The sequence below is a fragment of the Pantoea sp. Mhis genome (genome assembly GCF_009830015.1).
This window is the reverse complement of the sequence record NZ_SZZX01000008.1, coordinates 1-53,955: the sequence shown is the minus strand read 5'-3', so window position 1 is coordinate 53,955 and position 53,955 is coordinate 1. Positions and strand designations below refer to the sequence as shown.

General features: G+C 26.2%; 36 protein-coding genes. 23 read left to right on the top strand and 13 right to left on the bottom strand.

Annotated features, from left to right (window positions below; translation table 11 throughout):
• Positions 1-1,532 precede the first annotated feature (1,532 nt).
• The 5 genes from dnaT to FD727_RS03485 all read left to right on the top strand — a co-directional run bounded on the left by dnaT (position 1,533) and on the right by FD727_RS03485 (position 7,915).
• Positions 1,533-2,069 (top strand): primosomal protein DnaT, encoded by a 537-nt coding sequence (gene dnaT / locus FD727_RS03505; protein ID WP_159938776.1) that lies wholly within the window; start codon positions 1,533-1,535, stop codon positions 2,067-2,069.
• A complete protein-coding gene (dnaC, locus tag FD727_RS03500) occupies positions 2,069-2,809 on the top strand; it encodes a DNA replication protein DnaC (RefSeq protein ID WP_159938775.1) in 741 nt (246 codons plus the stop codon). Before dnaT ends, dnaC begins: the two co-directional genes overlap by 1 nt.
• 535 nt (positions 2,810-3,344) lie before the next feature.
• A complete protein-coding gene (gene glyQ, locus FD727_RS03495; protein WP_159938774.1) occupies positions 3,345-4,265 on the top strand; it encodes a glycine--tRNA ligase subunit alpha in 921 nt (306 codons plus the stop codon).
• Positions 4,265-6,343: a glycine--tRNA ligase subunit beta gene (gene glyS / locus FD727_RS03490; protein WP_159938773.1), complete on the top strand. Its 2,079-nt coding sequence runs from the start codon at positions 4,265-4,267 to the stop codon at positions 6,341-6,343. The genes glyQ and glyS overlap by 1 nt, the downstream gene beginning before the upstream one ends.
• 831 nt (positions 6,344-7,174) lie before the next feature.
• Entirely contained in the window at positions 7,175-7,915 is a 741-nt protein-coding gene (locus FD727_RS03485) for a 1-acylglycerol-3-phosphate O-acyltransferase (protein WP_159938772.1), read from the top strand.
• A gap of 441 nt (positions 7,916-8,356) precedes the next feature.
• Here the strand turns inward: FD727_RS03485 and metC are convergent, their stop codons facing one another.
• Both metC and ftnA read right to left on the bottom strand, forming a co-directional pair.
• Positions 8,357-9,556: a cystathionine beta-lyase gene (gene metC, locus FD727_RS03480; protein WP_159938771.1), complete on the bottom strand. Its 1,200-nt coding sequence runs from the start codon at positions 9,554-9,556 to the stop codon at positions 8,357-8,359.
• A 164-nt stretch (positions 9,557-9,720) separates the two neighbouring features.
• A complete protein-coding gene (gene ftnA / locus FD727_RS03475) occupies positions 9,721-10,230 on the bottom strand; it encodes a non-heme ferritin (protein ID WP_159938770.1) in 510 nt (169 codons plus the stop codon).
• Between the two features lie 504 nt (positions 10,231-10,734).
• Here ftnA and prfC point away from each other — a divergent pair.
• Positions 10,735-12,330, top strand: a complete 1,596-nt coding sequence (gene prfC, locus FD727_RS03470) for a peptide chain release factor 3 (RefSeq protein ID WP_159938769.1) — start codon at positions 10,735-10,737, stop codon at positions 12,328-12,330.
• Positions 12,331-13,641: 1,311 nt separating this feature from the next.
• On the top strand, positions 13,642-14,412 hold the full coding sequence (locus FD727_RS03465; RefSeq protein ID WP_159938768.1) for a TatD family hydrolase: 771 nt from the start codon (positions 13,642-13,644) through the stop codon (positions 14,410-14,412).
• A gap of 48 nt (positions 14,413-14,460) precedes the next feature.
• Here FD727_RS03465 and mltC read toward each other — a convergent pair whose 3' ends face one another.
• A complete protein-coding gene (gene mltC, locus FD727_RS03460; protein WP_159938767.1) occupies positions 14,461-15,534 on the bottom strand; it encodes a membrane-bound lytic murein transglycosylase MltC in 1,074 nt (357 codons plus the stop codon).
• 109 nt (positions 15,535-15,643) lie between these two features.
• Positions 15,644-15,886 carry an oxidative damage protection protein gene (locus tag FD727_RS03455; protein WP_159938766.1) on the bottom strand — a complete coding sequence of 81 codons (243 nt, stop codon included), beginning with the start codon at positions 15,884-15,886 and terminating at the stop codon, positions 15,644-15,646.
• Positions 15,887-16,561: 675 nt separating this feature from the next.
• On the opposite strand from FD727_RS03455, the gene trmB reads away from it, so the two are divergent.
• Entirely contained in the window at positions 16,562-17,281 is a 720-nt protein-coding gene (gene trmB, locus FD727_RS03450) for a tRNA (guanosine(46)-N7)-methyltransferase TrmB (protein ID WP_159938765.1), read from the top strand.
• Between the two features lie 196 nt (positions 17,282-17,477).
• Here the strand turns inward: trmB and hemW are convergent, their stop codons facing one another.
• The 7 genes from hemW to metK form a co-directional block, all read right to left on the bottom strand.
• Positions 17,478-18,611 carry a radical SAM family heme chaperone HemW gene (gene hemW, locus FD727_RS03445; RefSeq protein WP_159938764.1) on the bottom strand — a complete coding sequence of 378 codons (1,134 nt, stop codon included), beginning with the start codon at positions 18,609-18,611 and terminating at the stop codon, positions 17,478-17,480.
• Positions 18,612-18,697: 86 nt separating this feature from the next.
• A complete protein-coding gene (locus FD727_RS03440) occupies positions 18,698-19,381 on the bottom strand; it encodes a YggS family pyridoxal phosphate-dependent enzyme (protein WP_159938763.1) in 684 nt (227 codons plus the stop codon).
• A gap of 129 nt (positions 19,382-19,510) precedes the next feature.
• Positions 19,511-19,930, bottom strand: coding sequence for a Holliday junction resolvase RuvX (gene ruvX, locus FD727_RS03435; RefSeq protein ID WP_370515969.1), 420 nt, complete (start codon positions 19,928-19,930; stop codon positions 19,511-19,513).
• Positions 19,930-20,496, bottom strand: coding sequence for a YqgE/AlgH family protein (locus tag FD727_RS03430; protein WP_159938762.1), 567 nt, complete (start codon positions 20,494-20,496; stop codon positions 19,930-19,932). Before FD727_RS03430 ends, ruvX begins: the two co-directional genes overlap by 1 nt.
• An 82-nt stretch (positions 20,497-20,578) precedes the next feature.
• Positions 20,579-21,523 (bottom strand): glutathione synthase, encoded by a 945-nt coding sequence (gshB, locus tag FD727_RS03425; protein WP_159938761.1) that lies wholly within the window; start codon positions 21,521-21,523, stop codon positions 20,579-20,581.
• 801 nt (positions 21,524-22,324) lie between these two features.
• Positions 22,325-23,716 (bottom strand): sugar porter family MFS transporter, encoded by a 1,392-nt coding sequence (locus tag FD727_RS03420; RefSeq protein ID WP_159938760.1) that lies wholly within the window; start codon positions 23,714-23,716, stop codon positions 22,325-22,327.
• A gap of 407 nt (positions 23,717-24,123) precedes the next feature.
• Positions 24,124-25,293 carry a methionine adenosyltransferase gene (gene metK, locus FD727_RS03415; protein WP_159938759.1) on the bottom strand — a complete coding sequence of 390 codons (1,170 nt, stop codon included), beginning with the start codon at positions 25,291-25,293 and terminating at the stop codon, positions 24,124-24,126.
• A gap of 959 nt (positions 25,294-26,252) precedes the next feature.
• On the opposite strand from metK, the gene tkt reads away from it, so the two are divergent.
• The 5 genes from tkt to rpiA all read left to right on the top strand — a co-directional run bounded on the left by tkt (position 26,253) and on the right by rpiA (position 32,967).
• A complete protein-coding gene (gene tkt / locus FD727_RS03410; RefSeq protein WP_159938758.1) occupies positions 26,253-28,244 on the top strand; it encodes a transketolase in 1,992 nt (663 codons plus the stop codon).
• 132 nt (positions 28,245-28,376) lie between these two features.
• Positions 28,377-29,396: an erythrose-4-phosphate dehydrogenase gene (gene epd, locus FD727_RS03405; protein WP_159938757.1), complete on the top strand. Its 1,020-nt coding sequence runs from the start codon at positions 28,377-28,379 to the stop codon at positions 29,394-29,396.
• 56 nt (positions 29,397-29,452) lie between these two features.
• The gene (locus tag FD727_RS03400) at positions 29,453-30,613 is read left to right on the top strand and encodes a phosphoglycerate kinase (protein ID WP_159938756.1); all 1,161 of its coding nucleotides are present in this window, start codon (positions 29,453-29,455) and stop codon (positions 30,611-30,613) included.
• Between the two features lie 65 nt (positions 30,614-30,678).
• Positions 30,679-31,770 (top strand): class II fructose-bisphosphate aldolase, encoded by a 1,092-nt coding sequence (gene fbaA / locus FD727_RS03395; protein WP_159938755.1) that lies wholly within the window; start codon positions 30,679-30,681, stop codon positions 31,768-31,770.
• A 537-nt stretch (positions 31,771-32,307) separates the two neighbouring features.
• Entirely contained in the window at positions 32,308-32,967 is a 660-nt protein-coding gene (gene rpiA, locus FD727_RS03390) for a ribose-5-phosphate isomerase RpiA (RefSeq protein WP_159938754.1), read from the top strand.
• A 1,105-nt stretch (positions 32,968-34,072) separates the two neighbouring features.
• Here rpiA and FD727_RS03385 read toward each other — a convergent pair.
• Entirely contained in the window at positions 34,073-34,663 is a 591-nt protein-coding gene (locus FD727_RS03385; protein ID WP_159938753.1) for a 5-formyltetrahydrofolate cyclo-ligase, read from the bottom strand.
• Positions 34,664-34,934: 271 nt separating this feature from the next.
• Here FD727_RS03385 and pepP point away from each other — a divergent pair, with 271 nt between their 5' ends.
• Complete coding sequence (pepP, locus tag FD727_RS03380) at positions 34,935-36,275, top strand: Xaa-Pro aminopeptidase (protein WP_159938752.1); 1,341 nt, start codon at positions 34,935-34,937, stop codon at positions 36,273-36,275.
• A gap of 495 nt (positions 36,276-36,770) precedes the next feature.
• On the opposite strand, the gene ygfZ is transcribed toward pepP, so the two are convergent.
• Entirely contained in the window at positions 36,771-37,757 is a 987-nt protein-coding gene (gene ygfZ, locus FD727_RS03375) for a tRNA-modifying protein YgfZ (RefSeq protein WP_159938751.1), read from the bottom strand.
• A 599-nt stretch (positions 37,758-38,356) separates the two neighbouring features.
• Here ygfZ and recJ point away from each other — a divergent pair.
• The 9 genes from recJ to recB all read left to right on the top strand — a co-directional run.
• Positions 38,357-40,081 (top strand): single-stranded-DNA-specific exonuclease RecJ, encoded by a 1,725-nt coding sequence (gene recJ, locus FD727_RS03370; protein WP_159938750.1) that lies wholly within the window; start codon positions 38,357-38,359, stop codon positions 40,079-40,081.
• A 102-nt stretch (positions 40,082-40,183) separates the two neighbouring features.
• A protein-coding gene (gene prfB / locus FD727_RS03365) for a peptide chain release factor 2 (RefSeq protein ID WP_159938749.1) occupies positions 40,184-41,297 on the top strand; the annotation gives its coding sequence in 2 pieces (ribosomal slippage) (positions 40,184-40,249 and positions 40,251-41,297; 1,113 coding nt in all).
• Positions 41,298-41,306: 9 nt separating this feature from the next.
• Positions 41,307-42,827: a lysine--tRNA ligase gene (gene lysS / locus FD727_RS03360; RefSeq protein ID WP_159938748.1), complete on the top strand. Its 1,521-nt coding sequence runs from the start codon at positions 41,307-41,309 to the stop codon at positions 42,825-42,827.
• A 483-nt stretch (positions 42,828-43,310) separates the two neighbouring features.
• Positions 43,311-44,588 (top strand): diaminopimelate decarboxylase, encoded by a 1,278-nt coding sequence (gene lysA / locus FD727_RS03355; RefSeq protein WP_159938747.1) that lies wholly within the window; start codon positions 43,311-43,313, stop codon positions 44,586-44,588.
• A gap of 606 nt (positions 44,589-45,194) precedes the next feature.
• Complete coding sequence (locus FD727_RS04100; RefSeq protein ID WP_255454577.1) at positions 45,195-45,326, top strand: hypothetical protein; 132 nt, start codon at positions 45,195-45,197, stop codon at positions 45,324-45,326.
• Between the two features lie 789 nt (positions 45,327-46,115).
• Entirely contained in the window at positions 46,116-46,976 is an 861-nt protein-coding gene (gene lgt / locus FD727_RS03350; protein WP_159938746.1) for a prolipoprotein diacylglyceryl transferase, read from the top strand.
• A 17-nt stretch (positions 46,977-46,993) separates the two neighbouring features.
• Positions 46,994-47,788, top strand: coding sequence for a thymidylate synthase (gene thyA / locus FD727_RS03345; RefSeq protein WP_159938745.1), 795 nt, complete (start codon positions 46,994-46,996; stop codon positions 47,786-47,788).
• Positions 47,789-47,994: 206 nt separating this feature from the next.
• Positions 47,995-51,390, top strand: a complete 3,396-nt coding sequence (gene recC / locus FD727_RS03340; protein ID WP_159938744.1) for an exodeoxyribonuclease V subunit gamma — start codon at positions 47,995-47,997, stop codon at positions 51,388-51,390.
• A gap of 118 nt (positions 51,391-51,508) precedes the next feature.
• Positions 51,509-53,955: exodeoxyribonuclease V subunit beta (recB, locus tag FD727_RS03335; RefSeq protein WP_159938743.1), on the top strand; the 2,447-nt coding region annotated here is incomplete at its 3' end.

Genomic DNA, 53,955 nt, shown 5'->3' with positions numbered 1-53,955 from the left:
TATTTTATATTTAATTAAATATTTAACATTATTTCAATAATAGCTTTTATTAAAAAAAGAACATAATGATTAAAAATAATTTATATTATAAAATATTTATATTAAATTTTAGATTTAGAGTTTTTTACTATTTTAGTAATACATTAATTTTAAAGAGATTATATTAAAAGTAAATATTTAACAATTAATTATTAATATGTAGAAATATACAGTTATATAAAATATATTATAGATAAATTTATTCATATTATCTAATATCTATTCTTAATAATTAAATTATTATTTAATATAATAAAACTATGTTTATAGTTAGAGGAATATTCCATTTAAATTAATAATTTATATGTATAAATTATTAATTTAAATGGAATATTAACTTTATAAATTTTATTTACTAAATAATTTATTTATTAAACATACTATTACTTAAGTAGTAGATAAGATCTGATTAAATCATATTAATTTTCTTATATTAATATTTTATGTGAAATTATATACATTCATAAAATCTCTTAATTTTGAAAAAAGTTATTAACTTTTATAAAATATTGTATATAATTAATATATTAATTATATTTTCTAATGCATTCCATTATTGATTTAAATAGAATTTTAAAATTTTGTTTATATATTTCATATAGACAATCATACAAACTCTGATCTTAGTATTGATAGTACAAATAGAAAAGTATATAATCTATGATACTATATATTTAAATATATAATTGTGATTTGCTAACAATAAAAAAGTAGTATAATTATATATATGTATGTATAAACAATAAGCATTTTAAAATGTTAGATTTTATATCTTTGATATATATTATCTATAGTCAATGATATGTCTTAACTTTTATTGATATAAACTAGCATCTTATAACATAGAAAAGATTTCTATGTTATATTAGAACGTAAATATATATAATATAAATTAGATATACGATATTGTTTAATATTAATGTATATTGTAACTTACATACATAGTTGATTATATAAAGTTATATACTTTATTTATTACATAAATATTTATATATGTAAAAATACAGTTTTTTTATAAAACATCATATCTATTGCAAATCAGTTTAATGAAACTAAGTATACTTTATGTATTTTAAATGCTTTTATTTTTTATGATATAATTTATATTCAACATAAATTATATAATTTAATATAATTTAAATTATATAATTTATCTCACATAAAATATAAGCATCTTTATAAGATTATGAAAAAATTTTTATATATTAATATACATTTATAAGTAGATATTTATTATTAATAACTATATTTTTATTTATATAAAATAAAATATTTTATATAAGTACGAACTCAGTACTAAATAATAAGAAATTATTATGAATGACAGAATTTTAATTCTCATGAGAATTATATATTTATTATACTAGTCATAATCTCTTGACCAATTTTTTATAATCTTACGTATTAAAATCGAATTTATTAAGCATTTAAAATGGGATACTGGCGTAATTTTCGTCCGGTTCGTTGTTATATTCATCAATATCGGATTTTTCATGCCAACCAAATTATTAACTTCAACACTCGTAGGTATGGATGTTTTTTGTCAAGATCCATTTTCTGCGATGCTACACACTGATAACGGTATGTTGGCAGTATTACATCATAATATACCTATCTTTTATGCTTTAACACCTGAGCGTCTATCACGAATAATAGCATTAGAAACATCCATGCAAACTACGAATAATATTTCTACATATAAGAATAAATTAAATAGCGATAATAAATCAATTTTCACTCCATTAGGTAAATTTACTATGTATCAGGGTTGGAAACCAGATAAAGATTTTCAACGTCAAGCAGCAATTTGGGGAATAGTATTACATGATCCTGTCACTCCTACTGAACTTGCAACTTTTATTACTTACTGGCAAGCAGAAGGCTGTCTTTTTCATCATGTACAATGGCAGCAAAAATTAGCACGTAGTGTACAAATGTATCGTATCGCCAATAATGCACAAATAAAAAGAAATATTACTCAAATAAATCATTTTAATTACGATATTCCTGATGGTTTTAGAGGTGAATAATGAAAACTCCAAACCAACTTTTTAATAGACTAAAAAAACTTATGCCACCTAATATAGAGCCAAAATTTAAAAATGGACAAGAGCTGTTAGCTTGGAATCAGGAGCAAGGACGATTGCGATCAGAAGCCATTATACGTGAAAATCGTGCTATGAAAATGCAACGTATTATGGGTCGTTCCGGTATCCGTGAATTACATATTAATTGTTCTTTTGATAATTACCGAGTAGAAAACGATGGACAATATAAAGCATTATGCTTAGCAAGAGAATATTCAGCTAGCTTTGAAAAAAGTATAGCAAGCTTTGTTTTTTCTGGACGTCCAGGTACAGGTAAAAATCATCTAGCAGCTGCGATAGGTAATGAATTAATTTTACGCGGTAAAAGTATATTGATAGTCACAGTTGCTGATTTAATGTCTAGTATGAAAGGTACTTTTAATTGTGAAAGTAATATTACAGAAGAGCATTTAATACATGATATGAGCTATGTGGATTTATTAGTAATAGATGAAATAGGCATACAAAGAGAATCACGTTATGAGAAAGTAATTATAAATCAAATAGTTGATCGTAGATCTTCTTCAAAACGACCTACTGGTATGCTATCTAATCTCGATTCAACAGGGATGAATGGATTACTTGGTGAAAGGGTCATGGACCGTATGCAAATTGGAAATAGTCTATGGGTACGTTTTGATTGGGAAAGTTATCGGCGTCGTATACGTGGCGATGAATATTGATTTATTTGAATTTAGCATATACAACTTGATTTATGCATTTAAAATATAAGTATTATTACATGTATAATTAATAGTAATTAATATTTAATAATATAAATTTTTCATAAACAGATTAAATATAAGAATTATTATTAATAATGTTTGTAGTTTTTAAATTTAAGTTATAAAAACTTAGTATCCTCTTATACAGAATTACACCATAGAATTTAAATTTCAATAATTTATTAAATTTTATGAACTATGATTACTATTATAATCTAACAATATTATTGTTTATTTAAGCAAATTTATTGTATCTAAAATAATTTTATTACAATATTAAGCTCAGTAATTAATTTGTGTTTCATTTACTAAATGTATTTGTATACAAAATATTTAACATATTTTTAAAAAAATCATTGTTTTTTTAAATTATTTAATACTATATCTTTATTCATAATAAATTTATATTTTAAATTAGTAAACATGCAATATGTATTGCAAAGAATTGAATATCAATTCAAATAATATTTTTCTTTATATGTAAACATTGAATATGCAAAAATTTAATATCAAAACATTTCAAGATATAATTTTAATAATATTAAATTATTGGAAATCTAAAGGTTGTTCTATCATACAACCTTTAGATATGGAAGTAGGTGCTGGTACTTGTCATCCAATAACCTTTATGGGTGCATTAGGTCCAGAACCAATTGCTTCAGTTTATGTTCAACCATCACGACGACCTACTGATGGACGTTATGGTAAAAATCCAAATCGTTTACAACATTACTATCAATTGCAAGTTGTTATTAAACCATCACCAAATAATATACAAGAAATGTATTTAGATTCATTAAAAGCTTTAGGAATAGATTTAAAGCTTAATGATATTAGATTTGTAGAAGATAATTGGGAAAATCCAACCTTAGGAGCTTGGGGTCTTGGTTGGGAAGTTTGGCTAAACGGTATGGAAATAACCCAATTTACTTATTTTCAACAAATGGGCACTTTTGAATGTAAACCAATAACAGGTGAGATTACTTATGGTTTAGAACGTCTAGCAATGTATATTCAGAATATAAATAATGTTTACGATTTGATATGGGATGTGAACTCAGTAGATAAAATCACTTATGGTGATATTTTCTACCAAAATGAAATACAACAATCATTTTACAATTTTAAATTAGCAGATGTAGAATTTCTTTTTTATTGTTTTGAGCAATATGCAAAAGAAATAGAACAGCAATTATCCATATCGCCCCCTTTACCATTACCAGCTTATGAACGTATTTTAAAAGCGATACATACTTTCAACCTATTAGATGCAAGACAAGCTATTTCAGTCACTGAACGAAAAAGATATATTTTTCGTATTCGTAGCTTAATTAAAGGAATTGCTGAAGCTTATTATGCTTATCGTAAAAAATTAGGATTTCCTATGTGTAATAAAATAAGTGAGATGTATTGATGATCGAAAAAAGTTTTTTAGTAGAAATTGGTACTGAAGAATTACCTCCAAGATTATTACGTGAACTTGCGGAATCTTTTGTTAATCATTTTTCTATCGAATTAAAAAATTCAGCTCTAATGTATAAAAAAATACAATGGTATGCGACGCCTCGTCGATTAGCAATAAAAGTTGAACAACTTGTTGATGTTGAAGTTAATGAAGAAATTATAAAACGTGGTCCTTCTCTTTCTATAGCATTTGATGCTAAAGGTAATGCCACAAAAGCAGCAACTAGTTGGGCACATAATAATGGTATTAGAATTGATCAAACTGAACATCTAATTACCAAAAGAGGATCATGGTTAATCTATCGTACATTAATAAAGAAAGAAAATCTTAAAATAATGTTACCAAGTATGGTTAATAATGCATTAAAAAAATTATCAATCAAACAAACGATGAGATGGGGGGATAGTAACGTACAATTCGTTCGTCCTGTACATACCATAACTTTACTATTAGCTAATGAATTAATTACAGCTAATATCTTAGGTATTCAGTCTAATCGTTTAATTCGTGGTCATCGCTTTATGGGCCAACAAGAACTTATCTTAAATAATGCAGATCAATATTCGCAATTATTAAGAGATACGGGAAAAGTAATAGCGCATTACGAATTACGTAAAAATAAAATTAAATTTGAGATTGAAAGAGCAGCTCATCAATTAGGTGGTAACGTTAATTTTAATAATTATTTATTAGAAGAGGTTACTTCTTTAGTTGAATGGCCAGTAATATTAACAGGTAAATTTGAAAAAAAATTTCTTTGTATACCAAAAGAAGTATTAATTCATGTAATGACAATTAGTCAAAAATATTTTCCTGTATATGATTCAAATGGAGAATTACTACCTAATTTTATTTTTGTAAGTAATATTGAAGTAGATAATCCTCAACAGATTATTATTGGTAATGAAACAGTATTACATGCACGTTTATCTGATGCAGATTTTTTCTTTAAAATAGACTGTAAACATCCTTTAGAAGATAACTTATCACGTCTTAAATTTATATTATTTCATAAACAATTAGGTACATTACATGATAGAATTAATCGTATTCAATTATTAGTAGCGTGGATTGCTGAAAAGATTGGTGCAGATATTAATAATGCGATTCGTGTAGCTATGCTTTCTAAGTGTGATTTAGTGAGCAAAATGGTATATGAATTTCCTGAAACTCAAGGAATTATGGGCATGCACTATGCACGTTATGATGGCGAGCATGATGATGTGGCTATAGCTATTTATGAACAATATCTACCACGTTTTTCTGGTGATATTTTACCATCTAATTCGTTATCTTGCACAATAGCAATTGCTGATAAAATAGACACCATAGTAGGTATTTTAGGTGTAAATGAGCATCCTAAAGGTGATAAAGATCCTTTTGCCTTACGACGTGCTGCATTAGGTATATTGCGTATTATTATTGAAAAAAAATTACCACTTGACTTACAAAGTCTAGCTAAGAAAACAATATGTCTATATAAAGATAAGTTAACCAATCATAAAACTATAGATGATGTAATTAATTTTATATTTAATCGTTATTATTCTTGGTATGAACTGAAAGGATATAGTATTGATATTATCAAGGCAGTTATATCATGTCGTTTTATGCATCCATTACATGTTGATGCACGTATTAAAGCTATTACTCATTTACGTATATTTAAAGTCGAAAGATTAAAAGGTTTAATTATAGTTAGTAAAAGAATTTCTAATATTTTATTAAAAAGTACAGAAGAATTAAATAAGAATGTACAAATTTCATTATTAAAAGAAAATACAGAGATACTGTTAATAGATTTAATTACAAAAATAAATACTAGATTAGAATTATATTTTCTTAACCATCGTTATCAGGATGCATTAATTGAATTAACACACCTGAATGAACCTATAAATAATTTTTTTGATAAAGTCATAATCAATACAAATGATTCTAAATTACGTATTAATCGTCTTAATTTATTAAAAAAAATTCAAGCATTATTTTTGCAAATAGCAGATTTTTCATGCTTATTATTTTAATAATTAAAAGTCAAATATTAAATTTTATTTAAATGATTTATATCTTGATTGTCAACTTAAAATATTAATAAACATTTAAAAATAAGTTTTTAAACCTAATTTTTAAATGCAATTAATTATACTCATAATATGTATCTGTTTAATAAAAATTAAATAAGTATTAATATTAATTTAATAATCAAAAATATCTAAATTAAAGAAATAATGAAATGCATAAATTTATTTTGTTTTTTTTTTTTTTTGAAAAATAAGTCATTAATAGTAATTTATTTTTAGAAAATTCTGTATTTAGTATCTAAATTATTAATACATTCTTATAAATGAGAAATTATGGTACAAAATTACATTTGTAAATTAGTTACTACATGTAATAAATTAGTTGAAATATAACAATAATTATCTTTTGTATAAATTATCTGATTAAATAATATCAGTTTAAATATATATTTGCTTTATATTTAAAATATGCTTTTTTAATAAAAAATAAAATATTTTGAATATAAACCATTAAATTAAAATTATTAAGAGTATAATCTTAATAATAAGATGATGATTCTTAAATCATAGTTTAATATGGCTATATTAGCAAGATTAAACATTAAGAATTAAATATAATTTAAATGATTTACATGATTCAGTAATACAGATTAAAATAATTGTATATCTAAATAAATTTAACTAATTTATATATTTATAAACTCAAATAACAAAATATGTTATAAGATTTGCTTATATTAAAATTTTATAATCATATATATGATTATATTTAATTAATAATAATAGTTACAATTATTATTCTTACTAAAAAATGATGTAATATTTGAGGAACTCATGTTATTTATTTTAAGATTTATCATTGTTATTTTTTATTCAATTTTAATTTGTGTATTTGGTAGTATATGGTGCCTACTTTCCCCACGTAATCCACGACATGTTTCAACTTTTAGTCATTTATTTGGTCGATTATCAACTTTATTTGGTATTAAAGTAGAGTTACGTAAACCGATTGATGCTGATAATTATAGTAATGTAATTTATATTTCAAACCATCAAAATAATTTTGATATGATTACAGTAGCAAATATGATACCACCACATACTGTCACCATTGGAAAAAAAAGTCTGATATGGATACCATTATTTGGTCAGCTTTATTGGTTAACTGGTAATATTTTAATTGATCGTAATAACTGTAAAAAAGTTCATCAAAGGATTCAAGAAATAGTAAGATCTTTTAATAATAAGAAACTAATTTCTTTTTGGATGTTTCCTGAAGGCACACGTAGCCATAGTACTGAGATACTACCATTTAAAACTGGAGCATTTCATATTGCTATGACTGTAAAAGCCCCCATCATTCCCGTAGTAGTATCTAATACTCATAATAAAATCAAATTAAATCGTTGGAAAAATGGATTAGTTATTATTGAGATGTTACATCCAATAGATACATCAAATACTGAATTAAATTCAGCAAATAAATTAGCTAATTATTGTCATTCATTAATGTCCGCTAAGTTAGAAAAACTTAATGTAGAAGTTATCGAACGTGAGAAAAACGATTTGATTTAATAATTAAATTATTAGCAATTAATTGCTAGTTCTTAAGTCTTTAAAGCATATAATATTATTATAATAAAATTATATTATATCTATATATCATATTCAAAAAAGTTTATCTAATAATATAGAATCTGATAATGATAATCATCAAAACATGTAATAATTTACTATTTAATATTTCATTTAATTATTATATAATAAACACATTCGACTTAGTTTTATTAACTATTAATATGTATGTTGATACTAATATTATTATCATGTTAATATAGTATTTTATACGTAGTATAAATAAGCTTTGATAATTTATATAATTTTATTAAATTATATAAATATAAAATAATCATCTATAAATAGAACTAAAACAATAATTTTAATTAGCATTAATAATATATTATGATTAAATAATGATAGATAAATAATCTATACACTTTATATTTTATGAGTATTCTACTTATAATTTAAACGATCGAAACCTGCCTTTAAGTCTTTCAATAAATCTTCTACATGTTCTAAACCAATATGTAAACGTATCAAAGTACCTTTAAAATCTACATTACCTAATATACGAATTCTAGCTAATTCTTCTGGTTGTTTTGCTAAAATAAGTGATTCATATCCACCCCAAGAATATGCCATTTTAAAATAAATAAAATTATCTAGATAATTAGCCAATCTTTCAGGACTTAATTTTTCATGTAAAATAAATGAAAATAGACCACTGCTTCCATTAAAATCACGTTTCCAGAAATTATGACCTTTACTTTGAGATAAGGCTGGATGATTTACTCTCGCTACTTTCGATTGCTTTGATAACCATTCTGCTATTTTTAAAGCACTTTCTTCATGTTGACGCAGACGTGTACCTAATGTACGTAATCCGCGACTAGCTAAATACGCTGTATCAGCATCAACTATTTGTCCCATCAAATAAGAATGTTCACATAATTGCGAATAGCATCTTTTATTTGCTACAGCAGTACCAATCATTCCATCACTATGACCAATTAAATATTTAGTTCCAGATTGAATTGAAATATCAATTCCATGCTCTAAAGCATGAAATAATATACCTGCTGACCAAGTATTATCTAATATAATAACAATATTTGGAGAGTAGTTACGAATAGCGGTAACTATATCTCGAATATTTTGAACTTCCATAGTAATGGAAGCTGGAGATTCAAGAAATATTACACGAGTATTAGATTGAATAAATTTATTTAATTCACTGCCGCCGATACAGTGATCAAAAAACGTGGTAGAAACGTTAAGTTTACTTAATATTTTTGTACAAAAATCTTGTGTAGGTTCATACACAGCGCTACTCATTAACACATGATCAAATGCATTTACGAAAGCAAGAATAGTATTAGAAATTGCAGCTGCACCACATGGATATAATACACAACCAGCACCACCTTCTAGTTCAGTCATTGCTTCTTGTAAAGCAAAATGAGTTAAAGTACCTCGCCTACCATAAAACAACACTCTATTAGTACAATTAATCTCAGCTCGTTCTTTATCAGCAACAGTATCAAAAATTAATGATGAAGCTCTTTGAATAACGCTATTAATTGAGCCTTGAGTATAATGTTTCTGACGTCCAGCAGTAACCAATGTTGTATCAATTTTTGTTGTTGAGCTCACTATAGTTCCTTTATACTATTTTACAGTAGATATAAGTTATCACAAAATAAAAATGATAGAGAGTCATATTATACAAAATGAATCATTAAATAATTATTTACATTGGAAGTATAATATTTAAGTCATATATAACATTAATTATATTTAAATTTTATTTAAATAAATCAATGATTATTAAAATGTTTAGCAGAAATAATACCTAATTCTTTATCTATTAAGAATAATCCTTCTCCTTTATTCCCTACAAGCACAGCTTTATCTAACATAGCTTTTAAAAGCTTTTCTTCTTCATGTTGCTCAGCAACATACCATTGAAGAAAATTAAAAGTACTGTAATCTCGAATATTCATTGCTACGTGGACTAACTGATTAATTTTATCTGTGATCAATTTTTCATGTTTTAAAGCTTCTTCTAATATTTCAACGAGCGATGACCAGCTAATAGGAGGAGCAGCAATATTTCCTATGATAGGTAATGTTCCAGTATCACTTAGATAATTAAAGAAACGTTGCATATGTTCCATTTCTTCTTGTGAATGTATTTTAAAGAAAACTGAAGATCCCTCCAATCCTTTATTAATACACCAACCACTCATTTGTAAGTAAAAATTAGCAGAGTAAAACTCTAGATTCATTTGATTATTTAAATGCGAGCTCATTTCAGTACTTAACATATCTAATCCCTTTAACTTGTTATTAAAAATATTTATGGGTAAATGTTTTTTAAGATAATTTATTTTAAATTAATAAATTTTTTATTATATATGTAATAAATATCATTATATTTTTAATATAATAAAATTGTTTAATTTATGAAAATTTTATATAATACAATTATATTAAGTTACTTAGTAGTAAATAATTAATTATTAATCAACTAAAGTTACAATATTTACTGTAATAGATTCATGCTCAAAATGATCTATTTCTCTTATTTTAATAATATAAATACAACAAAATTTTAAGTAAATGATTTAAGATATTAAAATTTAATAAAATATAATTATATAATTAATTTTATAATAAAAGATATATTAATTTTTTAAAACCATACTTATTTATAAATAATCATCCTTGGATAGATTAGTAATAAATCAGTCAAGTTAGTAAACTTAACCATCTTAGTAATCACTTAAGATAACAATCGGTTATATTATCTTTATATGAAGAATGTACTTATGTTTCATATTCCTTTTTTAGAACAAGTAAATAAACGTCGTACTTTTGCAATCATTTCTCATCCAAATGCTGGTAAAACTACTATTACTGAAAAATTATTGTTATTTGGACAAGCTATTCAAAGAGCTGGAACTATTAAAGGCCGTGGTTCTAATCAGTACGTAAAATCTGACTGGATGGATATGGAAAAACAGCGCGGAATATCAATTACTACATCGGTTATGCAATTCCCATATCGAGATTGTATAATTAACTTACTTGATACTCCTGGACATGAAGATTTTTCTGAAGATACATATCGAACATTGACAGCAGTTGATTGCTGCTTAATGGTTATCGATGCTGTCAAAGGAGTCGAAGAACGTACTTATAAATTAATGGAAGTCACGCGATTACGCGATACACCAATTATTACTTTTATGAATAAACTTGATCGTGAAACTAAAGACCCTATTGATTTAATAGATGAAGTAGAAAATAAGCTTAAAATAGCTTGTGTACCAATTACATGGCCAATAAGTTGCGGTAAATTTTTCAAAGGTGTTTATCATATCTATAATGATGAAATATATCTTTATCAGACAGGACAAGGACATACTATTCCAAAAGAAAATATCTTAAAAGGATTGCATGATTTAAGAGTTAATGAAACTATAGACAATTATTTATTTGATAAATTACAAAATGATTTGGAATTAATACAAGGAGTATTACAAAAATTTGATCGCCAGTTATTTTTAGATGGTAAAATTACACCTGTATTTTTTGGTACTGCTTTAGGTAATTTTGGTATAAATCATATGCTTGATAACTTAGTTTCTTGGTCACTATCCCCAATGCCACGTAAGACAAATATCCGTGTTATAACAGCTAAAGAAAAAGAATTTAGTGGTTTCGTATTTAAGATACAAGCTAACATGGATCCAAAACATCACGATCGTATAGCATTTTTACGTATTGTATCTGGTCAATATGTGCAAGGTATGAAGTTATACCATGTACGTACAGGAAAAAATATAATAATTGCTGATGCAATGACTTTTATGGCTAGAGAACGTTCTTATATAAAGAATTGTTATCCTGGTGATATTATTGGTTTATACAATCACGGTACGATTCAAATCGGAGATACTTTTACTCAGGGTGAAAATATAAAATTTATTGGTATTCCGAATTTTGCTCCCGAACTATTTCGCCGTATTAGATTATGTAATCCCTTAAAGAAAAAACATTTATTAAAAGGTTTAATCCAATTATCAGAAGAAGGAGCTGTTCAGCTTTTTCGTATGTTATATAACAATAATTTAATTATTGGTGCGATAGGCATGTTACAATTTGACATGGTTATTACGCGTCTAGAAAAGGAATATGAAATTGAAGTAATTTATGAAACAGTTAATGTCGCAACTGTACGTTGGATTATATGTGAAAATTCCAAAAAACTTTGTGAATTTCAATATAAAAATAGAATGAATCTTGCACTAGATGGCGGTGGATTTTTAACATATATGGCACCTACATTAATAAATCTCAATCTTATTCAAGAACGTTATCCAGATATTAGTTTTCATAAAACACGTGAACAATCATCATAGTTTAATAATTAAATTATTTAAATAATATAATACCTTCTATTGTAAATTTCTAAATTAGTAGTTATTAATAAAAAAAATAAAATAATTAAAAATTTAAGCTTAACTTAATTATTATTATTATTATTATATTAAATACAATTACATTAAATTTTATATTTATTAGTAAAATATTCATGAATAAAAGCACTAGTTGTCATTAATTGACATATTGCTCTACCTAATTATTTTTTCAATAAACATACTTTTATTTTTATTTAATTAATATATACAGTAATCGTATAAATAGTATTATATACTTAATATTTTATATTTATTAAAATTTCTTTAATAAATATAAAATATTTAAAGTTATTAATTGATTATAAATACAAAACATTCATATTGTATAATTATCTATATAATATCTAATTATATAGATAATTAATGCAAGTTTATATATTAAATATATTTACAGTTTTAAATGATTACATCATTTAAATGTATTTTAATGTACGTAAAAAAACATCTAAATTCTAAGTACCATTATTCTAGATAAATTTCAATACGTAAGTTATAATTATTTGCAATTAATATAGATTAACGTAGAAGAACATGAATTTTTAAACTTCTATCTATTTAAAACTTAGTTATATGTATAATATTTTAATAATTAAAATTTACATTTTAATAAACTATCTCTTAATTCATTAAAATTATAGATATAAGATATTAGATATTAATTAACTTTAACATATTTAAAATTATATTAAACTTTATAAGAATTAATAGTATATGATATAATACTGCATACATTAATTAAGAAATTTTACTCAGTAAATTTTTTATAGCTTCAATTAATATTTCAAAATATCATCTCTTGGAACACAATAAATCGTGTTACACAATCATAATTAATTAAGCTATTGTGATTAAGATATTATATTTAATATTGATAATATAATTATCATTTACATTTATATTGCAGTATAAATATATGGTATCTACCAATAAATCTATTGAATCAATATATTTAAAAATATTAACAACTCATTATAATTAATAATTAGTATATTATTAAATAAATAATTTTACTTAATAGGTAATTTACTGAATATTAAAATTTATTTAATATAATATCAGATAATATATATGAATTAATTAACATTTTAAATCTAAATTAGCATTTAGAAAAAACCTAATGTCTTAATAAATTCTAACTCTAATTAAGTTATATTGAATAATTAAATAATATTCAATATCATTGATCATCATAAAGATTCAACATAGATTTATTTATAAAAACAATTGAATTATATAGCCAGCACTATTCCTATGAGATTTATAGATACTCACTGTCACTTAAACGATTTAATTTTTACTAAAAATATCAACATTAGTATTTTTCGTGCTAAAAAAGTTGGTATAAAACATATTATCATACCAAGTGTAAATGCTTCTGATTTTTCTGATATAGATAAATTATGTAAACAATATAATATGTTATATGCTGCATTAGGTTTGCATCCCATAGATATTACTAATCATCGTAATGAAGATCTAGATCTACTAGATGGATATTTACAAATCAAAAATAAAAAATTAATTGCGATCGGAGAAATTGGGTTAGATTTATCTATAGATAAGATCCATTTTGATAAACAAATATATTTACTTAATGCACAGTTAAAATTAGCAAAAAAGTACGATTTACCAGTAATTTTACACTCACATCATACTCATGATCAATTAAGTGTACAATTACGCCGACATAATTTACCTTGCCGAGGTATAATACATGGTTTTACTGGTAGTCAACAACAAGCTAATAATTTTATTAATTTAGGATATATGATTGGTATTGGTGGAGTGATTACTTATAAACGTGCTAATAAAACACGTAATACAATCTCCAATTTACCATTAGATTCCATGATATTAGAAACAGATTCTCCAGGTATGCCATTAAATGGTTTTCAAGAACAACCTAATAGACCAGAACGTATTCTTGATATATTTAAAGAATTATGCTTATTACGAACTGAATCACCTCAATATCTTGCTGATGTTTTATGGCAAAATACCATAAAAATATACAATATATAATTCTTATTATATAGAATTATTGTTTAAATATTGAAATATTTTTACGAATTAGAAATGATAGTTATGTAGAGCACAACTTACTCTATACAGATAAAGTCGTGATTCTAACGATGGATGATTTGATGTAAGGATTTGATATACTTGTTTAGATGACATAGCATTTATAATTAAAAAAGCATTTTGCTTATTGTTAGAAAATACTTGGAGTACACTATTAACTCCTCCATTATAAGCGGTAATTACCGCATAACGCCTAGATAACGGATTTTCAATTTTATTCAGATAAATATTTTGAAGCAAAGAAATATAAGCAGTACCTATATCAATATTATTTTTTGGATCAAATAAATAGCTACGACTTGGTTGTCCGCATCTTCCTTTCATACGAAATACATCAATACCTGCCGTATGTTGTACAACCTGCATTAATCCTAGAGCATCTGAATGACTAACGGCATATGGATTAAAACTTGATTCTATCTGTATGATAGCTAAAATCAACGAAACATCAATAGAATATTCTTTAGCAGCCTTTCGTATTATTGGTAGGTACTTAAATGCACGTTTATATAAATGATTAGATATCATAGGTATAGAAATATACCAAATCACATGTATACCATCATAACGTTTTTTTAATTGATTTTTAATTAAATAGTCGGCAAAATTACCAGCACGACACGGTCCACGAATAGGTTGTCCGGTATTATCAAAAATCTGACCATATAATAGTGGTTCTTTATTTGGTACTTCTAATGTTTTTGAATTAAAAACTATATTAAATGAATTATCATTAATTAATAGCATGGTAATAATAGCTTTACGTAGTTCAACTATTGTGTTTGTGTTATCAACACTTTCAATTGTAACTTGACCTTTTTCAAAATTAATATGCCCACGAGTATGATAATTATCACTGTATTTAATGTAATCTTTAGGTCCTGTAATTAATACTTCATTAGTTCCCCAAATTTTTTCAATATTAGCAGCAAATTGCTCCATTAAAATATTGAATCCATTTATATCTCTGATCCAATTTATTTGATATTGAGAGTTTTGATGTTCTGAACAAGAAAATAAAAATGAAGAAATCACTAGTAGTGTTATTAACTTTTTATACATTATAAATAACTTTCTTATTACATAATTTAGATTCTATATTTTATATAAAAATAAACATTAAATTTATCGTATATTCATATATATGTGTTAATTACAAATATAATTTATACTATGCAATTTTTTCTTTAAAGAAAAAATATATCATATTTTTTTTCAAAAAATTGCGATCTTTTTCTTTTATCATATTAAGTTTATTTTCATTAATTAGCATAGTTTGCTTAATCAACCATTGATTCCATGCTTCTTGTGAAATTTCATTATAAATACGCTTACCTAACTCTCCCGGATAAATTTGAATATTTTGTCCCTCAGCGCTTTGTTGTAGATAAGTGCAAAAAATAATACGTTTCATAAATTTTCTCTTTATTTATATAAAGTATATTATATATATGTACTTATGTAAGTTTGTTAAAATTATCAAATGGAATATTTTATATTTATATTAAAAAATATGAAAACTGTAATGGTTTTTTAAAAAAAGTATATCAGAGTTTATTAGATTTAAAATCTAGTATAAACTAAACTACTTTAGTTTATCTATATTAAATAATTAATTTTCTAAAAAGAAAGTTTTATTTAACATAAAAATCAAGTAATACAATATATTTTTATAAAATAGAAAATTAATAAAGATATCAACATACTATATTGTTTATCTTTTTAAAAAAATTCATTAAATTATGATAATATATTTGAAAAGTTATTTATTAATTAACATAAAATTAATATTTAGAGTTAAAATTAACAATTAAATATATAATATATAAATTTAATGTAACTACAACTTTACATATTTTTATTATTAACATCATGATTAAATCAGATCGACTTTTTAAGTTATGACATAAAAATTTAGCTATATCGTAAAATTAATAAATTCAAAATATATTTAACTTCATTAATTTCCAATATAAATTTTAATAATCTATGTTATATTACTTTTTCCTTTATAGAAAAAATCATTTATTTCTTAATATACTACAATATACCATATTTAATTTTTTAAATATAAAGCTAAATAATTATTATGATTAATGAACTAATTAGTTTAAATTTTAATTATGAAAATCAAAGAATACGCCGTATACATAGTTTTATGATTCGCAGTAGAAAATTAACTAAAAAACAAAGTATAGCACTTAATGATTACTGGACACATATGGGCATTAATTTTCAGCATAATATGCTTGATTTAGATTTAATTTTTGGTAATCAGTCACCATTAGTTTTAGAAATAGGTTTTGGTAACGGAATAACATTAGTCAATACAGCTGAAAATAATCCATATCAAAACTTTCTTGGCATAGAAGTGTATACCCCTGGTGTTGGAAATTGCTTAGCAATGGCTAAAAAATTAAATCTTAAAAATTTACGTATAATATGTCATGATGCAGTAGAAGTATTAAATACTATGATTCCAAACAATACATTAAACATTGTACAACTGTTTTTTCCAGATCCATGGAGTAAAAAACGACATCATAAACGCCGTATTATACAATCACAATTTGCTAAATTATTAAGATATAAATTAAAGATAGGTGGCATATTACATATTGCTACTGATTGTGAAAGTTATGCAACACACATATTGCAGATCATACATGAGATAGATGGTTATACTAACCAGTCAGATAATAATGATTATATTGCACGTCCAGAAACACGTCCTTTAACAAAATTTGAGCAACGTGGTAAAAAATTAGGTCACAAAATTTGGGATATAATGTTTAAACGAACATTATGATATATATTAACAACATATTTGTTAATTATAAGATCATCATCTATGTTTTAACTTAATAATATTATATAAATTAGGTATTCAACTAATTATCTGTTAAAAACAGTATGTTAATATTAAATTAATTCACTTATCTTAATAGAATAAATAAACATTTAAAAATTTTATATAAAATAATAATAATATGTATGTAACTATTTTATTTTATAAAAAATTCTAATAATAAATTTAAAAATAGTTGTCCTTTTTTAGTAATTAACCAATAATTAGTAGTTTCTAATAAATAACCTGTAGCAATTGCTTCATTAAGTTCTCTTCGAATAACTTGTTCATGTAATCCTGTATAATCATAAAAATCAGTACGAGGTATAGCTTCTAATAAACGTAAACGATTCATAAAAAACTCTAGTGGTTTATCTACATCAAGCACTTCATATTGTTTTTCAACATACTTCCCTTTCATAAAGGTATATGGATGTTTAGTTTTAACTGTACGTATGATACGCCCATCTAATTGTGTTAATTTACTATGAGCACCACAACCAATACCAACATAATCTCCAAAACGCCAATAATTGATATTATGTTTACATTCATGATTTATTTTAGCGTAATTAGAAATTTCATATTGATGATAACCAGCTTTAATTAAAAGATTTTTTCCTTGTTTAAATATATTCCAAATAACATCATCATTCGGTAGTTCTGGTGGATTTAAAGCAAATAATGTATTAGGTTCGATAGTTAATTGATACCATGATATATGAGGTGGATTACGCTTAATTATTTGCTTTAAATCATTTATTGCTTCATTTAAAGATTGTTTAGGTAATCCATAAATCAAATCTACATTAAAACTGTTAAAATCTAACTTTTGAGCTATCGATATAGCTTGTATAGATTCTTCTACTTCATGAATACGACCAAGAGATAATAATTTTTCTTTATTAAGAGTTTGAATTCCAATGGAAATACGATTTATACCCATATGGTAATATTTAAGAAATTGATTATGTTCTACAATACCTGGATTAACTTCTATAGTAATTTCTACATTTTTTGATAATGATAAACAATTATTTATACCTTTTATTATCCTCTGTATTGCATAACTATTGAGCAAATTAGGGGTGCCGCCACCGATAAAAATACTATGTATTTCTCGATTAGCAATAAGCGGTAAATCTTTTTCTAAATCTTTAAGCAAATGTTCTACATATGTAATATGTGGTATTTTTGTTTCTAATGTATATGAATTAAAATCGCAATACGGACACCTTTTGACACACCAAGGGATATGAATATACAGACTAAGTAACGGTAATTTATACATAAACTATTTAATTAAATATAAAATATCACCTAATAACTATGAATGTGTTGTAAATGAAACTTATGACTAAACATATTAATTTTATGTTATCTTTTACCAAATATAGCGGTACCTATTCTTACTAAAGTGCTACCTGCAATAATTGCAGGTTCTAAATCATTACTCATTCCTAAAGAAAGAGTATCAATATTAGGATATATTTGTTTTAAAGTATAAAAAGCAAGAGCTACTTTTTGGAACATTGATAGCTGATATCGATAATCTTTACATGGAGCAGGAATCGCTGTTAATCCACGTAATTGAAGACGTGACATCCTGGAAATATGTTTTGCTAATATTGGCAAATCTGATAGATTGATGCCCGATTTACTTTGTTCGTTACTTATATTTATTTGAATTAAAACATTTAGTGGAGCTATATAATCTGGTCTGTGATTATTTAAATTTTGAGCAACACTTAATCTATCAATAGCGTGACACCACGAGAAATTTTCTGCAACTAAACGACTTTTATTAGATTGGACTGACCCAATAAAATGCCATTGTACATCAGAATATAAAGCTAATTCAGATATTTTTTTCAAACCTTCTTGAACATAATTCTCACCAAATATTCTTTGCCCTGATAAAATAGCTTCTAAGATCATACTAGAAGCTTTAGTTTTGCTAACTGCAAGTAATGTAATTTCTTCTGGAGAACGCCCGCACTCTTCTGCAGCAGACAATATACGTTTTCGTATTTGTTGTAAGTTATATTTAATAGAAATCATAATAAAAATTAATTAAATTGAATATTATAGACATAATTCATGCAATCAATATATAATTATATATATTAGATAAGCATTAATTAATGTATCATATATATTTATGATAAGATAAAATATATATTGTAAATTTTAGTGGGTATCTAACCAATTTTGCAATATAATGACTGCGGCTTGTGAGTCAACTTGGCTCTTTTTAAGAGCACGATATCCTCCTCGTTCAAAAAGCAAAGATTTTGCTTCCACAGTACTTAAACGTTCATCCTGTAATGCAACAGGTATTTTGAAGCGTTTGAATAATGAGTTAGCAAATTCATATACTTTGCAAGTTAGTTGCTGTTCGCTACCATCCATATTCAGCGGTAGTCCTACTACTATATAATTAGGTAACCACTCTTTTATCACAGATTCAATTTGGTTCCAATTAGGTATTCCCTTTTGAGCTTTAATGGTTGTTAGTGCATGTGCAGTACCTGTTAATTTTTGACCTATAGCAATACCGATACTGTGAGTACCAAAATCAAAGCTAAGTAACACTTTATGAACTATCATTAAGCATGTCCTACATCGCTAGTCATATTTTGTATATCCACTCCCATGCTACGTGCAGCTTCTCTCCATCTATCAGCAATTGGTGTCTGAAATAAAATATTCGTTTCTGCAGGTACTGTTAACCAGGCATTTCCCATTAATTCATTCTCTAGTTGTGTTTTTTCCCAAGCACAATAACCAAGCGCTACCAATATTTCTTCAGGTTGATTATCTGTACCCATAGCTTCTAAAACATCACGCGAGGTGGTGATTATCGTATTATTAGAAATACGAATACTAGAAGTATAAACATGTTGAGCAGAATGTAAAATAAAACCACGGTCCTCTGCAAGAGGACCACCAGCAAATACTGGTTTATCTAATTTCATTGTTGAACTATGTACTTTAGGAGTAATTTTCAATTTTTTAAGTACTCCCTCAATTGTCAAATTACCTATTGGCTTATTGACAATAAGACCCATAGCACCTTCTTCTTCGTCATGCTCACAAATATAAACTACAGAGCGCTTGAATAAAGGATCTTGTATAAAAGGCATCGCAATTAAAAAATTATGCTGTAAATTCATTCTCACTCATATACCTAACATGACTTTCATATTACTAAGTTAGTAAATTAAAAATTAATTATAATTTGCGTTTTTTAGTATTTTACCGTAAAAGATTTTTAATAGCATCTATTAGTATTCCACTAATTGAAATTGGAAAAGTAGCTTCAATTTCACATATACAAGTTGGACTAGTTATATTAATTTCAGTTAGTTTATCACCAATAATATCTAAACCCACAAAAATTAATCCTTTAGATTTTAATATTGGAGCCACACGAAGAGCAATCTCCCAATCTTTATCACTAAGTGCACGTGCTTCTCCGTATCCACCAACAGCTAAATTAGCACGTGTTTCACCTTCTTGAGGAATACGAACAAGGCAATATGGAACTGGTTTACCATCTATTATTAATATACGTTTATCACCTTCTTTAATTGCTGGTAAATAATTTTGTACTATACAAAAACTTTGTCCATAGTTAGTAAGAGTTTCAGTAATGACACCAAAATTTTGATCGTCTTCCTTTATGCGAAAAATAGACTTACCACCCATACCATCAAGAGGCTTTACGATTATATCACCATATTTTTGCCAAAAAGCATGTATTTCCCTTTGATTACATGTTACTAACATATCTGGTATTAGTTCAGGAAACCAAGTCGTAAAAATTTTTTCATTACAATCACGTAAACTTTGAGGCTTGTTTATTATCAATGTGCCTTTTTGTTCGGCATACTCTAATAAATAAGTGATATAAAGAAATTTAGTGTTAAACGGTGGATCTTTACGTATCAATATTATATCAAGTTCAACTAATTTGATTTCTTGTTCATTATAGAACTCATACCATTTATTGTCATTTTTTTCAACATACAATCTATAAGTATGTGCATAAACGACATTTCCTCTCAATGATAAATCATTGATTTCCATATAATAAATTTTAAAATCGCAACGTTGTGCTTCTAGCAAGATAGCAAAACTAGTATCTTTTTTAATGTTAATGGATGAAATTGGATCCATAATGATTCCAAGTTTAATCATTTTTCCCCTTAATGATACTATCAATATTTAAATATTATCTCATATATAAATTATCTTCTTTTTAAAAAATTCTTATCATATAAAATGTATTTACAATCAAACTAAAAATTTTTATTTAAATATATTTATAATAAAGATTATATTTTATATGTAATTAATTTACGAAATTAGCAATATTTTAATCTTATATTAATAATAATCCACTATAAACTAATTACTAATAAAATAATGTTATTTAACATTTATTATTAAAATAAATATAATCAATCAAATTTATTTCTTATAATACTACTCGTATAAAAATTATAAGTATAAATTTATATAACATATATTTTATATGTTCATAACATATATGTTATATCTAATAAATTATTAAAATTTAATGAATATTTATTCAAACATATGAAAAGAAATTTATTATGAATAACTTATTTTTATTTACATAGATAAATATTTATCGAATACTTTTTATTAAAAAAATAAATATCATTAAAACTAAAAAATAATAATTATTTTTTTAAGTATATGTTTATTTAAATTATCTAAATATTATTCAGTATTTATCATTTAGATAATTTTAATAATGTACTTAAATACAACAAAATAATTATGAATATAAATTTAAAAAACATTAAAATAACTGTAATTAACATTATTTATTACAGTATTATACTGTAAACATCTCATTGGAAAATATTTTTATATTCATAAATTTTTAAATTTATTTATCCTATCTTTTTGAATAAATATTTTCTAAATAAAAGGGTTGCCCGCAGGCAGCCCTTAGAATATAGTATTTTATCACTGGCCAATATCACGTAGTTTTTTTCCTAACATTAGATTGCGCTCAATGTGCTCTAACGAGACATTTTTAGTTTCTGGAATAAGAATGATAGTTAAAAATATAAATACCATATTTAACATAGCATATATCCAGAAAGTTAATGCGTTACCTAATACATTTAGCATAGTAAGAAAAGTAGCACCTACAATCATATTTGCAATCCAATTAGTTGCAGTAGATACTGTAATACCAAAATCTCGCCCTTTCAATGGTTGAATTTCTGAACATAACACCCAAATCAATGGTCCTGCTGACATAGCAAAGCCTACTATGAATAGTAATAGCATGCTAATAGCAAAATATTGTGCACTTAAGGATTGAATATTCATGTGTAATATAGTGCCTAATATACCTATACCAGTTGACATCACCAAAAATCCTAAGATTAATGTTGGTTTACGACCCCATCGATCAACTAAACCAATGGCAATAAATGTAGCTAATACATTAACTAATCCTACGATAACTGTGCCCCACATTTGTTGTTCAGTATTATTAATACCTGAAATTTCAAAAATTTTTGGAGCGTAATACATAATTACGTTCATACCGGTAAATTGTTGCATTACTTGCAATAATACACCAAGAAATACCGCACGTCGAAAATTAATATTGTTTTGAAATAATTTCCAACCTGATTGCTTAATTTTTAAGCTTTCGCGAATTTCATTGAGTTCAATTTTTGCAAGTTCACTAGTATCACGCAAACGATCCAGCACACGTTGTGCATCACGAAAGTTTCCTTTTGCTGCTAACCAACGCGGACTGTTAGGTAAAAAAAATACTCCTATAAGCAACATCACGGCTGGAATAGTAATAATTCCTAACATCCATCTCCATGAACCTGTATGACTAAATGCAGTATCTGATAAATATGCTGTTAGTATTCCCATAGTAATCATTAACTGATACAGTGAAATCATACTACCCCGAATTTTTTCTGGAGCTATTTCCGATAGGTATAATGGAGCAGTATAGGAAGCAACACCTACTGCTAAACCTAAAATAATACGAGCAGAAATTAACATTAATGGATTTATGGCTAGTGTAGACCAAAGAGAACCGATTACAAATAAAATAGCTCCAGCCATGAGACTTTTTTTACGTCCCATGTTAGACGACATCCAACCACTACCAATAGCGCCTACAGCGGCACCAAACATCATAGAGCTAACAATCCATTCCTGCTCCTGCACCGTAACGTTAAAATCCTTCGCTATAAAGGGTAATACACCAGCAATAACACCAATATCCAGACCAAATAGTAAGCCAGCTAAAGCTGCTAGAAAGCAGACAAATAAGGTCATTGCCTTATTTGAAGTTCTATTTTTATGAATATTACTAAGCATATTGCCTCCCAGTTTATTGATTAATATTCTTATCAATATCAATAATTTAAATAATTCAAATTACATTAATTTTAATAATTAAATATTTTTTAAATTTACAATTATGTTTTGCTTAAAATCACTAAATATAAAAATTTAATCATTTATAACAATAACATCTTAAATTTATTTAATATAAATAAAAATAAAGAATTAAGAATGATATATATTAAGTACTTTTAATATCAATTAATTTAAGCAGAATTTAAAAAGATCTAAACAGATGCACTAATATAAAATATTATAAATGTAATAATACATAGTGTAGTTAGAAGAGAATAATTCACTGCTTCTCTTTAAAGAGAGTAATTAATAATTTATATTTTTGATAGTATAGAAGGGAGACTGCAAATTATCTGTAATTTATATTAAGAAAAATTTAATTTGTGAAGACCAGCTGCTTCGCGTAGCTGTACAGCTTTATCAGTTTGTTCCCATGGAAAATGTTCACGACCAAAATGGCCATATGCTGCAGTTTCTTTATAAATTGGTTTTAAAAGATCCATCATCTGAATTAAACCATAAGGACGTAAATCGAAAAATTCACATATTAGTGAAATAAGCTGTTCTGTTGGTATACTTTCTGTACCAAATGTTTCTATCATGATAGAAGTTGGCTCTGCAATTCCAATAGCGTAAGAAATTTGAATTTCACACCGTTCCGCTAAACCTGCTGCCACTATATTTTTTGCTACATAACGCGCTGCATAAGCAGCTGAACGATCAACTTTTGATGGATCTTTGCCGGAAAACGCACCTCCACCATGACGTGCCATTCCTCCATAAGTATCCACAATGATTTTACGTCCTGTTAAACCACAATCACCCATAGGACCACCGATTACAAATCTTCCTGTTGGATTGATATGATATTTTGTATTAGAGCTAATCCATTTTACTGGTAGAATTGGTTTGATAATTTCTTCCATAACGGCTTCATGAAGGTCAGTTTGTGAAATTTTTTCTGTATGTTGTGTCGAAAACACTATTGTATCTATGCCAATAATTTTTCCACAATCATATTGAAAAGTAATTTGACTTTTTGCATCTGGACGCAGCCAGGGTAATGAACCATTTTTACGTAATTTTGCTTGCTGTTGTACTAAACGATGTGCATAGATAACTGGTGCAGGCATAAGAACATCAGTTTCATTAGTAGCATAACCAAACATTAAACCTTGATCACCAGCACCTTGTTTCAAAGGATCTATGTGTTCGATACCTTGATTTATATCGCTAGATTGCTTTCCTATGGCGATTAGTACAGCACAAGAATTTGCATCGAATCCCATGTCTGAATGAACATAACCTATTTCACGTACAGTATTTCTGGTAATTTCTTCAATATCCACTAAAGCGCTAGTAGTAATTTCACCGCTAACTAAAACCATACCTGTTTTAATGTATGTTTCGCAACCTACACGGGCATTGGGATCCTGTTTGAGAATATCATCTAAAATAGCATCAGAAATTTGGTCAGCAATTTTATCTGGATGGCCTTCTGATACAGATTCAGAAGTAAATAGATGTTTAGGCACTTTATTTTTAACCTTAAAATATTTTAAATTCAATTCATGGCAGAAATTATTTTATATCTATTTTAAAATAATGTTTTGTAGATATTTGCTAGTTATTAAAAAAGATTTTTTTAAATACATTAAATAAATTATAGTTTATCAAACTAAACCAATATTTTATTGATATATTACTCGAAATGCTAGTTATTTTTTATTAAAAGTAAGATTTATGAATAGAATATCTATAAAATAGATTTATTATTTTATTTTTTATAAATAAAATATCTAATTACGTGCTTTAATGTAAATTTATAAAAACTAAGATCATTATGAATGTATACTTTTAATATAATTTTAAATATATTAAATAAATGATTATTTATCTAATCAATATGATTAAATAATCATTTATTTAATATGTTGAAAACATTATGAAATACATATATGATATGTATTTCATAATTTTAAATCAAATAATATTTATAATTTATTTATTATTCTGTTTAAATATTATCGAAGACTATTAATTATTATATAATTATAAATATCAAAGATTATTAATTATATAAATATATCTATGCAAATAAAATTGATGTTATCTATATAAATAAAGTTAATTAAGAACTAAAAATTAATTATATTTTATTTGTTTCTAAAATAAAATATATAAAATTATTAAGTGATTTATTAGATATTAAATTAATTAATATATTAAAAATATGTGTTATAAACAAATATATAAATATAAATATATTTTATATGTCTGTAATTGATAAGTTAACTATCAAACATTGATAGAAATAAAAATCGTAATATTTTACTTACAGAATGGAGTAAAATATATGTCAATATAAATTATATCATAATAGTAAATATACTTATTTATAACTTTAATATATATATATATCAAAGTTATTTTATAATAACGATTGTTTATAATAAAAATAAGTTAAATAATTCATTTTAATTGGAGTAAAAAAATGTTTGCTCATAAAGAGCTTGCTAATGCTATTCGCGTATTAACTATGGATGCAGTACAAAGAGCTCAATCTGGACACCCTGGTACGCCTATGGGTATGGCAGATATTGCTGAAGTGCTGTGGCGTGAATTTCTTAATCATAATCCTACTAACCCTTTATGGATAAATCGAGATCGGTTTATTTTGTCTAATGGTCATGGTTCTATGTTACTTTATAGTTTATTACATTTAACGGGTTATGATGTCTCAATGGATGAATTACGAAATTTTCGTCAATTATATTCTAAAACTCCAGGACATCCAGAATATGGATGTACTCCTGGTGTAGAAAGTACTACTGGTCCATTAGGTCAAGGTATTGCAAATGCTGTAGGTCTTGCTATAGCTGAACGTACATTAGCAGCGCAATTCAATCGTCCTAGTTACAAAATCGTCGACCATAACACATATGTATTTATGGGAGATGGTTGCATGATGGAAGGTATTTCACATGAAGTATGTTCTATTGCTGGTACCCTAAATTTAGGTAAATTGATTGTTTTTTATGATCAGAATGGAATTTCTATTGATGGTAAGGTTAAAAATTGGTTTACTGATGATACTGCTAAACGCTTTGAATCCTATGGTTGGCATGTTATAAAGTCTATTGATGGTCACAATAATAATGATATTAAAGAAGCAATATTAGAAGCAAAAAATATTGTTAATAAACCATCTTTACTTATATGTAAAACTATTATTGGTTTTGGTTCACCAAATAAATCAGGGACACATAATATACATGGGGCACCTTTAGGTGATAATGAAATTGTTCTTGCTCGTAAACAATTAAATTGGAATTATGCACCATTTGAAATTCCTACACATATTTATGTAAAATGGGATGCAAAAAAAGCAGGTAAAGATAAAGAAAATATATGGAATAAGCAATTTGAAGCCTATTCACAAGAATATCCAAAAATAGCTAGTGAATTTAATCGACGCATAAATAATATATTACCAACAAATTGGTTTAATGAAACGTTTAAATTTATCCAAAAATTACAACAAAATCCTATAAAAATTGCTACTCGTAAAGCTTCACAAAATACCATAGAAGAATTTAGTAAAATTTTACCTGAATATTTTGGAGGTTCTGCTGATTTAGCACCAAGTAATTTGACTATGTGTTCTCGTTCTCAACCAATCAATAAAAATGCAAATGGTAATTATATACATTATGGAGTACGTGAATTTGGAATGACTGCCATTTCTAATGGCATTGCATTACACGGTGGTTTTCTTCCATATAGTGCAACTTTTTTAGTATTTATGGAATATGCGCATAATGCAATCCGCATGGCATCATTGATGAAAATCCGTCATATTATGATCTATACTCACGACTCAATAGGACTCGGAGAAGATGGTCCAACACATCAACCAGTCGAGCAATTAGTTAGCTTACGTAGCATTCCTAATATAACGGTTTGGAGGCCATGTGATCAAGTTGAATCTGCTATTGCATGGAAAGATGCTGTAGAACGTAATGGTCCATCAGTTTTAATTTTCTCTCGTCAGGATCTTATGCAACAGTATCGCACTATTGAACAACTAGAATATGTAGCACGTGGTGGATATATACTGAAAGATTGCCATGATAATAAACCCGATTTAATTTTAATAGCTACCGGTTCAGAAATAGAATTGGCTGTAGGAGCTTACATTCAATTAATTAATGAAGGTTATAAAGTAAGAGTAGTATCTATGCCATCTACTAATATTTTTGATAGACAAGATGCAGTTTATCGCGAACAAGTATTACCAAAAAATGTTACAGCTCGTATAGCAATTGAAGCAAGTAGTGCTGATTTTTGGATAAAATATACCGGATTACATGGTTTAGTTATCGGAATGAATAATTTTGGCGCATCAGCACCAGCCCAAACATTATTCGATAAATTTGGTTTTACTGTATCTAATGTAGTTACTAAAGCAAAATCAATTTTATAAAAAATGATGAAGAATAAATTTAGTTATTAATGTATTAATAATGGACTACAAGTAATACTTGTATGTTTAATACAATTTATATAATACTATAACATCCAGTATTGATATTTAGTAATATGGTTAGCAATATAAATGGCTATTCGTATAGCAATCAATGGTTTTGGTCGAATTGGACGTAATGTACTACGTGCGTTATATGAAACCGGACGCCAAACAGAAATTACTGTAGTGGCCATCAATGAATTAGCAGAATCAGCATGTATGGCTTATTTATTAAAATATGATACGACTCATGGTCGTTTTGGTTTTGATGTGTCTCAACAATGTGATGAATTATTTGTTAATAATGATATTATTTATATTTTACATTCTTCTAACATTCATTCATTACCTTGGCGCGAATTGAATATTGATATAGTATTAGATTGCACGGGAGTCTATGGTACTCGAGAAGATGGTGAAGCTCATTTAGAGGCAGGAGCCAAAAAAGTATTATTTTCTCACGCAGGAGGTCATGATCTTGATGCTACTATTATATTTGGTGTAAACCATCATTCCCTTAAAAACGATGATCTTATTGTTTCAAATGCCTCTTGTACTACTAATTGCATTATTCCAGTTATTAAATTATTAGATGATGCTTTTAACATTAAATTAGGCACCATTACAACTATTCATTCAATAATGCATGATCAGAATATAATTGATACGTATCATAATGATTTACGTCGTAGTCGTTCTGCTACTCAATCAATTATTCCAGTAGATACAAGGTTAGCTACTGGTATTAGTCGTATTTTTCCTAAATTTAATAATTGTTTTGAAGCTATTTCAGTACGTGTACCTATAATTAATGTTACTGCTATTGATTTAAGTATTGTAGTAGATAAAATGGTAAAAATATATGATGTAAATACTGTATTACAAAAAGCTTCAAAACAAGAATTTGAAGGAATATTAGATTATAAAGAGTTACCATTAGTGTCAATAGACTTAAATCATGACCCTCATAGTGTTATTGTAGATGGTACACAAACTCGTGTAAGTGGTAAACACTTAATAAAACTTTTTGTTTGGTGTGATAATGAATGGGGCTTTTCTAATAGAATGATAGATACAGCATTAGTAATGTATAAAAGTAATCTTAAATAGTTAAGATTACTTTTATATTTTAGCCAATATTGAATTTAGAGAGGAATTTTATTGCTATGTCCCTAATAAAGATGACTGACTTAAACTTAGCTGATAAACGTGTTTTAATTCGTACTGATTTCAATGTACCATTAAAAAATGGAATAATTACGTCCGATGCACGTATTCAAGCTGCTTTACCAACCATAAGTTCAGCACTTAAACAAGGAGCTAGAGTAATAGTTGCTTCTCATTTAGGACGTCCACAAGAAGGTAAATATGATAAATATTTTTCGCTAAATCCTATAGTAAATAATTTAAAAGATAAACTTAAAGACATTAAAATAACTTTAGCAACAGAATATCTAAATGGCGTAGATATAGGTATAGATGAACTTATAATATTAGAAAATGTTCGCTTTAACAAAGGAGAACGTGAAAATAACGAATTCCTATCAAAACAATATGCTGCATTATGTGATATTTTTATCATGGATGCTTTTGCTAGTGCTCATCGGATAGAAGCTTCAACTTATGGAGTAAGTAAATTTGCTCCCATTGCTTGTGCCGGTCAGCTGCTATGTAAAGAATTAGAATCATTAAGTCAAGTTATGAGTAATCCAAAATATCCAATGGTAGCAATAGTTGGTGGTTCAAAAGTATCTTCTAAATTTGATTTATTAAACTCTTTGGCAAAAATTACAGATACAATTATTGTTGGTGGAGGAATCGCAAATACTTTTATAGCAATTGACCAAAAAGTTGGTAAATCATTATATGAACCAGATTGTATTGAAAGAGCTAAGATGTTGAGAAATAAATATAACATAATAATTCCCACTGACGTGCGTGTTATATCTAAATCATCTATAAATACGTTAATTATAGAAAAAAATGTATCCGAAATAAAAGAAAATGAAGAAATTATGGATATTGGTAATAAGACAGCATATTCTATTGCACAATTATTAAAAACAGCAAAAACCATTGTATGGAATGGACCAGTTGGAATGTTTGAAATACCGAGTTTTCGTAAAGGTACAGAAATTATTGCAAATGCTATTGCAGAAAGTGATGCACTTTCTATTGCTGGAGGAGGTGATACAATAGCAGCTATTGAATTATTTGGTATTGAAAATTATATTTCCTATATTTCTACTGGTGGTGGAGCTTTTTTAAAATTTATAGAAGGTAATCAATTACCTGTAGTAAAAATACTAGAAGATCGTGTTAAGTAATATTTTAAATTTAAATTCTAAAAATCATTTATCTATTTAGTAGATAATATAGGAAGAATGTATTTATGGCTAAGATTTGTGATTTCTTAAAATCTGAAGTTATTAGCGGTGATAATGTTCAAAAACTTTTTCAATTTGCTAAAGTAAAAAAATTTGCTTTACCTGCGGTTAATTGCTTTGGAACAGATTCTATTAATGCTGTATTAGAAACTGCAGCTAAAGTAAAATCGCCTGTAATTATTCAGTTTTCTAACGGTGGTGCAGCTTTTATAGCAGGTAAGGGATTGAAAACTAATAAATCATATGATGCAGCGGTTTTAGGTGCAATATCAGGTGCATATCATGTACATTTAATGGCTAAAAAGTATGGTATTCCAGTAATTTTAAATACTGATCACTGTAATAAGGCATTATTACCTTGGCTTGATGGTTTATTAGATGCAGGAGAACAACATTTTAAGAAAATTGGTAAACCATTATTTTCTTCTCATATGATTGATTTATCTGAAGAAACATTGGAAGAAAATATTGAAATCTGTAGTAATTATTTAACTCGTATGAATAAACTAGATATGACTCTTGAGATTGAACTAGGAGTAACTGGTGGAGAAGAAGATGGTATAGATAATAGTCATATTGATATATCTGCTTTATATAGTCAACCTGAAGATATAGATTATGCTTATACACAATTAAGTAAAATTAGTAAACGTTTTATTATAGCTGCTTCTTTTGGGAATATCCATGGTGTATATAAGCCAGGAAATGTAAAATTAACTCCAACGGTATTACATGAATCACAAAAATATATAAGCAAAAAACATGGTTTATTAAATAACGCTTTAAATTTTGTTTTTCATGGCGGTTCGGGCTCTTCGGCATCAGAAATTGAAGAAGCCATTAGTTATGGTGTAATTAAGATGAATATTGATACTGATACTCAATGGGCTATTTGGAATGGTATTTTGCAATATTATAAGTCTAATGAAAAATATCTACAAACTCAGCTAGGAAATCCGAATGGCATAGATTGTCCGAATAAAAAATATTATGATCCAAGAGTTTGGTTGCGTGCAGCACAGTCATCCATGATATCTCGTTTAGAACAAGCATTTAAAGAATTAAATGCCATTAATATACTTGAACTAAATATTTAAGGAAAAACTTTTAGTATATTAAAGTTATTTAAGTTTAAATTTAAACTATTTATTTTTTTACTGTAATAACTAAAAATAAATAGTTTATGTTATTTAATTTAATTAATTATTAACATATATTAATTGTTAAGATATATATTCTTTATCTTAATAAAAATAAAATTGTATTTAACTCATTATTTGTTTAATATATTGATATATATAATTAAATTTAATTTAATACTTATTAACACTACTCATTATATGAGTAGATAAGTTAATTTACATATTAAAAAATAAATTGTTACCAACAACAAAAATAAAATTTATATAACTAAATAATTGAATTAATAAATATATTAGTTTTTAAAATTAAATTAACAATATATTTGAATTATATTAATAATAAATCTTTGTTTATAACAATATATATTGTTGTTATATTATATGAATGACTGATATTCAATACTTTTATATAACATTTTTAATTATTATTTAAGTTTAATATAATTTTATTATATAGTAAATATAATTAAAATATATAGGACTTTAATATACATGAGTCAAGATAAACTAAAAGAAGCAGTAGCTTGGGCTGCTTTACATTATATATACCCGGGTGCTATTGTTGGTATCGGTAGTGGTTCTACAGTTATGTATTTTATTGAGGCTCTTAATACTATAAAACATAAGATTGATGGTAGCGTATCTAGTTCTAAGGAATCTACAATAAGATTAAAAGATTTAAGTATACCGATATTTGATCCTAATGAAGTTGATAAAGTGGATGTATATGTTGATAGCGCAGATGAAATTAACTCACAAATGCAGATGATTAAAGGTGGCGGTGGCGCCTTAACATCTGAAAAAATCATTGCTGCTATGTCAAAAAAATTTATTTGTATTGTTGATTCGTCAAAACAAGTGGATATTTTGGGAAGATTTCCACTTCCAATAGAAGTAATTCCTATGGCACGTACTTATGTAGCACGTAAATTAATTCAGCTTGGTGGTTTGCCAGAATATCGTCAAAATATAATTACTGATAATGGTAATATTATTCTTGATGTACATAATTTATTAATTTACGATCCAATTAAAATGGAAAAAACAATTAATAATTTACCAGGAGTAGTGACTGTAGGTTTATTTGCTATACAAATGGCAGATGTAGTATTAATTAGCACCATTAATGGCATTAAAACCGTTGTTAAATAGAATTTTCTAAAAAATTTAGTACAATAGTTTTTGTATAATTTATATTATATGAATATTTATATAATAAATTGAAAATATAATTAATGATTTTATATAACTCATACAAGAATTTAAAATACATGCTATCTTAAAAAGAGATGTGTACTATATTAATGAAAAACAAAATTAGTTAAATAATTAAGATTAATTATTTATTTTAAGTCACTATTTAATTTAATATAAATAATATTTAATAAGTTATAGTAATATGCTTTTAATAAAAAGTGATTTTATTTTAAATTTTTTAATTTTAATATTTATTGGTTTAGTTTAACGATAATAAGAAAATCTATTTCAAATTATTTTATTTGCTTTTTTTCAATCAATATTTAATTAAATTGTCAATCATAAAAAATAATAATTTAGTTCATATGATTCAACTGCAACTAAAAATAGGTTATAATTGTAATGTATATATTAATTCAAAATAAAATATTCATAAATATTTTTATTACGATATTAAAATAAGTTATTATTATACAATAAATAATATAGTAATTATATAAATCAAAAATTTTAGTATAAATTATACTCTTAAATTAATAATTATATTGTTAATTTAATAAAATTACAGATTAAGTTTAATTTATGTAGACATTAATAATTAATATAATTAACATTAAAATTCTTTTCAAGATTTTATTTAATAAATATTTAGCTCATCTTAGCAAAAACATATGTAGATAATTAGCCGCTATTAATATTAATCCTTATTATTTAATATTATATAAGTTTCATAATTAAATTATATTAATATAATATTCTAAAAGATATAATTAATATTTGGATTAACAATCTAGAATAAATGGATAAATTATCTTGATAATACTGCTAATTTTATATTAATATTTATTTTTTTACTTAAAAAAGTGAAATTTATTAACAGATTCTTCTTACATAAAGAGTAATTAAATTAAATAATTTAATATTTATAAATATTATTCTTAATGTGATTTTTTCATATAAAAATACTTTTTATAGTAAACAATTATATGATAGGTTTTATTAAAAATATCATTACTACTTACTTATATTTTTTGGATAAAAATCAATGCTAGTTAATATATTACCAATGCCAAATTTTTGAAGGAGTTAAGATAATTGGTAACTGTACATCCCATGTAGATTCTGGTATATTATTAACTAATTGACAGTCATATGCAATTCCTATGGGCAGAAAATTATATTTCTGCCAGTTTTTTAATGTACGATCATAAAATCCCTTACCCATTCCAATACGATAACCTCGAATATCAAATGCTACTAAAGGTATGAACATAATATCGATTAGATCTAAAGTTATAATTTGAGTAATATCTAGTATTGGTTCTAAAAAATTTAATTTATTTAAAATAATTTTTGTTTTAAGCGTATATCTTGAAAATAATAAATGATCTTTAGCAAAAGGATGTATTATAGGTAAATATACTTTTTTATTTTTCTTCCAAAGTTGATTTATCAATGGATATGTATCAATTTCTCCATCAATAGACAAAAATATTGTAATATGTTCTGCCTTAACAATAGGACTAAAATTTACACTATATTGAGCTAATAAATTAGCAGCTTGTATTTTTTCTCTCGAAGCTAAATTAAAACGAATATTACGTAAATGTTGACGAATATTTTGACGTTTTAAAAAAAAATCTTTTATCATGATTTGATTTAAAATTTTTGTATATAGTAAATTACATTATTGAATATCTTTATATTTAATATAATATCAAGAATTTCACTAATGTAAATTTCTTGTAAGATATTTATGTTTTATATTTTATATTTCAAAGAATCATTATATAATGTATAAATTATAAAATTAAAAAAATTATTAATTAGTGATCATTAGTAATAAATAATTTGAGTACTATGAATCATACTTTATAAATATTTAATTAATTTATTTAAATCTATTTAATAGAGAGATAGATATGATTAGCTTAAAAACGTTTCGAAAACGTAGGCAAATGATGATTAATCATATGCTATCTAATAGCGCTGCATTATTTTTTGCAGCACCTAAAGTGATACGTACTAATGATACCGAATACCCTTATCGTCAAAATAGCAATTTTTGGTATTTTACCGGATTTAATGAACCAAATTCTCTATTAGTATTAATTAAAAAAAATGAAACTAATGATCATAGTGTTTTATTCAATCTTGAGCTTGATTTAAAATCAGAAATTTGGTCAGGTAAGAGATTGGGACAGCAAAAGGCTTTAGTTAAACTTGGAGTAGATTGTGCTTTACCATGGAGAGAAGTTCATGAACACTTATATCAACTGATTATAGGACTTAATGTGATCTATCATGCTCAAGGAGAAAATATAGAAGCTGATATATTAGTATGCAATATACTAACAAAACTACGTAGTGGATCATCTAAATATTTAAACGCTCCCCATACAATCACTGATTGGCGGCCCTGGGTTCATGAAATGCGTTTATTTAAAGATGAAGAAGAAATTAATATTATTCGTAATATAGGGAATATTAATGCATTAGCTCACAGCACAGCAATACAATCCTGTCGAACTGGTATGTTTGAATATCAACTTGAAGGTAAAATCCATCATGAATTTTATCAACATGGTGCACGTTTTGTATCATATAACACTATAGTTGCATCAGGTAAAAATTCTTGTTTTTTACATTATAATGAAAATAAAAGTCAAATGAATGATGGTGATTTAGTACTAGTTGATGCAGGATGTGAATTATATGGATATACTGGGGACGTTAGTCGAACCTTTCCTATTAATGGTAGTTTTACTAAACCACAGCGCGCTCTTTATGATATTGTATTGAGATCTTTATACAAAGCCTTAGAAATGTTCGGTCCAGGTACTAGTATCCGTAAAGTTAATGATGAAGTTGTACGTATTATGATATTAGGTTTAATTAACCTGGGCATTCTTAATGGTGATCTTGAAGAAATGATTGCAGAACAGGCTCATAGACCTTTTTTTATGCATGGATTAAGTCATTGGTTGGGATTAGATGTACATGATGTCGGAGATTATGGTACATTAAATCGTGATCGCATACTTACACCGGGCATGGTATTAAGTATTGAACCTGGACTATATATTATGCCTAACTCAAAAGTTCCAATACAATACCATGGTATTGGTATACGTATTGAAGATAATATTCTTATTACTATGAATGGAAATGAAAATCTTACAGATAAAGTTATTAAAGATCCTAAATTAATTGAAAATATAATAATTTCAGCACATAAAAATAAAGTTTTTAATTACATATAATTACATATAATTAATTGTATGTTCAATTTTTATACTTTCATGGATTTATATATTTAATTAATATTACTTAAACATTAACAATAAAAATTTTTTATTTGATAATTATTAATTACTGAATAAGTTATATTAATAAATTGTATATATCATGTTACTCTAACCTAAATAAAAATATTCACTTTTTGATATCAATTCATATTTATTATGTTTATATTCTTATATGTAAGTACTATATTACCTCATAGTTAATATTAATATAATATATCTATGTATATAGAATTACATAATGTTTGAATTCATATATTGATTAAATTTATAATATTGAATATATATTTAGTTTTTAATTTAATTTATAGTCTTAATTATAATAAAATAATTAATTTTAATCAAACATTGCTAATGTAAATTAGTTTTATATTTTGCGCAAAATATCTCAATATTTTAAATTTGTTTATATATATTTAATATCAATAAGTTAATTCAATAGGATTTATTAATTTATTTATTCTTTAATGTATAAGGAAGTGTTTGAATGGTTAATTTACTATCTTCATCACCAGTTATGCGTATATTGCTATTAGCTTTAATATCAGCGTTCATAATACTTTGTATCCAGATATTATCATTATTTATCTGAACTGAACTTAATACCATTCCTGTTTTACGCCATTGATTGTTTATCTGTAATTCCAAAGAGCTTAAAATATTAGGTATTTTATTTGCTTTACCTGCTAACCAATATAATGCACGTTTATTAATACCACGAAATTTATTACTTATTATTACTTCTTGACCCATATAGCAACCTTTTTCGAAACTTATCGCATTAAGAGCTTCTAAATTAGCAGCTTGTGGCATTAATTTACCACTAGTTTGTAAGTCAATAATCGGAAATCCAGCTTCAATATCTAATGCTAGCCATTGTTTACTATCATTTAATAGCGCTATATTGCATAATTGTTTTTTCAGTTTTATGGCTTCTATTAACGTAGTAATAATTAAAAATCGTTCAGCTGGTTGGGCAAACCAAAGTATTGTAGTATCTTTCTCTGTTACTACTTGTATATCAGAACATGGTATTACTTTAAATATATTTTGAAGTGCTAAACGTGCATTCAAACCAACTACTCCTAGTAATACTACATCACTAGCAGCAGTAATAGAAATTTTTGAAAAAATCGCATATTTATTTAGCTCAGTAATTTGTTGCTGATGTAGGTTATATCGTATTAAATATGCATATCCATCTCTATAATGAAATAAACGTATATTACTCAACATTTTACCTTTAGCATTACAATGTGCAGATAAGTAATGCTGTGTTGTTTTCATGTTATTTATGTTTAATGTTAACTGACTTTGAAGATAGGAGTGACTATTCTTACCTTGTACTAAAACTAATATCCATTCTTCTAGAGATATAAGAGTTAAAGGTAAAAATGAAGATGCTGAGAGTTTATTTGAAGGAAAAATAAAACTTTGCATATATATATCCTAAATAAATTATCTAATTTTATTTTATTTAGTTAATGTATCTTTCAGATATGTTAATATATGATACATACAATCTTATAATATAAAGTTTAAAATTTTATGTAAATAAAATAATAGATGTACAAGATATTTTATCTTGATTTATATTTACATAACTACTTAATAAATACTTATTATGAATTTTAATTTATTGAATATCCTATGATAACATCTTAAAAATTAATAAATTATTAGTATTTTTTTATATTCATATAATTTATCTTTAATAAAAATTACATTATAGATTTATATTAAATATTTCAGATAAATTTTCAGCTATTTACTATATATTACCAATATAATTATTGCTATTACTATCATGTAATGATAAATCTTTTAAAGATTTTCGTTGACATAACAATAAATAACAATAATTATATTAAATATAGTATTTAATAAATCTATTGAAGAATATTTATTCAATAGATGAAAATCCTTAATTTAGATATTAATTTCAATCGATACTCATATTAACTATATAAAAATCTTATTGTTTATAACAACAAAGTTAAATAATATTTTTAATATTCTTAGAACATAATTTATTTTAGATGAAATGTTTAGCTAAATTATATAGACGTAAATGTCACTTTGATGCAAATTTACTTATTGATGTACCTCCTTTAGTACGTAGAATTTATTTGCAACGAGGTATAAAAACTTTACAAGAATTAGAACGTAGTGCACATCACCTACTTTCTTGGAAAGGAATAAGAGGTATTAACGATGCTGTTGTTCTAATATACGATATGTTAAAAACAAGCAGCCGTATAATTGTAGTAGGTGACTTTGATGCAGATGGTGCTACCAGTACAGCTTTAGTAGTACTAGCATTACGTAGTATGGGAGGAAATGTTGATTATATTGTACCCAATCGTTTTGAACATGGTTATGGTTTAAGCCCTAAAATAGTTGAGTGTGTACGTATACGCGGTGCGGATATGATTCTCACTGTAGATAATGGAATAGCATCTCACGCTGGTACAGTTGCTGCACGTCAACAAGGAATTTTAGTAGTAATCACAGATCATCATCTACCAGACACAACATTACCTATAGCTAATGCAATTGTCAATCCCAACTTAAATAGCAACCTTTTCCCATTACGCTCATTAGCTGGAGTTGGTGTAGCATTTTATTTGATGTTAGCCCTTCGTGCATATTTGCGTCAAAAAGATTGGTTTAATAATTTTCGAACTGAACCAAAATTAGCAGAATTACTTGATTTAGTAGCAATCGGTACTGTAACAGATATAGTACCACTTAATTCTAATAATCGTATCTTAGTATGGCAAGGATTAAATCGTATTCGTTCAGGCAAAGGAAGGATAGGTATTAATGCAATGTTAAATATTGCTAATATTAATAAAAGTCAGTTAGTTACTAGTGATCTAGGTTTTGTTATAGGTCCAAGAATTAATGCCGCAGGACGTCTAAATGATATATCAAGTAGTATAGCTTTACTTATTACAAATGATATTAATAAAGCATATATATTAGCACATCAACTTGACATGCTTAATAAAACACGAAAAAAGCTCGCACAATTAATGCAACATGAAGCTATGATAATGTGTAATTTATTAAAAGATAAATACGGCAATTTACCACATAGTTTAATTTTTTACGATCCTAAATGGCATGAAGGAATGGTAGGTATTTTAGCATCTTGGTTAAAAGAACGTTTTTATCGTCCAGTAATTGCATTTGCTCCGGGAGAAAAGGGAATTTTAAAAGGATCTGGACGTTCGATTGTTGATTTACATTTACGTAATGTACTTGTACAAATTAATAAATTATTTCCTGGATTAATAATCAAATTTGGTGGTCACGCAATGGCAGTAGGTTTATCAATAGAACAAGTAAAATATGAACAATTTTGCCAATGTTTCACTGAAATAATTAATGAATATTTGCAAAACAAAGTATTACAACATATAATTTGGTCGGATGGAGAATTAGAAACATGGCAATTTTCTTTACATACTGCAGAGATGTTACGTGATGCAGGTCCTTGGGGACATGAATTTCCAGAACCTACGTTTGATGGTCAATTTGAGCTACTAAAACAACAGTTGATATGTAATCAACATTTAAAAGTTCTACTGAAACCTATTGGTGGTGGACCTATATTAGAAGGTATAAATTTTAACATTGATCCCTCAGTATGGCCAAATAAAAAGTTACATTATGTAAAAATAGCTTATAAATTAAACATTAATAATTATGGTGGTAATCAGTCTTTACAATTAATCATCGATCATATTTGGTCGTAGGTGCATCTAATAATTTTACTAGTTATTACCTTATGATATATCAATATTTATTTATAGATTTTATCTATTATTTCTAATAAATCTAAAAAGGCTAAAATAGCCATGTTTGAAATTAATTCCGCAAAAAGTCGTATTCAAGAACTTATTCGTCATATTAATCTACTTAGGAGGAATCTTTGACTACGATATAAAAAAAGAACGACTTGATGAAGTCAATAACGTATTAGAACAAGTAGATATTTGGAATAAATACAAATTAGCTCAATCTTTGACTAAAGAACATGCTTTTTTAAAAGAAATAGTACAGACAATAGATGATTTATATCAAGCTTCACAAGATATACAACAACTAATAAATTTAGCATTAGAAACAAATGATATAGAAATTTTTAATGGTGCTGTTAAAGAACTTTTTCTTTTAGAAACCAAATTAGAACAATTAGAATTTCATCGCATGTTTTCTAACGAACATGATAATGCCAATTGTTATATGGATATTCAATCTGGTTCAGGTGGAACTGAAGCTCAAGATTGGACCAGTATGTTATTACGTATGTATTTACGATATGCAGAATATAAAGGATTTAATACAGAAATTATTGATGAGTCTGAGGGAGAAATTGTTGGTATAAAATCTGTTACAATTAAAATTAAAGGTAATTATGCTTTTGGATGGTTACGAACTGAAACCGGAGTGCATCGTTTAGTACGTAAAAGTCCTTTCGATGCTAGCGGACGTCGTCATACTTCATTTAGTTCAGTTTTTGTCTATCCAGAAATAAATGATATGATTAACATCAAGATCAATACATCTGATATACGTATAGATGTTTATCGATCATCTGGTGCTGGTGGACAACATGTAAATAAGACAGAATCTGCTGTACGCATTACTCACTTACCTACTAATATCGTAGTTCAATGTCAAAACAGCCGTTCTCAGCATAAAAATAAAGAACAAGCCTTTAAACAATTAAAAGCTAAATTGTATGAATATGAAATACAGAAAAAAAATATAAATAATCAAGAAGAAGAAGACAATAAACCTGAGATTACCTGGGGTAGACAAATTCGTTCTTACGTTCTTGATGATTCTCGTATTAAAGATTTACGTACTAATATAGAAAGTCATAACATACAAGAAGTACTGGATGGTAATCTTGATAATTTTATTAAAGCAAGTTTAAAAGATGGAATATTAAAGAACCAACATTAAGGAATTAAGATGTTGAAAGAATCATCTCACAATACTAATATTGTGCTTGAATTAACTAATGAACTAAAGATACGTCGTGAAAAACTCAAAAATCTACGTAATTATGGTATAGCATTTCCTAATAATTTTCGTCGTGATATGACATCTAAGCAACTACATGTTATTTATGATGAAAAAAGTGATAACGAACTAGAAAACTTAAATATTTTAGTAAGTGTAGCTGGACGTATGATGCATAAACGTATTATGGGCAAAGCTTTATTTATTATATTACAAGATGTAGATGGTCGTATTCAGTTATATGTAACGTGTAATAAGTTAGTAGAAAATATATATAATACACAAATTAAAAAATGGGATCTAGGTGATATTTTAGGTGCTCGTGGAAAAGTATTCAAAACTAAAACCGGTGAACTTTCTATTTATTGTACTGAATTATATTTATTAACTAAATCATTGCGACCATTACCAGATAAATTTCATGGTTTGACAGATCAAGAAACTTGCTATCGTCAACGTTATCTTGATTTAATCATGAATGAACATTCTCGTAATGTATTTAAAATACGTTCAAAAATAATCAATAATATACGTAACTTTATGATAAAACATAATTTTATAGAAGTAGAAACTCCTATGATGCAGATGATTCCAGGAGGTGCTTCTGCTCGTCCATTTATTACACATCATAATGCATTTAACATGAATATGTATTTACGTATTGCACCTGAACTATATCTAAAACGCTTAGTTATAGGAGGTCTTGAACGTGTATTTGAAATCAATCGTAATTTCCGTAATGAAGGTATTTCTCCTTACCATAATCCAGAATTTACAATGATGGAACTTTATATGGCATATGCAGATTATGAGGATTTACTTGCATTATGTGAGAATCTTTTACAATTTTTAGCTAAAGATTTATTAGGTACCACGGAAATACCTTATGGAAAAGAAGTTATTAGCTTTACTAAACCTTTTCAAAAATTTACTATGATTGAAGCAATTACAAAATATTTGCCTAAAATAAATTGTTCTGATCTAAAGGATTTTAATAAAACTAAGTCAATTGCAAAATCATTGCATATTAAAATTGAGGAAAATTGGAAAATAGGGCGTCTCATATCAGAGATTTTTGAAGAAATTGTTGTAATACATTTGATTCAACCAACATTTATAATTGAATATCCTACTGAAATTTCTCCTTTAGCACGTTGTAATGATAAAAATCCAGAAATTACAGATCGTTTTGAATTATTTATAAATGGTCATGAAATAGGTAACGGTTTTTCTGAATTAAATGATTCGGATGAACAGATGGAAAGATTCAAAAATCAGATCAATGATAAAGCAGCAGGTGATGATAGTGCAATATTTTATGATGAAGATTACATTACCGCTTTAGAGTATGGATTACCACCTACAGCTGGTCTTGGTATTGGCATAGATCGTTTAGTTATGTTATTTACCAATAGTCATAATATTAGGGACGTAATATTGTTTCCAACATTGCGTCCAGATAATAAATGATATTATCTTTATATATAAGATATATTTATTAGTTATCAATATTCTTATATTTTATATTATATTAAATATTTTTAAATCTTTATCTGTTTCTATGTAATAAATATATAGATTTGAAATCTTATTTATATTTTAAATAAAGTATAAATCTTAGATTAGATAAAATTTTGAGTTAAATATTATAATTTAATAGTTGTAAGATTTGTCAGCTGCAATAATTTTAGTTTTAATTTATATATAATGTTAATTTGATTTTTACATATAACCTATGAGTATATATTATATGATTTTATATATATAAATATATCTTTTAATATATTATTTAAAATATCCATATTAGTTATATTATAAATATATAATCTTATATGTAATAAAGTAATTATTTATGTTTTATTATTTATATGAAGATAAAACTAATAACTCCTTGTACAGTTACGATTAAATTATATATATAATTAAGTGATAACATTTTACAGGGATAATTCAATGCCACGATCGCTTAAAAACACTGAAACAGCACTTAATGCTTCGAATTTATTATTACTTACAAAGTATTATTCAGGTCCATTTTGGGCATATGATTCTGCAATTATTCATGATTGTATCAAGCAACTAAGTATATTTGATATAGTTCGTTTTGCACAAAAGGCTTGTTCTAATATTCATATTTTAAAATTAATGCGCATAGCTGGCGTTAAAGTTGACTCAGTATCTTTAGGTGAAATTGAACGTGCATTAATTGCTGGATATAAAACTAATAGTGAAGATATTGTATTTACATCCGATTTAATCGAACATTCAACATTGATACGTATTGCTGAACTTAAAGTACCGGTCAATGCTGGATCAATAGATATGTTACGTCAATTAGGGTCGATATCACCTGGTCATAGCGTATGGTTACGTATCAATCCTGGATTTGGTTATGGACATAGTCAAAAAACTAACACTGGTGGAGAAAATAGTAAACATGGTATATGGAATAATGAAATACCTGAAGCATTAAAAATTATTAAAAAGTATAATTTACGTTTAATAGGATTGCATATGCATATTGGTTCTGGAGTAGATTATGAACATTTACAATATGTATGTAATGCCATGATACAACATGTAATACAACTCAATCATGATATATCAATAATTTCAGCAGGAGGTGGTTTATCTGTACCTTATCGTTTTGGAGAAAAAAAGATTGATACAAGACATTATTTTAATCTTTGGAATGATGCACGTGAACATATTGCTATATATCTTGGTCATGCAATACAATTAGAAATTGAGCCAGGACGTTTTTTGGTAGCCGAAGCAGGTGTACTTGTATCGCAAATTCGAGCAATCAAACAAGTAGGACAAAGGTATTTTTTGTTAGTAAATGTAGGTTTTAACGATCTATTAAGACCATGTATGTACGGGAGTTATCATCATATTTCTATATTACCCGCAGATGGACGAATATTAAATGAATACAAGATGATAAATTATATTGTAGCTGGTCCATTATGTGAATCTGGTGATGTATTCACACAGCAGGAAGGAGGTATCTTGGAATCTCGTATATTACCTATAGCACAAGTAGGTGATTATTTGGTTTTTCACGATACTGGAGCTTATGGTGCATCAATGTCCTCAAACTATAATACTCGTCCATTAATTCCAGAAATTTTATTCGAAAAAGAAGGTATAAGAGAAATTCGCCGCTCTCAAACAATACAAGAATTATTAGAATTAGAGCTAAATAGTGGTAGTTTACTATGTAAATAATATTAGTTAATACTTTAATCTTATCTTATATGTAGATGTACGTCTATTAATCGTTACTTTTAAAAATCACAATATTTAATTTTACTAAGATATTTTCTTTATTTAATTAATTTACATTTTATTAAAATAAAACTTGATTTAATATCAATATGTAAATATTGTGTAATTCTATTAACAAATAGAATTTTTAGATTGTATTAATACAACTTAAATAATTTTAATTATGTAATTTTTATTACATCATTTAAAATTAACTTGAATTAATAATCCAATTAAAGACGCTTTAATATCACGATTTAATGTAAGATTATTATCTTAATGTATTAATTTAATTTATATCAATCATTTATAAAATAAATACATCAATTTAAAAACTTATAAATATTAATGTTTTTATTAGTATATAAATACTCTTGTAAACATGCTTGAATTTCCTCAAAAACTTAATTTTTTAACCATAAACTTCTTAGTATTACTTGTTAATATAATTTATACTTAAAGAAAAATACATTTTAAAAATAAAATTTTAGTTATTATATTATAAATTTATATGCAATAAAAATATAAGATATTAAATTATTTAAAATTTAGTGTTGAGGTAGATAAGTGATTAACACTAATGGTTATCGCTTAAACATAATCATTGTAATTTACAATGATTATGGACAAGTATTATGTGATAAGCGCTTTAAAAGGCATTCTCGGCAGTTTCCTCAAGAAGGTATTTATCTAGGATAGATAATGTCATAAACTATATATCGTAAACTATTTGAAGAAATAGGTTTATTTCATAACAAAATTCAAATAATTACTTGTATTTACAATTGACAAAGTTATAAATTTCAAAAATATTTTATAAGAGTAAACATAATACTAATATGTAGTGTTCAAACAATTGATTTTTATAGTTAACTTGCAATAGTACAGAGATTAATGTTTACGATAAAAAAGTCAAATTTTAATGATTTTCAATGGGTTAATTTGTGATATTCTATACATCAAATTATTTTTTTAAAATTGATGTACATAGATATGTTATGAAGAAGTTTGCTCATATAAATATATTTATGCCATAAATTATATAACATTGTATTTAGAAATGATCTAACATGATAATCTATAAGATATTTATTTTTGTCAAAAAATATTTTTTATAAATAGAAAATCAATATTAATTTAACTTAATGTTCAATTAATATTGATTATTAATAGTAAATTATAAAACAATCTAATTTTAAGCTGTATCATTTTTATGAAGGTCATTCATAATAAAGTAATTATAATAATATAAAATAATAAATAATGATCATTGTAATTTAACTATCAATAAGATATATTATATACTGGCATTTTAATTAATTACTTTAATAATTATGCTTTTAACTTTATTATCTCAGGAGATTTTAGATTTATCATCTTTAATAATTACTATAATAGTATAATAGTATAATATATATATATGGAAATATTGATTGAATAATTTTGATTTAACTATTTAAAATATAAATTTAAAAAATTTTTACAAATATGAACATTAATTATATTTTATTCCCTCAATTAAATCCGGTATTTTTTAAATTTGGCCCGATATCACTTCACTGGTATGGATTAATGTATTTATTGGGTTTCATTTTTGCTATATGGCTAGGGTTATCTCGTTGTAATAAATATAATAACGGTTGGTCAAACCATGAAGTAAAAGATCTTTTATATTTTAGTTTTTTAGGGGCATGTATTGGAGGACGTATCGGATACATTGTATTTTACAATTTACCATTTTTTCTAAAACATCCATTATATTTATTTAAGGTGTGGGAAGGAGGAATGTCGTTTCACGGTGGTCTTATAGGTGTTATTGTAGTTATATTATGGTATTCATATAATACAAAACGTAATTTTTTTCAGATATCAGATTTTATCGTTCCTTTAGTTCCATTTGGTTTAGGAGCTGGTCGACTAGGCAACTTCATCAATGGTGAATTATGGGGTCGTTTAGCACCAAATTTTAAATTTGCCATGCTGTTTCCAACAGCACATATCGAAGATATGTTATTTATTAATCAAAATCCGCAATATGAATATTTACTAAATACATATAAGATGCTACCGCGTCATCCTTCACAATTATATGAACTTTTTTTAGAAGGGATTGTTCTTTTTATTATTCTAAATTTATTTATTCGTAAACCTCATCCATTAGGTAGTGTTTCTGCTTTATTTTTAATTAGTTATGGGATATTACGTATTATAGCTGAATTTTTTCGACAACCAGATTTACAATTAGGGCTATTAGTCTGGGGTATCAGCATGGGTCAAATTTTGTCAATTCCCATGATTGTATTTGGTATTATTATAATAATTTTATCGTATCAACATCGTTTAAATTAAGCATTTTGAGAGGTTAAATGAAAGAATACTTAAGTTTAATGCGATATGTATTAAACGAAGGAACAGAAAGATGCGATCGTACAGGCACGGGGACAATTTCTATTTTTGGATATCAAATGCGTTTTAACTTAAAAAATGGTTTTCCGCTTCTCACAACTAAAAAAGTACATCTTCACTCCATTATTCACGAGTTATTATGGTTTCTTAAAGGTGATACTAATATCAGTTATTTAAAAAATAATCGTGTCACTATTTGGGATAAATGGGCTGATAAAAATGGTGAACTTGGTCCAGTATATGGGAAACAATGGCGTCATTGGAGCAATGGAGTAGATAAAGAAATTGATCAAATTGCTAATGTAATTAATCAACTTAAATATACTCCAAATTCACGTCGTATTATTGTCTCTGCATGGAATGTTAGTGATTTAGATAAAATGATGTTATTTCCTTGTCATGCTTTATTTCAATTTTACGTAGTCAATGGTCAGCTTTCTTGTCAGCTTTATCAGCGATCTTGCGATGTATTTCTTGGTTTACCATTTAATATAGCAAGCTATTCGTTACTAATACATATGATTGCCCAACAGTGTAACTTTGAAGTAGGTGATTTTATTTGGACGGGAGGAGATACGCATTTATATATAAATCATTTACAACAGGCTAAACAACAGTTAATGCGTGAACCTCGTCCATTAAGTAATCTTAGTATTCAACGTAAGCCCATGTCTATTTTTGATTATAAATTTGAAGATTTTAAGATTAACAATTATGATCCCCATCCAGAAATTAAAGCACCTATCTCAGTTTAACCGAATTGTACTAAAGATTATTAAGGTTTATAACTAAATCTTTTTTATCGATATATATTTATATTAATTATTGTTACTTAACATATGTATAAATTTTTTATTTACATGTTTTTACAAAATTTTATCTTCCGTGAATTATTAAGGTATAATATTTAGTAAATTAATTTATTTAAAATAAGATCAAACAATTCTATTAAAACAAGTTTATGTTTAGAATTTATCATTCAAATCATCTAGATTTATTAAAAGATTTAGCAGTAAGATTAATGACAATTGAACCGCTTTCCGATCCTTTTATAACTGAACAAATAATAGTGGAAAGTAGTGGTATATCAGAATGGTTACAACTAGAGATAGCAAAGCATTTTAATATTGCTTCTAACATTAATTTTTTATCACCATCAAGTTTCATTTGGGATATCTTACATAAATTAATACCTAATCTTCCGGAAGAAAATAGATTTACTAAAATAAATATGACTTGGAAAGTAATGCATAAATTACCACTTTTTCTTCAAAAAAAAGAATTTTCTTTGCTACGAAAATACATTGATAACGATGATGATAATCGCAAATTATATCAATTAAGCGTACGTATTGCAAATTTATTTGAGCAATATTTAATATATCGTCCTGATTGGTTAATAAATTGGGAAAAAGGATATTTAATTGATGGTCTAGGTAAAGCACAGAATTGGCAAGCGTTATTATGGCGAGATCTAATTAGTCAAACTAATTACCAAAGTAATCCAATGTTACATACCGCTAATCTTTATCAAAGATGTATTGAAATATTAGAACGTATGGACTCATTGCCATCTAATTTTCCTAAGCGAATATTTATTTTTGCTGTTTTAACTTTACCTCCTATTTATTTAAAAATTTTAGAAAAACTTAGTCGTTATATTAATATTCATTTTTTGTTTACTAATCCATGTCGTCATTACTGGGCAGATATTGAAGATTATACTTTTTTAACTAAGGTTAAAAACCATGAATTATCTTTAAATAAAAACACCTCATTATTTACTGATAGAGATAAGGAATCTAACTTTTTTAATAAATGTAATAAGCAACAACAACTAAGTAATCCACTTTTAGCTTCATGGGGAAAAATAGGAAGCGATAGTATTTTTCTACTTAATCAATTAAATGTGCCAGTTGACGATATTTATGCTTTCGTTGATGTGCCGCAGGATAATTTATTACATGATATTCAATCCGATATATTAAATTTAAATACTAATGTAGCTATAGGGATTGATAATCATCATCTTAGTGTATTAGAACATAGTTCTACTAAACGTTGCATAAATTCTAATGATAGATCAATCACTATACAAGTCTGCCATAGTATCCAACGTGAAGTTGAGGTACTACAAGATTATCTTTTATGTGCTATGGAAACAGATCATGAACTAAAACCACGTGATATTATTGTAATGGTAACAAATATTGATAAGTATACTCCATTTATTCAAGCAACTTTTTCTAATATGACAGATGAACGTTATTTACCTTTTACGATTTCACATCATTGTACCATTCAAAAATATCCTATAATATTAGCATTACTTAATTTAATGAAAATATCAGAAAGTCGTTTTACTGCTGAAGAAATATTAGGATTCCTAGAAATTCCTGCAATAGCACGAAAATTTTTAATTACCGAAAATAATTTATGTTTATTACGACGCTGGATAATGGAATCTGGTATTCGATGGGGATTTGATGATACTAATGTTAAAGAATTTTCATTACCAAGTACTGGGAAACATACATGGATTTTTGGATTACAACGTATGTTACTCGGTTATGCCATGAATAGTAATAATGGAGATTGGCGAGGTATTTTGCCATATGATGCTTCTCATGGATCAATAGCTGAATTAATTGGTTATCTTGGTGAATTCTTATCCTCCCTTGAACATTTACGTGTACGTTTGTCTAAAAAACATACACTTCATGAATGGCAATCATTATGTAATGATCTAATCAATACTTTTTTTATTAGGAATGTAGAAACGCAAGAGGTATTTTCATTATTAGAAATGCAATGGAATAATATTATTGAAGAAGGAATATGTTCTTATAAAGAATCTATTCCTATTTCATTACTTTATAATGTATTCTGTAACTCCCTTAATGAACAACGTATTAATCAACAATTTTTTACAGGATCCATTAATTTTTGTAGTTTAATTTCAATGCGTTCAATTCCTTTTAAAATCATTTGCTTATTAGGAATGAATGATGGTGTATATCCACACATACATACACCTCTTAGTTTTGATTTAATGAAAAAAAATATACGTAAAGGTGATTATAGTACTCAAGGAGATGATCGTTATGTTTTTTTAGAAACGTTTCTTTCAGCTCAGAATAAATTTTATATTAGTTATATCGGTCGTTCAATCAAAGATAATACTAAACTTTATCCGTCAGTGATAATCGAAGAGCTTATTGATTATATTTCCCAAAATTTCTATTTAATAGGTGATGAACAATGTACACTAGAGATTAGCGAGCAACATATACGTAATCATCTTCATACTTGGCATAGTCGTCTACCTTTTGCTGCAGTAAATTTTCAAATAGGCAAATATAATCAAAGTTTTGCTAGTGAATGGCTACCTACAGCTATACATAATAATTTAACAACATTAAAATTTGTTAAATTATTACCACAATTATCATTAGAAACATTATTATTAGAGCAATTATTAAAATTCTGGCAACATCCAATACGTGCTTGGTTTCATCAACGATTAAACGTTCATTTTGAAATATCAAAAGATATTTTGATCCCAAATAATGAATCTTTTTTATCCAAAAATTTACATTTATTGCAAATAAAAACTCAATTACTGAATGCATTAATAGCAGGTGTTGACACGCAACATATTTATTTACAACATAGTTTAGCTGGAAATATACCTTATGGTACATTTGGAGAAATTTCTTGGCAAAATATAAAATCAGATATGCAAAAGATAGCCTTAAAAGTTAGAAATCAATATCAAGAAAATGCAGAAACATGGGAAGTTAATATAGAATTGCATCAAATACAATTGATTGGATGGTTAACTCAAGTACAAAATGATGGTTTACTAAGATGGCGATCTCATTTATTAAATATAAAAGATGGTTTGCTATTATGGTTAGAGCACTTAGTATATTGTGCATTAGGTGGTAAAGGAACAAGTCGTATATATGGACTTCAACAAAGTGTTTGGTGTTTTAAACCATTAACATCAGTTAAAGCAAAAACATTTTTGAAAAAATATATAAATGGATATCAAATTGGTATGATGAAACCACTAATGTTATTAAATAAATGTGGTGGTGCGTGGTTAGATATTAGCTTTGATGTAAAGTCGCGTCAGTTAATAAAAAATAAAATAATTCAAAAAAAAGCGATCAATAAACTAAGGCAAGTTTGGTATGGTAATTTTAAAGTTAAAGGTGACGGTTCTGATCCTTATGTACAGCGTTTAAGTCGCATGCTAAATGATGACATCATAGAAGAAATTATTAATGCTACTTGTCAATGGTATTTACCTATTCTTCAAATGACTCAAGATAAATCAGATGTTCTATAAAACATTATATAGAAAATATTAAGCATTAATATGTTTATTTTATCTAATAGTTAATTTATTAATAATATTTTCCATGACTGATTAAAATATACCGATTAATTATACGAGTTTATTAATAATGAATCAAGTCGTTAATGTTTTAAATCCTATAACATTTCCTCTATTTGGAGAACGTTTAATAGAAGCTTCAGCTGGAACTGGTAAAACTTTTACCATTAGTTTGCTCTATTTACGTTTGCTACTTGGGTTAGGTGAACAAAATTCCTACTATCGTCCTTTATCGATTGAGGAAATTTTGGTTGTAACTTTTACTGATGCAGCTAGTACTGAGCTACGTGAACGCATTCGTGAAATTATTCACGAATTACGATTAGCTTGTATTAATGGTTTTAGTAATAATTTAATGATAATGGAATTACTAAAACATATTATACATCCTGCTGATGCTTCTTTATTACTTTTAAATGCTGAATATCAAATGGATAAAGCTGCTATTTTTACTATACATGGTTTTTGTCGACGTATACTTAACCTTAATATTTTAGAATCTGGTGTCTTATTTGAACATCAATTGATTGAAGATGAAGAATTCTTAATAAAAGAAGCTACTAATGATTTTTGGCGACGTCATTTTTATCCATTGACGTTAGATATAGCAAAAATCATTGCAGAAGAGTGGTCTGATCCTGAACAATTATTTAATACGCTACTTCCTTGGTTTAAAAGAAATACAGCTCTATCAGATTTAATACATTATGATATAGCAGAAACTTTTACTTCACAACATAAAAAAAATCTAATATATATTAATGATATTAAAAGATTATGGTTACTATTAAATGAAGAAGCTTGTTCATTAATTATAAATTCCCATATTGATCAACACATATATAATAGTAAATATTTAAATATATGGATAAATAAAATTTCGTATTGGGCACAAAGTAATACTGATAATTATCATATACCATCTGAGTTAACACGTTTTAGTCAAATTACATTAGAAAAAGAAACTAAAAAAGGAATAGCTCCTTATCATAAGCTTTTTTTAGCTATTGATAAATTTTTAAAACAAAATATTTCATTAAGAAAACTAATTATTACCCGAGCATTAAAAGAAATAAGTGAAACAATACAAAAAGAAAAACAATTAAGATCATTAATTAGTTTTAATGATTTACTTAATAAATTAAATGAATTACTACAAAAAACTGATGGAAATCAATTAGCAGAAAAAATTCGTCAAAAATTTCCTGTAGCTTTAATTGATGAATTTCAAGATACCGACCGAGTACAATATAATATTTTTCGTAAAGTGTATATGAATCAACCAGCACATACATTAATTATAGTAGGTGATCCTAAGCAAGCCATCTATTCTTTTCGCGGTTCAGATATTTTTACTTATATTCATGCACGTAATGAAATAAAATCTCATTTTACGTTGAATACTAATTGGCGTTCTTCACCTAAAATGGTTCAAAGTATTAATAAGTTATTTTCACGTGTAAAATTACCGTTCATTTTAAATGATATTCCTTTTTTACCAGTACAATATTCATCCTTAAATGAAATGCTAACTTTAACTCTAAATAATAAAGTGCAAGCAGCTTTGAGGTTTTGGGTTCAACCGGGAGAAGGTAATAGTATTACTGATTACTATCAGTATATGGCACAACAATGTGCAATGAATATTAATTATTGGTTACAGGCTGGTCAGCAAAAAAGAGCGTTACTTGGAACAAAAAAACAAATATTAAAGCCTATTCAAGCCTCAGATATTACAGTATTAGTACGTAATCGTAAGGAAGGCAATTTAATTCGAGATGCACTTAATCAACTACGCATTCCATCAATTTATCTATCTAATCGTGATAGTGTTTATGCTACATCTGAAGCAAATGAATTACTGTATTTATTGCAGGCAATATTGTCCCCTGAAAATAAATCTAAGCTTTGTACTGCAATGTCAACTTCTTTATTTGGTATAAATGCATTAAAACTTGAAGAATTAATTCATAATATCTATAAATTGCATGAAATCATCGATATTTTTTATGGATGGTATTTAATATGGCAGAAACATGGTATACTAGCAATGATACGTAAGTTTATCATTGACCGTCAACTAATTCAAAATTTATTATCAGTCGAAGACAGTGAACGTCGAGTTATTAATTTATTGCATTTAGGCGAGTTGTTACAAGAAATAACGTATAAAATAAATAACCCTCAAGCTCTAACCCGCTATCTTGCACGACAAATATCATGTTCTAATAACCAATTAATTAATCATCAAGTGCGTGTAGAAAGTGATTCTCATCTAGTACAAATTATTACGATTCATAAATCTAAAGGATTACAATATCCATTAGTATGGTTACCTTTTGCGTGTGCCTTCCAAAAGAAAAATAGTGAATCTTATAATTATTATAATAATTTAAATCCGATCTTAAATCTAAAAGATAATAACACTGATATGTTATCTAATCAAAATAGATTAGCAGAAGATTTACGTTTATTATATGTAGCATTAACACGTTCAATTTATCACTGTAACATAGG

Coding starts and splice junctions, on each gene's coding strand:
- dnaT (WP_159938776.1), top strand. CDS start 1,533: ATGCCAACCAAATTATTAACTTCAACACTCGTAGGTATGGATGTTTTT.
- dnaC (WP_159938775.1), top strand. CDS start 2,069: ATGAAAACTCCAAACCAACTTTTTAATAGACTAAAAAAACTTATGCCA.
- glyQ (WP_159938774.1), top strand. CDS start 3,345: ATGCAAAAATTTAATATCAAAACATTTCAAGATATAATTTTAATAATA.
- glyS (WP_159938773.1), top strand. CDS start 4,265: ATGATCGAAAAAAGTTTTTTAGTAGAAATTGGTACTGAAGAATTACCT.
- FD727_RS03485 (WP_159938772.1), top strand. CDS start 7,175: ATGTTATTTATTTTAAGATTTATCATTGTTATTTTTTATTCAATTTTA.
- ftnA (WP_159938770.1), bottom strand. CDS start 10,230: ATGTTAAGTACTGAAATGAGCTCGCATTTAAATAATCAAATGAATCTA.
- prfC (WP_159938769.1), top strand. CDS start 10,735: ATGTTTCATATTCCTTTTTTAGAACAAGTAAATAAACGTCGTACTTTT.
- FD727_RS03465 (WP_159938768.1), top strand. CDS start 13,642: ATGAGATTTATAGATACTCACTGTCACTTAAACGATTTAATTTTTACT.
- mltC (WP_159938767.1), bottom strand. CDS start 15,534: ATGTATAAAAAGTTAATAACACTACTAGTGATTTCTTCATTTTTATTT.
- FD727_RS03455 (WP_159938766.1), bottom strand. CDS start 15,886: ATGAAACGTATTATTTTTTGCACTTATCTACAACAAAGCGCTGAGGGA.
- trmB (WP_159938765.1), top strand. CDS start 16,562: ATGATTAATGAACTAATTAGTTTAAATTTTAATTATGAAAATCAAAGA.
- hemW (WP_159938764.1), bottom strand. CDS start 18,611: ATGTATAAATTACCGTTACTTAGTCTGTATATTCATATCCCTTGGTGT.
- FD727_RS03440 (WP_159938763.1), bottom strand. CDS start 19,381: ATGATTTCTATTAAATATAACTTACAACAAATACGAAAACGTATATTG.
- ruvX (WP_370515969.1), bottom strand. CDS start 19,930: ATGATAGTTCATAAAGTGTTACTTAGCTTTGATTTTGGTACTCACAGT.
- FD727_RS03430 (WP_159938762.1), bottom strand. CDS start 20,496: ATGAATTTACAGCATAATTTTTTAATTGCGATGCCTTTTATACAAGAT.
- gshB (WP_159938761.1), bottom strand. CDS start 21,523: ATGATTAAACTTGGAATCATTATGGATCCAATTTCATCCATTAACATT.
- FD727_RS03420 (WP_159938760.1), bottom strand. CDS start 23,716: ATGCTTAGTAATATTCATAAAAATAGAACTTCAAATAAGGCAATGACC.
- tkt (WP_159938758.1), top strand. CDS start 26,253: ATGTTTGCTCATAAAGAGCTTGCTAATGCTATTCGCGTATTAACTATG.
- epd (WP_159938757.1), top strand. CDS start 28,377: ATGGCTATTCGTATAGCAATCAATGGTTTTGGTCGAATTGGACGTAAT.
- FD727_RS03400 (WP_159938756.1), top strand. CDS start 29,453: ATGTCCCTAATAAAGATGACTGACTTAAACTTAGCTGATAAACGTGTT.
- fbaA (WP_159938755.1), top strand. CDS start 30,679: ATGGCTAAGATTTGTGATTTCTTAAAATCTGAAGTTATTAGCGGTGAT.
- rpiA (WP_159938754.1), top strand. CDS start 32,308: ATGAGTCAAGATAAACTAAAAGAAGCAGTAGCTTGGGCTGCTTTACAT.
- FD727_RS03385 (WP_159938753.1), bottom strand. CDS start 34,663: ATGATAAAAGATTTTTTTTTAAAACGTCAAAATATTCGTCAACATTTA.
- pepP (WP_159938752.1), top strand. CDS start 34,935: ATGATTAGCTTAAAAACGTTTCGAAAACGTAGGCAAATGATGATTAAT.
- ygfZ (WP_159938751.1), bottom strand. CDS start 37,757: ATGCAAAGTTTTATTTTTCCTTCAAATAAACTCTCAGCATCTTCATTT.
- recJ (WP_159938750.1), top strand. CDS start 38,357: ATGAAATGTTTAGCTAAATTATATAGACGTAAATGTCACTTTGATGCA.
- lysS (WP_159938748.1), top strand. CDS start 41,307: ATGTTGAAAGAATCATCTCACAATACTAATATTGTGCTTGAATTAACT.
- lysA (WP_159938747.1), top strand. CDS start 43,311: ATGCCACGATCGCTTAAAAACACTGAAACAGCACTTAATGCTTCGAAT.
- lgt (WP_159938746.1), top strand. CDS start 46,116: ATGAACATTAATTATATTTTATTCCCTCAATTAAATCCGGTATTTTTT.
- thyA (WP_159938745.1), top strand. CDS start 46,994: ATGAAAGAATACTTAAGTTTAATGCGATATGTATTAAACGAAGGAACA.
- recC (WP_159938744.1), top strand. CDS start 47,995: ATGTTTAGAATTTATCATTCAAATCATCTAGATTTATTAAAAGATTTA.